Below are 55,874 nucleotides of genomic sequence, written 5' to 3'. Positions count from 1 at the left end.
CCTGCTGTACGTACCGGCGATGGTCGCGGTCGCCTCGACGGTGTGGGCCGGCGAGGGCGTCTACGACCTGCACGAGTTGCTCGGGCTGGCGCGCGTGCGCTGACCGGCGGCGAGCGCTCTGCTAACTTCTACAAACCTGTAGAAGAAAGCGGGGTGGCGATGGAGCTGAACCGGCTGGAGCACTTCATCGCCGTCGCCGAGCAGCGCAGGTTCACCGCCGCCGCCCGGCGACTCCACCTCGCGTCGGTGCACGCCCTCGAACGGGAGCTGGGGACACCGCTGTTCGAGCGCGCCGGCACCCAGCTCTCCGACGCGGGACGGGCGCTGCTGCCGGAGGCCCACCGCGTCATCGCCGCCGCCCGCGCCGCCCGGCAGGCCGTCAGCGACGCCCGGGCCGGCCAGCGGCAGCCGGTCAACGTCGGCATCCCGCACGGCCTGCTGCCGCCCGGCCTCTTCACGACCCTGACCGCCTTCGGTGTCCAGCACCCCGGCGTCGACCTGCGGTTCGTCGGCGCGGGCGGGCGCGGCTGCGCCGACCAGGCCGACGGCCTGCGCGCCGGCCGGCTCGACGTGGCGTTCCTGGTCCGCGCCGCGGCCGGCACCGGCCTGCGGATGCACGTCGTGGCGACCGAGCCGGTGCTGCTGGCCACCGCCGCGGACCACCGGCTGGGCGGGCGCGACACGGTCGAGCTGACGGACCTGCGCGACGAGGGCTTCGTCGACTTCCCCGCCGGTTGGGGCGTACGTGCCGTGGTCGACGAGGTGTTCGCCACGGCCGGCGTCGGGCGTCGCCCGGTGGCCGAGATCGGCGACGCCGCCACCGCGCTGGACCTGGTCCGGCACCGGCTCGGCGTGACACTGGTGCCGAGGTCGTGGGCGGCCCGGGCGACGGATCTGCGGTATGCCGAACTGGGGCCGCCGCGGCCGGTGGTCGAGGTCGTGGTCGCGACCCCGGACAGCGCCGTGCCGACCGCCTCGACGGTGGCGCTGGTCGCCGCGGTGCTACGGGCCGCCGACGAGACGACCTGACCCCGCCCACGGCACCGGTGCGGGGAACGGGCGGGTGGCGGACCGGGGCGGGGATCCGGTCCGCCACCCGGAGCCGTCAGTTGCCGTGCCAGGTCCAGGTCACACCGTTCCCACCGCTCCCGGAGCCGGCGAGCGCCGGGGTGAGCGAGCCGGCGAAGAGTTGCTGGACGCGGTTCGCCTCGGCGGTGCTCGGCTGGGCGTTGGTGCACGACACGGGTGCGCTGCTGCCGGACATCAGGTCGGAGCAGAGGCCGGTGCGCCGGTCGGGCAGGCCCAGGATGTGTCCCCACTCGTGGGTGGCGATCCGGGTCCGGTCGTAGCCCTGGTTGACCGCCTGCCATCCCATCCAGATCCGGCCCGCGCCGAGCGAGGTGGTCTGGGCGCGGGGCCAGCCGGTGTCGACGTAGATGACCACGCTGGCCGGGGTGCCGGCCTGGAGGCGGATGTTGCTGACCCGGCTGTTCCAGATCTGCGCGGCCTGGGCGAAGTTGGTGGCGAAGACGCCGGCGCGGCTGGCGTCGTAGTAGATGGTGCGTACGGCGGCCGACATGTCGGCCGAGGCGGGCGCGGCGGTGACGGCCTGGATGCCGGCCACCGGCAGGAGCGCGGTCAGGACCGCGAGGGCGGCCTGCAGGAAACGTCGTCTGAACATGACGGACTCCTCGTGTGGGGGGTGGATCCGGCGCGCGCCATCGATCGACGCTAGACAATATAGATGCTGGTCGGTGGGGTCGGCCGCATAGCATCTGCCCCATACCGGGCCGCGTAGGCTCCGGACATGCCGAGCCTGACCCGCCACGAGGCGGCCGTCCGCGCCGACCGGCTTCGCGTCGAGGCGTACCGGGTCGAACTGGACCTCGCGGCCGGACGCGACGCCGACCACTTCACCTCGACCACGACGGTGCGCTTCGCCTGCACCCGGCCCGGCGCGACCACGTTCGTCGAACTGCGGCCGGTGTCCGTGTCGCGGGTCGTCCTCAACGGCCGCACCCTCGACCCGGGCACCCTGATCGGCAACCGGCTGCCGCTGGACGACCTGCGCGCCGACAACGAACTGGTCGTGCGGGCCACGATGGCGTTCTCGTCGACCGGGGAGGGCGTACACCGGTTCACCGACCCCGACGACGGCGAGGTCTACGTCCACTGCCACGCCCCGCTCGACAGCGCGCAGCGCGTCTTCGCCTGCTTCGACCAGCCCGACCTGAAGGCGCCACTGACGCTGACGCTGACCACCCCGGCGGACTGGACCGCCCGGGCCAACGCCGCCGTCGACTCCACCGTGGACACCGCTGACGGCACCCGCCGATGGGAGTTCGGGGCCACCCCGCCGGTCTCCACCTACCACTTCACGTTCGTCGCCGGCCCCTGGCACGTACGGCGGGCCGAACACGACGGCATCCCGCTCGGGCTGTTCTGCCGCCGGTCGCTCGCCGCCGACCTCGACCGCGACGCCGACGAACTCTTCGCCGTCACCGGCGCCTTCCTCGACCGCTACCACGAACTGTTCGCGTCGCGGTATCCGTTCGCCAAGTACGACCAGGCGTTCGTGCCCGAGCTGAACTCCGGCGCGGTCGAGAACCCCGGCTGCGTCACCTTCACCGAGGACCTGCTCTTCCGGTCGGCGGTCACCGACGCCGACCGCGAACTGCGTACCGTGATCGTCGCCCATGAGATGGCGCACATGTGGTTCGGCGACCTGGTCACCATGCGCTGGTGGGACGGCATCTGGCTGAGCGAGTCGTTCGCCGAGTACATGGGCTGGCGGGTCACCGCCGAGGTCACCGCCCACCGCGACGCCTGGACCAGCTTCACCATCCGGCGCAAGAGCTGGGGGTACGTCACCGACCAGGGGCCGTCGACCCACCCGGTCGCCCCCGAGGGCGTCCCCGACACCGCGCACGCCCTGCTCAACTTCGACGGCATCTCGTACGCCAAGGGCGCCGCCGCGCTCCGCCAGCTCATCGCGCACCTCGGCGACGACACGTTCCTCGCCGGTGTCCGCGCCTACTTCACCGCGCACGCCTTCGCCAACGCGACCCTCGACGACCTGCTGGCCGCCCTCGGCGCCGCCGCCGGCCGGGACCTGACCGGGTGGGCCCGGCTGTGGCTGCGCCGCGCCCAGGTCAACACGCTACGGCCCGAGGTGGCCCTGGACGCCGACGGCCGCTACCGGTCGGTGACCGTGGTGCAGACCGCGCCGCCGGAGCATCCGACACTGCGCCCGCACCGCCTCGCCGTCGGCGTCTACGGCACCGGCGACGCCCCGGGCACCCTGCTGCGCCGGTACACCGTCGACCTCGACCCGACCGCCGACGGTGGCCGGACCCCGGTGCCGGGGCTCGCCGGCACCGAACCCGGACGGCTGCTGCTGCTCAACGACGGCGACCTGACGTACACGAAGGTCCGCCTCGACCCGGCGGACCTGGACCGGCTGGACACCCTGCTCGGCGCGCTCGACGACCCGCTGGCCCGCGCCGTGGTCTGGACCGCGGCGATCGACGCCGCCCGCGACGCCGAACTGTCCCCGGCGCGGTTCGTGGCGCTCGCCGCCGCGGGACTGCCCACCGAGACCGTGACCTCGGTCTTCGAGGAGGTGCTGCGCTTCGCCCGCGACTTCGCCGCCGCCCGCTACCTGCCGGAGCCGGCACAGCCCGCCGCCCTGGCCACCCTCGCCGCCACCTGCCTGGAGACCCTCGACCACGCCGCACCCGGCAGCGGCCGGCAGCTCGCCGCCGCCCGCTGGCTGGCCGCGTGCGCCGGCCCGACCGACACCGGCCGGCTCGCCGGCTGGCTGGCCGGCGACGGCGTACCCGAGGGCCTGGCCGTCGACGCCGACCTGCGCTGGACACTGCTGTACCGGCTGGTCGCCCTCGGCGCCGCCGGCGAGACGGAGATCGCCGACGAGGTCCGGCGCGACCCGCAGGGCATCGAGCCCGCCGCCCGCTGCCGGGCCGCCGTCGCCACCGAACAGGCCAAGGAGCGGGCCTGGGCGGCGATCCGCGACGACGACACCCGGTCGGCCCACCTCGCCCTCGCCGCCGCCCAGGGCTTCTGGCACCCCGGCCAGGCCGGGCTGACCGCCCCGTACGTCGACCGTTACTTCGCCGACCTGCCCACGCTCGCCGGCCGGCGTACCCCGACCGCGACGGCCCGGATCGCCGCCACCGCCTATCCCAGGTACGCGGTGTCGGCGCGGACCGAGGAGGCGGCCGGGACCCTGCTCGGCCGGGCCGACGTCGACCCGGTCCTGCACCGCGTCGTCCTCGACGCGACCGACGAACTGCGCCGCGCCCGCGCCGCCCGGACCGTGACCTGATCCCCGCCTACCGTCTGCGTCTGGCCCCGCTCGGCCGCCGCTTCACCCCGGTCCGGCGGCCACCGTTGCCGCCGCTGGCGTTGGTAGCGCTGCCGCCGGTGGGCCTGCCGGCCGTGGCGGCCGGGTGCCCGCGGCGGCGACGTTCGCCGAGGACCGCCGCGACGACGATCGCCCCGGCGAATCCGGCGAAGGCGACGAGGGCCGCGACCTCGAAGACCCACGTCGTCTCCAGGTCGACGGCCAGGCGTGGCGCGAACACACCCAACGGATCGGTGATCACCTCCAGCGACGAGCCGGGCGGATACTCACCGGTCTCCTGCAGCTTGCCCGGCAGCGTGGTCCCGTCCGGCCCGGTCAGCGTGTAGCTGTAGAGACACCTGCCGGTGCGGGCGTTGTAGTGGCAGGTGGCGTCGCCGACCGTGGCGGTGACCGGATTCCCGACGGCCCGCATGTGCCACTCGGCGGGAACCGCGAACGCGGACCCCGCCAGCACGATCGCGAAGACGAACGCCACCCAGCTCGGGCCGGTACGTCCCTCGCTCAACCAGTAGAGCGAGAACGGCAACGCGATGAACACGACGATCGGTACGGCCGCGACCAGCCACCAGACCGGGCTCGCCAGGGCCGACCCGACGCCGAGGACCAGCCAGGCGAGCACGGTGACGGCGAGCAGCCCCGCCACCCAGATTCCGGCCCGCCCGGGCTTGAGCAGCGTCTTCTCGGACTCGTTCATGGTCGACATCCTCGTACGTCCGGGCCGGTCGGCGACCGTCCGGCACGACCGGATGGCCCGATCCTGGGACCTACCGCCGGCCCCGCCCCGCCGCCGGTCCGGTTTTGGTCCCGGCCGATCCGGTCAGATCCGGTCCGGTCCGGTCCGGTCCCGGGAACGTGCCAGAGCGGTGCCCCGGTTGATCCACCGGCATTACTTCGATGACAAGCTTCCGGTCATGCGAACGAAGCAGATCCTGACCGCCGCGATCGCGGCGCCGCTGCTCCTCCTCGGCCTCGCCGCGTGCAGCGCCAGCACCACCACGAAGAAGTGCAGCGGCAACACCTGCGAGGTCACGGTCAAGACGAAGAGCTCGGCCAAGACCAAGATCTTCAAGTACGACCTTCGGGTCAGCGAACTGAAGGACGACTCGGTGAAGGTGTCGTACCGGGGCGACTCGAAGACCCTCAAGGAGGGCGAGACCGCCACCGTCGGCCGGGTGACCGTCCTGGTCAAGGACGCCGACCCGGGCGAGGCCGAACTGACCGTCAGCCGCTGACCGACCGCGCCCCCGGCGCCGGCGACCCACCGCCGGCGCCCGGCCGTTTCCCCACCGCTCTACCTTGCCCGGCGCCGCTGTCTTCCCGGTGCGCCGCTGTTTCCCGGCGCCCGGCCGGCTCCCGGTACCCGGCCCTTCCCGGCGCGGGCCCGGGCGGCCGCCTCAGTTCCAGCCGTAGTCGCGGCGCAGCTCGGCGGCGACCAGGTCGAACCGCCGCCGGTCGAGGATCGCGCCCTCGCGCCGGATGCCGTCCTCGTCCACCTCGATCACCCGGTCCAGGCGTACCCAGCTCGGCCGCGACTCGCGGTCCCAGGCCCCCGGGCCGAGCCCGAACCAGTGCCGCTGCCCGTCCCGGTCGTCCTGGCTGGAAAGCATCAGCCCGAGCAGCGTGGCCCCCTTGCGGCCGACGACCAGCACCGGACGGTCCTTGCCCTGCCGGGGATCGTCCTCGTAGGGCACCCACGTCCACACGATTTCGCCCGGATCCGCCTGCCCGTCGAGCTGCGGCGCGTAGACGAGAAGCCGGCCGTCACGGACCTCCCCCGTCGGACGGTTGCGCGGCGGCGCGGGACGGGCGGCGGGGATCGTACGGCCGTTCGGCGTACGGCCGGGTGTCGGCGCCTCCCGCCGGGCGGGCGCGGGCGCCTCCCGCCGGCCGGTGAGCTTGCCGAGCTTGGCCGTGACGCCTTTCCACAGGCTGGTCATGGCGCAACCCTAGACGAACCCGATCACCGGCGGCCGCAGGCCGGGCCGTCCCCTCAGGACGATCACCCCCCGCCCGCGTCGGTAGGGTTGGGGACGCCGGCCAGGCGGGTGGAGCCGGGTGCCGTCGTACGGCGGCCAACTCCGCGCGGGCCGCACCGTTGCCGGAGGAGCCGCCGCTGTGACCAGCACCTGGAACTCGTTCCACGTCCACCTGCACGGCGGGCCGGAACAGATGGACACGGTGCTGCGCGAACACATCGGGCCGTACGCCACCCGGCTGCTGCGGGACGGCTTCGTCGAATCGTGGCACTTCGACCGGTCCTGGCAGGGCGGCCCGCACCTGCGCTGGCGGCTGGCCGGCGCCGACCCCGACACCCTCCGGCAGGTCCGTACCGACCTGGCCGCGAAGGTCGCCAGGCTGCCGCCGCCACCGCGCGAGCTGGTGCCGGAACACTGGTACGCCCGGTTCGGGTGGCCGGACGGCGCCGACCGTCTCGGCTGGCATCCGCACGGGACGGTCGTCGAGTCGCCGTACGCGACGGGGTCCGGGCCCGACGGCGGGCCGGGGGTGACGGGGGCGGGGGTGACGGGGGCGGGACCCGACGAGGAGCCGGTGGGAGCTGTGTGGCCCGGCGGAGCCGCCGGGGCTGGGGTGGCTGGTTCAGGGCTCGCCGCGACCGGAATGGCTGATGGTGAAGCGGCCGAGGTCGGGATGGGCGAGGTCGGGATGGGCGGCGTCGGAGCGGCCGGGGCCGGGATGGCCACGGTCGGGGCGGCCGCGCGACTGGCCGCCGAGTCGAGCCGGGCCGCGCTCGCCGTGCTCAGGCTGCCGGCCCGCCGGCGGCTGGCCACCTGCCTGGATCTGCTGTTCGCGACGGTCGCCGCCGCCCGGCTCGGCGACACCGACGCGGCCGCCCTGCTGCGCGGTTACGCCAACGGCCGGGTGCTCGGCCCGGAAGCCGTCGGCACCGAACTGTCGACGGCACTCGACGCCGCCGAAGCCGACCTCCAGGACGATCCAGACCGGGTACGGCAGCGCCGGCTGGTCGTCGCCGCGTCGGTCGAGTCCCGCGAGACACCCCGTACGGCGGTCGCGCTCTGGGCGGACGCGGTCGCCGCGCACCTCGGCACGCTGCGCTACCGGACGGTCGGGCCACCGGCCACCGTGCGGTCGGTGCTCGCCACCCAGATCCACCTGCTGCACAACCGGATCGGGCTCGACACGGCCGCCGAATGCCAGGTCGCATGGCTCGCCTCGTTCGCCTATCTGGCGGGGACCGGACCAGCCGGCTTCCACGACGGCGGACCGGACCGGGTCTACCACGAACGGGCGAAGTACGTCCGCTCCCGCTGGTCGGCGCAGTCCCCCAGGCACGGCCCCCACCCGCCGGCCAACGCCGTCGCGGCGGGTGGAGACGTCCCGCCGTCCGCCGGGGACGTCGTACGGCCGCCGTCCGCCGGGGACGTCGTACGACCGCCGTCCGCCGGGGACGTCGTACGACCGCCGTCCGCCGGGGACGTCGTGCGACTGCCGGCGGTCGCGGCCGGGGTGCTCGGGGACGTGTCGCTCGCCGACGCGCTGCTGGCCCGGCGCAGCCACCGCCGGTTCGCGGCGGCACCGCTGGCCGCCGACGACCTGTCCCGGTTGCTGCGTTACGCGGCCGGCGACACCACGCCGGACGGTGGCGCCCGGCCCCGGCTGGCCCATCCGACGGCGGGTGGCCGGCCGGCCGCCTCGCTGTCGGTATGGCCACGTCGGGTCGACGGGATCGTGCCCGCGCTGTACGCGTACCGGGCGGCCGGACACACGCTGCACCGGCTCGCGCCCGGCCCCACCGACGGGCGGCTGCGGCGGATCGCCCCGCAGCTCGCCGCCCGGCCACGGCTGACCGCGCCGCCCGACGTCGGAGCCGATGTCGGAACCGAGGTCGGCGTCGACGTCGACGCGGTGCCGCTGTGGCTGTTCGTGACCTCTGATCTCGGCGGGCTACGGGCCAGGTTCGGGCAGCGTGCCTACCGGTACGCCGCGATGGAGGCCGGCCACCTAGCGCAGAACCTGCTGCTGGCCACGACCGCGATGGGGCTGTCGGCGCTGCCGCTGGGCGGCTTCTTCGACGACGACCTCAACCAGCTACTGCTCCTCGACGGCGTACACGTCACCGCCTTCTACGCCCTCCCGGTCGGCCACCCAGCCCTCTGAAGATCCCCGTGATCAGGGAGTAGGTCGGGCGTGTCGTCGGCGCGCCACGCTCGGTACTCCCTGATCACGGGGATCTTGAAGGACGGCACCGTCGCATGCCCCGGCCAGCACGCAGCCACCGGCCAGCGCACAGGCACCAGCCGGCGGGCGAGCGCCGGTAGGCGCCGAAGCCGGGCGGAGTGCGGCCCCGGTGATCCGCGTGATCAGGGACGTACTCCCCCGACACGCCGCCGACCCGCCCGATTTAGTCCCTGATCACGCGGATCTTGGAGGGCGGGTCGGGGCAGGGACGTGGGGCTTGAGGGCGGGGGCGGGGTGGGTCAGGGGAGGCGGTAGGTCAGGTCCGGGGTCAGGTCGGCCACGTCCATCTGGGCCTTCTGCAACGTGCCGGAGTGGTCCCAGTTGACCGACTGCCAGCGGGTGAACTGGTCGAGGACCCAGATGCCGGACTGGCGGCTGCCGTTTCCGGAGAGGCCGTTGCCGCCGAACGGCAGGTGCGCCTCGGCGCCGGAGGTGGTGTTGTTGACACTGACCATGCCGGCACCGATCCCGCGGCGGAACGCGAACGCCTCCCCCGCGTCGGCGGTGTAGATCGCCGCCGACAGGCCGTAGCCGGGCAGGTTGCCCAGCCGGATCGCCTCGTCCAGGTCCCGGTAGGTCGTCACGCCGACGACCGGGCCGAACGTCTCGTGGCGGAACAGGTCGTCGTCGGGACGTACGCCGTCGACGATCGTCGGGTGGTAGAAGAGGCCGGCCGCCGGGTCGCCGACGAAACTGGGCCGGGGCCGGTCGGCGGTGATCCGACCGGTGTGCGGCGAGCCGGAGACGGTGTGGTGCGGCCGGATCCAGCCGAGGTAGTCCTCGAAGCGGCGGGCGAACCGCTCGTTGATCAGCGGGCCGAACACCACGGGCGCGGTCGGGTCGCCGACCGGTGCCGCCGCGACCGCCTCGGTGAAGCGGGCCAGGAACTCGGCGTGCCGCGACTCGTGCACGATAACCGTGCCCAGCGAGGTGCAGCGCTGGCCGGCGGTGCCGAAGCCGGAGAAGAGCGCGCCGCGTACGGCGAGGTCGAGGTCGGCGGACGGGGTGACCACCATCGGGTTCTTGCCGCCCAGTTCGAGGCACGGCGTCTGGAGGTGCCGGCCGCACAACTCGCCGATCCGGGCGCCGACCGCGCTGGAGCCGGTGAAGCCGACCTTGTCGACGAGTCGTTCGTCGAGGGCTCGGGACAGCCCGTCGAAGGTCGTCTCGCCGTCGGCGAAGACGATGTTGAGTACGCCGTCCGGCAGCCCGGCCCGCACGAACAGCTCGTAGAGGGCGAGCGAGGTGGCGGCGGCGTATTCGGCCGGCTTCCACACCACGGTGTTGCCGGCGAGCAGGGCCGGCACGACGTACCAGGCCGGGACGGCGGCCGGGAAGTTTCCGGCGGTGATGACATTGACCACACCGACCGGGTTACGGAAGGTGAAGAGCTGCTTGTCGGGCATCTCGGACGGGACGGTCTGCCCGTAGAGGCGCCGGCCCTCGCCGAGGAAGAAGTCGCAGGTGTCGACGATCTCGCGGACCTCGCCCAGCGCCTCGGCGTACGGCTTGCCGATCTCGCGGGTGAGCAGGGCGGCGAGTGCCTCGGCGTTGGCCTCGACGAGCCGGCCGATGTGCCCCACGGCCCGACCGCGCACGGGGGCCGGAACGTCGGCCCAGGCGGCCTGGGCGTCCCGGGCGGCCCGGCAGGCGGCGAGGTAGGTGTCGGCGGTGCCGAGGATCACGTCCGCCACGACCTGACCGGTGTCGGCCGGGTCCACCGACCGGTACCGCCCGCCGGGGCCGGCCGGTTCACCCTGGCCGGCGGGTTTTCCGGCGATGCGGGAGGTGACGGTGACCGGCATGGGGAACTCCGTTCTTCGGGGGCGGGCGGTGCGGGCCGGCGGTGGGACGGGTGCCCCTGGCCGACCAGTGGGAAAGGTAGCCTTGGTTGGAAGTTCGTGGGGGATCATGTTTCTTTGGCCTTTCGGCACGCGGGAGCAGTTCGCCCACGGCCGGCGCAATTCAGCCTATGGACGGGAGCATGGTGGCGGGACGCGCGGAAACCCTCAGAAGCCTTCTTGAGCAGCGAATTCTCGTTCTCGACGGGGCATGGGGGACGATGCTGCAGGGCGCCGCCCTGACCCCGGCGGACTACCGCGGTGACCGATTCGCCGATCACGGCCACGACCTGACCGGCGATCCCGACCTGCTGAACATCACCCGGCCGGACGTGATCCTCGACATCCACCGCCAATACCTGGCGGCCGGTGCCGACATCACCACCACCAACACGTTCACCGCGACCAGCATCGGCCAGGCCGACTACGGCATGGAAGCGGCCGTACGCGAGATGAACCTCGCCGGTGCGCGGCTGGCCCGGCAGGCCGCCGACGAGGCCGGCGGGAAGTTCGTCGCCGGCTCGGTCGGGCCGCTCAACGTCACCCTGTCGCTGTCGCCCAAGGTCGACGACCCGGCGTTCCGCGCGGTGACGTACGACCAGGTGAAGGCGGCGTACGCGGAGCAGATCGCGGCGCTGGCCGAGGGCGGCGTCGACGTACTGCTGATCGAGACGATCTTCGACACGCTCAACTGCAAGGCGGCGATCACGGCGGCCCGCGAGGTGGCCCCGGACCTGCCGCTGTGGATCTCGGTCACCATCGTCGACCTGAGCGGGCGCACCCTGTCCGGGCAGACCGTCGAGGCGTTCTGGGCGGCGGTCGCGCACGCCGAGCCGCTCTTCGTCGGGCTCAACTGCTCGCTCGGCGCGAGCGAGATGCGCCCGCACATGGAGGCGATGGCGAACATCGCCGGCACCTACACCGCCTGCTACCCCAACGCGGGGCTGCCGAACGCGTTCGGCGGCTACGACGAGCAGCCGCACGACACGGCCCGGCTGCTGGGCGAGTTCGCCGAGGCCGGTTTCGTCAACGTGGTCGGCGGCTGCTGCGGCACCACGCCGGCGCACATCGCGCGGATCGCCGAGAAGGTCGCCACGCTGGCGCCCCGCCCGGCGGTCGCCCGGCCGCCCGCGTCGCGGTTCAGCGGGCTCGAACCGTTCGAGATCACCGCCGACACCGGGTTCGTGATGATCGGCGAGCGGACCAACGTCACCGGCTCGGCCCGGTTCCGCCGGCTGATCGAGGCCGACGACCACCAGGCCGCGGTCGACGTCGCGCTGGAGCAGGTACGCGGCGGCGCGAACCTGCTCGACGTGAACATGGACGCCGACCTGCTCGACGGCGAGCTGGCCATGACGACGTTCCTCAACCTGATCGCGACCGAGCCCGAGGTGGCCCGGATCCCGGTCATGATCGACAGCTCGCGGTGGAGCGTGCTGGAGGCCGGCCTCAAGTGCGTGCAGGGCAAGGCCGTGGTCAACTCGATCAGCCTCAAGGAGGGCGAGGAGCAGTTCCTCGAGCAGGCCCGGCGGATCCGTGACTACGGCGCCGGCGCGGTCGTGATGGCCTTCGACGAGCAGGGCCAGGCCGACACGGTCGAGCGCAAGGTGGCGATCTGTGCCCGGGCGTACGACCTGCTGACGCAGAAGGCGGGCTTCGCGCCCGAGGACATCATCTTCGACCCCAACGTGCTCGCGGTCGCCACCGGCATCGAGGAGCACAACGGCTACGCCAAGGCGTTCATCGAGGCGCTGCCGCTGATCAAGGAACGCTGCCCGGGGGCGCGGACCAGCGGCGGCATCTCCAACCTGTCGTTCTCGTTCCGGGGCAACGACGTCGTACGCGAGGCGATGCACTCCGCGTTCCTGCTGCACGCGATCCGGGCCGGGCTGGACATGGGCATCGTCAACGCCGGCCAGCTCGTCGTCTACGAGGACATCCCGGCCGACCTGCTCGAACTCGTCGAAGACGTGATCTTCGACCGGCGGCCGGACGCCACCGACCGGCTCGTCTCGTTCGCCGAGACCGTCAAGGGTGCCGGCACGAAGCGGGCCGTCGACCTCTCCTGGCGCGAGGCGCCGGTCGAGAAGCGGCTGGCCCACGCGCTGGTGCACGGCATCGTCGACTTCATCGAGGAGGACACCGAGCAGGCCCGGCTGGAGGCGGCCCGGCCGCTCGACGTCATCGAGGGCCCGCTGATGGACGGCATGAAGGTCGTCGGCGACCTGTTCGGGGCCGGCAAGATGTTCCTCCCCCAGGTGGTCAAGAGCGCGCGGGTGATGAAGCGCTCGGTGGCCTACCTGGAGCCGTTCATGGAGGAGGAGAAGCAGGCCGCGATCCGGGAGAACCGGGTCGGCGGCGGGCGGGCCCAGGGCAGGGTCGTGATGGCCACCGTCAAGGGCGACGTGCACGACATCGGCAAGAACATCGTCGGTGTGGTGCTCGGCTGCAACAACTACGAGGTGATCGACCTCGGTGTGATGGTGCCCGCCGCGAAGATCCTCGACACCGCGGTGGCCGAGCGCGCCGACGCGATCGGCCTGTCCGGGCTGATCACCCCGTCGCTCGACGAGATGGTCAGCGTCGCCAAGGAGATGGACCGGCGGGGCATCCGGTTGCCGCTGCTGATCGGCGGGGCGACCACGTCGAAGCAGCACACCGCCGTACGGATCGCCCCGGCGTACACCGGTTCGACGGTGCACGTGCTCGACGCGTCCCGGGTCGTCGGTGTCGTCTCCGACCTGCTCGACCCGGTCCGGTCCGACAAGCTCGACACGGCCAACCGCGAGGAGCAGGAGCGGCTGCGCGAGCAGCACGCGGCCAAGGAGAAGCGGCCGCTGCTGCCGCTGGCCGAGGCCCGCGCCAACCGGGTACGCCTCGACTTCGCCGACCTGCCGACCCCGCCGTTCACCGGCACCCGTACGGTCGAGCCGGCGCTGGCCGAGGTGCGCGCGCTGATCGACTGGCAGTTCTTCTTCACCGCCTGGGAGCTGAAGGGCAAGTTCCCGGCGATCCTCGACGAGCCGGCCGCCCGCGAACTCTACGACGACGCGATCGCCATGCTCGACGAGATCATGGCCGGCGACCTGCTGCAGGTCCGTGGCGTCTACGGCTTCTGGCCGGCACACGCCGAGGGCGACGACATCGTGCTCGCCGACGGCACCCGGTTCCCGCAGCTGCGCCAGCAGGCGCTGTGGGAGGGCGGCCGTCCCAACCGCAGCCTCGCCGACTTCGTCGCGCCCGCGGACGGCGGTGACCACGTCGGCGCCTTCGCCGTCTCGGTGCACGGCGCCGACGAGCTGGCCGCCGGCTACGAGGCCGAGCACGACGACTACCGGGCGATCATGGTCAAGGCGATCGCCGACCGGCTCGCCGAGGCCGCCGCCGAATACGTGCACCTCGCCGCCCGGCGCGGCTGGTACGAGCCGGACGCGAACCCGTCGCTCGCGGACCTGCACGCCGAGCGGTTCCGGGGCATCCGGCCCGCGTTCGGCTACCCGGCCTGCCCCGACCACACCGAGAAGGACAAGCTCTTCAAGATCCTCGACGCGACGAGCATCGGCATGGGCCTGACCGAGTCCTACGCGATGACGCCGGCCGCCAGTGTCAGCGGCCTGCTGTTCGCGCACCCGGAGTCGCGGTACTTCGCGATCGGGCGGATCGACCGGGACCAGGTCGAGGACTACGCCGCCCGCAAGGGCGTCGGCGTCGCCGAGATGGAACGCTGGCTACGCCCCAACCTCTCCTACGACCCGTCCTGACGATCACCCCGGCATGATCGTCTGCTGTTCAGACAGTCGACCCGCCGACACCTGAGCAGCAGACGATCATCTCGGCAAACGAGCACGCGCTCGCCACCATGGAGCGGGCCGCCCGCGGCCCGAGGGCACCTGTGATCATCAGCTGCCCAGCAGCTCGACACGCCGTGCAACAACGGCGGAACAGCTAACGATCACCACGCACCGCCATCTCCCGAAGAGCGCGGGGGTGGCGGCCGGTTGACGCACCGTAGAAGCACTGACCGGTTGTCGAGCGGCTGTCGGCGGTGCCGAAGTCGTGTCTGGCGTCAGCGGCCCCGTCACACGACTTCGCCGCAGAACGACCGGGTGACGGCGATCAGGCTGTCGGCGCAGGCGGACGTGTCGGCGAGGCTGACCCACTCGACCTCGGCGTGCGCGCCGTCCCCGCCCGGTCCGAACAGGACGGTCGGGATGCCGGCGGCGGCCAGGAACCCGGAGTCGGCCCAGTAGCTCATCCCGGTCACCTCGGGCGTCCGCCCGGTCACCCGCGCGACGGCCGCCCCCAGTGCGGTGACGATCGGGGCCGACGGGTCGGTCTCGAACGGGTCGCGGGCCAGTGTCGTACGGCTGGTGACGACCAGGTCCGGGTCGACGGCCCGGCACCGGTCGAGCAGTTCGGCAAGGTCGCGTTCGACGGCGGCGACGGTTTCGCCGGGCAGCGTACGGCGCTCGACGGTGATCAGGCAGCGGTCCGGGATCGTCGACTCCTCCCGCCCGCCCTCGATCAGCGAGCCGTGCAGGTTGCCGCTGCCGAGCAGCGGGTGGACGGTCCGCCGCAGGCGGGTGTCGAGTTCGGCGAGGGCGACGAGCACCGGCCCGGCCTTGAGGATCGCGTCGACGCCGAGGTGCGGGCGGGAGCCGTGCGCGGCCCGCCCGGTCACCTCGATCTCGCTCCAGACGAAGCCGCGGTGGCCGACCGCGACCGCCATCTCGGTCGGTTCGGTGACGATCGCCGCGTCGACGTCCAGCCCGCCAACGGCGAGCACGTCCTGCACGCCCCGGCTGGCGTGTTCCTCGTCGGCGACGGCCGCGACGACGACCTCACCCGCCAGCCCGTCCCGGGCCGCCTGCCGGGCGGCGATCAGTGCCGCGGCCAGCCCGGCCTTCATGTCGTACGCGCCCCGCGCGTAGAGCCGGTCGCCGTCGACCCGGGGCGTCAGCGGGTCGGTCATCGTGCCGTGCCCGACGGTGTCGAGGTGTCCGCAGAGCAGCAGCCCGCGCCCGCCTCCCCCACCGCCGCCGCGCACGATCACGCTGGGCCGCGCCGGGTCCGGGGCGACGATCCGCGCGGACAGGCCGTTGTCGCGGGCCCACCGTTCGACGTACCCGGCGATGGTCCGCTCCCCGGCGGCCCCTGGCACCAGCGAGGGGTTCGCCGAGTCGATCGCGACGAGTTCGCGCAGCAGTTTGACGACGTCGGCGGTCACGCCGGCCGCCGAGCGACAACGTCGGCGGTCACGCCGGCCGCCGAGCGACAACGTCGGCGGTCACGCCGGCCACCGAGCGACAACGTCGGCGGTCACGCCGGCCGCCCGGCGGCGCCGTCGGTGCTGAGCAGGACGACCGTGGACGCCCGGTTGAGGCCGAGGCCGGTGTGGTGCCGCATCGCGCGCAGCCCGGCGAGCGGCGCCGCGCCGCTCGGCCCGGCCGGCACGCCGAGCGCGGCCAGGTCGGCCCGCGCCCGCACGGCATCGTCGTCACTCACGGTGGTCGCGGCGTCCAGCCCGTCCCGAAGGTACGGCCACGCGAGGCTGGACGGCACACCGCAGTTGAGCCCGGCGAGCACGGTCGTCCCCGTGGGCACCTCGGTCAGCGTGCCGGCCCGCAGGCTGGCGGTGACGCAGCCGGCGACGGCCGGTTCGACGCCGAGCAGGGCCGCCGGCCGGCCCCGCCCGTCGCGGTGGTGCACGACGGCGGCCTGGGCCAGCGAGCCGACCCCGACGGGTACGCCGACGAGCGCCGCGGGTGCCGCGCCGGCCGCCGCCAACTGCTCGTCGACCTCGTGGAACAGGGTCGAGTAGCCTTCGACGATCCAGGCCGGGACCTGCTCGTAGCCGGGCCACGCGGTGTCCTGGATCAGCAGCCGGGACGGATCGCCGGCCGCGTACGCCGCCGCCCGGCGTACGGTCTCGTCGTAGCCGTCGGGGACCGTCGTCACGGTGGCACCCTCGGACCGGATGGCCGTCGCCGACGCGGCGCCGATGGTCCGCGGTACGAAGATGTGGGCCGGCCGGCGGAGCATCCGGGCCACCCGGGCGACCGCCCGTCCGTGGTTACCCTCGGTGGCGGCGACGAGCGTGACCGGCCGGCCGTCCGCGCGGTCCGCCAACGCCTGCCGGATCGCCCACGAGGCGCCGAGGATCTTGAACGCGGGCAGCCCGAACCGGTCGGACTCGTCCTTGACGAAGAGCCGACCGACGCCGACCTCGGCGGCCAGGGCCGGCAGTTCGACCAGCGGCGTCGGCCGGTAGCCGTCGAGGGCCCGGTGGAACCGGGGTACGTCGGCCGGCGCCGGACGGCACCGCCAGGCCCGCGCCCCGGGTCGCAGATACGAGTCGGTGGCAGCAGCGGTCAGCATGGTTCCAGCCTCCGCGCCGAGCCGTACGTCAGTCCAGCGGATGTTTCCGAACGAAACCCGTCAGTTCCGCTTACGGTTTACTGATGCTGGACGTACACCGGCTGCGGCTGCTGCGCGAACTCGCGATGCGCGGCACGATCGCCGCCGTCGCCGAGGCCCTCTCCTACAGCCCGTCGGCCGTGTCGCAACAACTCTCGGTCCTCGAACGCGAGGTCGGCACCCCGCTGCTCGAACGCGTCGGCCGGGGTGTCCGTCTCACCGCCCCCGCCCAGGTGCTCGTCGGTCACGCCGACGCGATCCTGGCCCGCCTCGAACGTGCCGAGGCCGACGTCGCCGCCAGCCTGACCGAGGTCACCGGGACGCTGCGGGTCGCCGCCTTTCAGAGTGCGGCACTCACCCTGGTCCCCCGCGCGCTGACCCGGCTGCGCGACCGGCATCCGGCGCTGCGGATCGAGGTCACCGGCATGGAACCCGAGATCGCGCTGCCGGCCCTGCTGGCCCGCGACCTCGACCTCGTGGTCGCCGAGGACTACCCGGACCGGCCGGCGCCCCGGCCGCCGGAGTTGCAGCAGGAGGACCTGTGCCGCGACGAGATGCTGCTCGTCCTGCCGGCCGGCACCCGGATCACCCGGCTCGCCGACCTGGCGCGGCACCCGTGGGTGATGGAGTCAGTTGGTACGGTCGCCCGGAGCTGGTCGACGGCGCTGTGCCGGGCCGCCGGGTTCGAGCCCGACGTGGCGCACACCAGCACCGACCTGCTCGTGCAGGCCGCCCTGGTGCGCGCCGGTCAGGCGGCGGCGTTCCTCCCGGCGCTGGTGCCGGCCGAGTTCACCCCGGACGTCGTACGGCTGCCGATCCCCGACGCCCGCCAGCACCGCCGGATCTTCACCGCCGTACGCGCCGGGAGTGACGGTCACCCGGCGGTGACCGCCACCCGCGCGGCGCTGCGCAACTCGGCGTCGTCCTCCTGTGGACTACCTATGGGTCAGTAAGCGGCGTGAAGGAGGACATCGATCTCATTCCAAGCCAGTTGCGCGGCCTGCACCTGGTCGAGGTCACCGACCCACCGCTCGCTGCCGGACCAGGCGCGGCCGACGGCGAAGCCGCCGGTGGCCGACCATCCGCCGGTGTAGTGCGCCTGCGCCAGGGTGCCGCCGAAGTCCGGTGGCCCGTTTACGAAGAGCTTGATCAGCCCGTGGTACGGCTCGTAGACGCCGACCAGGCTGACCCACTCACCGGCGTTGACGAAGTCGGTCGTGCAGGCCGCCGCCCGCTCCGCCGTCGAAGAGTCGGCCATGGCGAGGGTGAAGCACCAGGCCGGGTCGGGCTGGCCGTCCCCGTCGACATCTACGTCGTCGCGGTAGCCGAGCCGGAACATCGACGCCTGCTCGCCGTCCTGGGAGACCGCCGTCCGCGACTGTCCGAGGTCGGTTAGCCGGGCCCAGGCGGCAACGGTGAACCCGGCCGGGGCGGCGGTGTCGAGCACCGGCGCCGACGTGGAGAGGTCGTCGGTGCCGGCCAGGGTGACCGCGCTGGCTCCGACCCGTCCCGGAGCGGCCCACGAGACGCCGGGGCCGGTGAAGGTCAGCGGGTGGCCGGCGGGATCGGACTCTGCGACGGTCCCCGCCCCGGCGTCCATGTTCCAGCTCCACGCACCGATGCTCGGGTTGACCAGGAAGCGGTAGACCGTCGTATCGGAGCCCACCCACGCCGAGTTGTAGGACTGCACGGACAGGACGTTGGGGCCGTCCCGGATCGGGGTGATCGACACCTCGCTCGTGGTCCCGACGTACTCCCGGACGGACAGGTCGTCCCAGTACACGGTCTTGCCGGAGCCGACGTCGAACCCGTTGTAGAGCCGGAAGAAGGCGTCGGTGGCGGTGGGCGGAACGTCCATGATGACCGAGAGCCGTTGCCAGGTGTCGGTCCTCGACGCCCGCCACGAATGCACCGCGGTGTACGTCGGGCCAGCCTTGTAGAAGGCGACGAGGCGCAGGCCCCGCTCCCGGCCGATCGTCCCGGTGGGCGCCAGGCCGGTCGCCGCCGGCACGTAGATCCACGCCGAGATCTCGTACCGCTTCCCGGGCTGCATGCCGGACCGCAGCCCGCCGCGGTCGCCGTCGACGGTGGCGAACGTGTCGCCGATCGCGCCGCTGGCACCGCCGCCCGCCGCGATCGGGGTGACCGCCAGCGAGTCGTCGGAGTCGTGGCCGAGCGTGGTGACCCGGGTCCGGGTCGCGTTCACCGCCCCGTAGCCGGTCACGTCGGTCGAGACCTGGCGCTGGTCGGCGGGCAACTGCTCGGCCCGCGGCTCGCCGGCGGTCGCCCACACCGCGTTGCCGCCGTTGAGCTGGTAGACGTAGCGCACCACGTCGGGCGAGCCGTTGGCGCCGAACGTGAAGGTGCCCGGCTGGCCGACCCCGCCGTTCCAGGTGCCGGCCGACATCGGGACGTACGGGTCCCCCGACACCGTCGGCGGCGGCGGGCCGGCGGTCGTCGCGGAGATCGGGGCCGAGGACGCGGGAGCCGGGCCGACCGCCACCAGGGCGACGGCGACGACGGAGGCGGTGACCAGGCGCGGCAGCCGGCCGGCGAACCGCGCGGGGTGAGGGCGGTATCGAGATCTTGAGAGCACGTCCAAACATTAGAGATCGACACTCACCGCGCACAACCGTTTACGCGGAGCACCGAAGCTCCGCCGTCGTCACCTGCGGGCGGGTACGACGCTGGCGTTGACCGGCCGGCTCCGCCCCCGGTAGGCGCGCATCTTGGCGCGGCTGCCGCAGATGCTCATCGTGCACCAGCGGCTGCGGCCGGCCGGGCTGTGGTCGTAGTAGACCCATCGGCAGTCGTGGGCGCCGCAGGCCTTCAGGCGGGGCCAGGTGCGGTCGGCGGCGGCGGCGAGGATCCGGGCCGCGAGTGCGGCGGTGAGGGCGGACAGGCCGGTGAGCCCGGGGCGCGGCAGGGCACGGGCCTGCCCACCTGCGTCGACCGAGAGCACGAGCGGCGCCCCGTCCAGCATCGCGTCGAGGACGGCGAGGCTGGCCGCCGGGATCTCGACGCCGGTGTGCGCCTCGCACACGTCGCGTAGCGCCTCGCGGAGCCGGCGGGCCTCGGCGATGTCGGTCTCGTCGAACCACACGTCGGTGAGCCCGTGGGCGGCGCAGAGGGCGGTGAGGTCGTCGGGGCCGCCCAGGCCGTCGCGCCCGCCGGCGAGGTCGGCGGTGTTGGCGAAATCCTGCACGAGCGTGAGCGCGCCGGGTGCCGGTGCGCGGTCGCCTGGCTGCGTCATGACTACACGTTACCGCTGTGGCATCATCATGCGGTAACCGTTACTGGAAGGGAACCCCCAAGTGGTAACGAAGACCGGCCTTCTGCGCCGCAACCAGGACTTCCGGCGGTTCTGGTTCGGCCACACCGCGTCGGTCGCCGGCACGCACGTCACGGCGGTGGCGCTGCCGCTGCTGGCGACGCTGACCCTCGACGCGGGCGCGGCCGGGGTCGCCGCCATCGCCACCGCCACGTTCCTGCCCAACCTGCTGCTGTCGCTGTTCGTCGGCCACTGGCTGGAGCGGCGCCGGCGCCGGCAGGTCATGGTGGTGACCGACATCGTGCGGGCGGTCGCGCTGGCCGCCGTACCGGTGGCCTATGTGGTCGACCTGCTCTCGATTCCGTTGCTGGTCGTGGTGGCGTTCGTCGTCGGGGCCGCCAGCGTGGTCTTCGAGCTGGCGAGCTTCGCATACGTCCCGACGCTGGTCGAGGAGGACGACCTGCCGGCGGCGAACCAGGCGACGCAGGGGTCGACGACGGCGGCGCAGGTGGCCGGGCCGGGACTGGCCGGCGGGCTGGCCCAGCTCGTCGGTCCGGCGATGGCGGTGGCGCTGGACGCGGTCAGCTACGTGCTGAGCGCCTTCGGTGTGGCCGGGGCGCGCCGTCCCGAACCCCCGCCACCGCCGGTGGCGGGCCGGCCCGGGCTGCTGGAGGGGCTGCGGGCCGTCGCGGTCAACCCGTTCCTGCGGGCGCTGGCCGCGTACGCGACCGTCTACAACGGGGCGTTCCAGATCCTGACGGTCAACCTCGTCGTCTTCGCCGTCACCGACCGGGGCCTCAACGCCGGCATGTTCGGGCTGGCCCTGTCCGCCGCGGGAGTCGGCGCGTTCATCGGCACGATGCTGGCGCTGCGGCTGACCGGCCGGATCGGCTACGGGCGCGGATTCATCGTGGGCATGCTCCTGTCCTGCGGGTTCCCGCTGGTGATCGCGGTGCTGCCGGGCACCGGCACGGTGCTCGCCGCCGGGTTGGCCGCCGTGCAACTGGTCAGCGGGATCGGGCTCGGCATCGCCAACGTCCTGTCGGTCACCCTGCGCCAGATCGTGGTGCCGCGCGGCTCGCTGGCCCGCACCAACGCCGGCTACCGGCTGCTGATCTACGGCATCCTGCCGCTGGGCAGCGCGGCCGGCGGGTTCGTCGGCCAGGCTGCCGGCAGCCGCGCGGGCGTGGCCGTGGGCGCGGTCGGGTTGGCCCTGTCCGGCCTGCCGATGCTCACCCGCCGGATGCGGACGCTCAAGAGCCCGCACGACGTCCGGCCGCCCGCCCCGCCCGCCGCGGCGCCGGTTTCCGAAGGTGTGACAGCTTGAACCCGCCGCCTACGGTGCGGGGATGGCCCTTCCGTCCACGCCTGACAAGATCGCCAAGACCCGCACGGTCAGCGCCGAGGCGATCCTGCGCAACCAGGTCGACCTGCGCGCATATCCGTTCCGGCACGTGTCGGTGGTCGCCCGCCACGGTTTCTCGGGCGGGACGTCCCCGGTCACGGAAGTGCTCATGGCGGTCGAGGTGTTGCAGCAGGCCGGCTGGGAGTTGGTCAACGTGTCGGAGTTCAGCAACGGCCGCTTCGTGCACGGCATCGTGCGCCGGCGCTGAGGCACCCGGGTGGGCCGGGTCGACGTCGGGCCGCTCCCGCGTCCGGGGTCGTACCGGCACCGGAGCGGCTGTCGCCGTCCGGGATGGAGTCGGCGCGTCAGGCCGGCACCCGGCAGACGATCTCGCCGTGCGGGACGGCGAACCAGCCGTCGGCGGCCTCGACCCACTCCCGCCAGCCGGCCGCGATGCGCCGCAGGTCGTCGTCGGTGGCGCCGAGCGCCCGGAGTTGGCGGGCCAGGTCCGACCGGGTGACCCGCTCGGCCCAGTTTCCGCCCCACCACCGGCGGTCGTCGGGTTCGGCGAAGCACCAGACGCCGGCGGTGGCGGTCACGTCGGTGAACCCGGCCACCCTGGCCCAGGACAGCAGCCGCCGGCCGGCGTCCGGCTCGGCGCCGTTGGCGCGGGCCGCCCGCCGGTAGAGGTCGAGCCATTCGTCGAGTTCCGGCACCTGCGGAAACCAGGCGAACGCGGCGTAGTCGGCGTCGCGGGCGGCGACCACGCCGCCGGGTCTGGTCACCCGGCGCATCTCGGCGAGCGCCCGGACCGGGTCGGCGACGTGTTGCAGGACCTGGTGGGCGTGTACGACGTCGAAGCTGCCGTCGGGAAAGTGCAGCTCGTGTACGTCGGCGACGGCGAAGTCGATGTTCCGCTGGCCGCGGGCGGCCGCCTCGTCGCGGGCCAGGCCGAGCGCGGCGGCGGTGATCTCGACGGCGGTGACCCGGCCCGGGGCGACCCGGGCGGCGAGGTCGGCGGTGATGGTGCCGGGCCCACATCCGACGTCGAGGACGGACATGCCGGGGACGAGGTGGGGCAGCAGGTAGGCGGCGGAGTTGTCGGCGGTTCGCCACCGGTGCACGCGCAGCACCGACTCGTGGTGGCCGTGGGTGTAGATCGTCATGTCGCCCGCCTCTCCTCGTCGAGGCGTCGACACTATCCCCCCGCTCCCATTTCTCGGGACAGCCATCTCACATCATGGTTCGTCCGAGAAGGCCGGAACGACCTTGAAAGGAGCAGGTAAATTGCTGGTCATCGGCGGGCAGAAGACACGGTTCCCGCATTCCGGAACACGAACACCCTCCACCGGTGGCGGCCTTCCGACAGCTCCGCTTCCAGCCCGGAAACGGCATGCCGATGGTCGACTTCATCGCCCCGGCACCACACCCGATCGGCGCTTTATCGCCTCCATGATCAGCGACTATTCCGGGGCACGCTTCCGCCCGCGCCGTCGACCGGTGGTCACGGTTCCCGGCACCTCCGGCGCGGATGGCCGGCGGGCCTCGATGCCTTGCGCCGTACGGCCCGCGGGCCGCGCCGGCCGGCCTCGGAACGTACCGGCGTCACGACCGGACGGGGGTCGGCGTAATATCAGCGGACGTACTTTTTGCGCAGTCGGGCAACCATTCTTCAACCTTTACGTCTTACAATAGCGCCATGGCCACCCGCCGACCTCGGTCCTCATCTTCAACAATGCCAACCGGGCCGCAACGATCCGGTCCATCAGCAGCGAAACTGCCTGTCTCGCGAATTCGTCCGGCTTATGTTCAAGTGGCTGACCAACTGCGCGAGGCGATCGTCACCGGTTCACTGCGGCCGGGTGACCGGCTGCCCATCGAGCCGGAACTGTCGACGATCTTCGGGGTCAGCCGGAGCACGATCCGCGAGGCCCTGCGCCTCCTGTCGTCCCAGGATCTGGTGAGCACCAGCCGCGGGATCAACGGCGGCACCTTCGTGATGGCGGCCGACCCCGCCAAGCTGCGCGAATACCTCACCACCCGGCTCGGCCTGCTCAGCGGCGCCCAGGTGATCTCCGTACGCGAACTGCTCGAGGCACGCGAGATGTTCGAGGTGCCGGCGGCCCGGCTGGCCGCCCGGCTGCGTAGCGAAGACGAACTGGACGAGCTGACCGCCTGCGTCGCGGAGGAGAGCGCCCTCGCCGAGCGCGGCGGCGACTTCGAGCCGCACCGCGCGTTCCACTCGCTGGTACTCAAGGCGGCGAGGAACCAACTGCTGCCGCTCACCGTCGAGCCGATCTTCCAGGTGCTGCGCACGCGGTTCCTGCGCCCGGCGGCCCCGGCCCAGTTCTGGCGCGAGACCGCCCACGACCACGCGCAGATCCTGCGACACATCCGCTCCGGTGACGAGGAGGGCGCCGCCGTCGCCATGCGGCAACACCTGGACCACCTCGCCCGCACCTACGTCGACCTGCACGTCGAGCCGGCGGTCGATCCACTCACCGCGTTGTCGTCCCGCCCGGCCGGCGGTCGCCCGTTCGGCTGACCGGCCCGACCACCGGCCGGGCCGACCACCGGCCGGCCCCGCCGAGGAACAGACCGGCCGTCGAACACCCGGCCGGCCGAAGACCGGTCGACGGCGGTCCGGCCCGGCCGTCGGCCGGGCCGGTTCCGCCCGCCGTCAGCCGCTCACGGCAGGGAGCGCGGCCGGCGGGCGAAGTACACGGTCGCCGGGGGCAGGTTCGCCCACACGGTACGGCCGCTGACCACCTCCTCGAAGCCGGCCCGCAGCCCGTGCAGCAGCCGGCGGGCGGGCGGCGCCCAGCGGGTCCAGGTGTACGCGAACTGGGTCAGGACGCCCTGGGCGGTCAGCACCGAGGCGAGGGTGTGCACCAGCGGCGGGCCGTCGCTGTCCGCCTCGTAGGCGAACCAGGGCAGGCCGCTGACGATGACGTCGGCCCGGTCGATGCCGTACCCGGCGAGGATCTGCGGCAGGTCGCCGGCTCTGCCGCGGGCGACCTCCACCCCGGGGAACCGGGCGGCGAGGTGGTCGGCCATGGTCGGGTTGAGCTCGACGGCCAACTGCCGCCCGCGTCCGGCGAGCCGCTGTTCGATCGCCCGGGTGAACGCGCCGGTGCCGGGCCCCAGCTCGACCACCACCGGCTCGCCCCGCTCGGGGATCGGCAGGGCCATCTGGTCGGCGAGTGCCGTACCGCTCGGGGCGACCGCGGCGGTCCGGGTCGGCGCCCGGAGGAACTCGCGCAGGAACAGCGAGCCGTCGGTCTTCGTACTGGTCATGTAACTCCTGTCGGGCCTGCGGCCGGGGGTGGCCGAGGATTACTTCGTTGCCGGCTCCGCCGGCCGGTCGCGTACCGGCCGGATCGGCCACCCGGCATCCGTGTTGGCATGCGGGGTGTCGGGGGTGGTGCCGGATGCGACCCGGGACCGGCCGGCGGCTGGTTTCGTGGCCGGGGGTCCGGGTCCGCGCGACTGGCGGGGGCGCTCCGGCCAGGCGGTCACCGGGTTCGGTGGCCGCCTGGCCGGGCTTCAGACTGTGGTCATTCGGCCGCCATGTGGTGGGTCGATTCCGCGGTGTGGCTGAGTTCGAGGGCGGCCAGCGCGGCGTTGACGATACTGCCCGGGTCGAGGTCGTGCGCCCGGTAGAGGTCGGCGACGGTGCCGGACTGGCCGAACGAGTCGACGCCGAGCGGCACGCAGTGCACGCCGAGCGCGGCGCCGAGCCAGGCCATGGCGTGGGATGCTCCATCATGGACGGTGACGACGGGTCCGCGGGTGCCGCCGAAGGCGGCCCGCAGCGCCCCGGCGGTGCTCGGCGTGGTCGCCGTACGGATGCCCTGGCGCAGGGTCCGCTGCCACGCCGAGTAGAGCCGGTCGGCGCTGGTCACGTCGACGACGTGGGCGGCGACGCCCTCGTTCATCAGCTCGGCCGCCGCGGCCAGCACCTCGGGCAGCACCGCGCCGGAGGCGGCCAGCACCACCGACGGCGCCGGTTCGCCGCCGGGCCGCGACCGCAGGTGCGGGGCGCTGTCGTACGGGTCGAGCAGCCGGTAGGCGCCGGCGAGCACCTGCCGGCGCAGCACGACGTCGCCGAGCCGCTGCCGGGCGGCCTCGAACGGGGCCTGGTCGAGCGGCCGCGTCGAGAGCCGGAAGTAGTACGACGCGGCCTCGGCGGGGGCGGCGGTGGTCGGGGTGTCGCCGCCGGCGGCGATGTGGCCGACCGCGTCGCACAGCAGCCAGTCGAGCGCGGTGCCGTACGCCGGCTCGACCAGCGTCACCCCGGGCAGTTCGAGGCCGACGCTGGGGGTGATGGTCGACTGGTGGGCGCCGCCCTCGGGGGCCAGGGTCACCCCGGACGGGGTGCCGGCGACGATGAACCGGGCCCCGGAGTAGACCGAGTAGACGAAGGCATCGAGTCCACGTAGGACGAACGGGTCGTAGACGGTGCCGATCGGGATCAGCGGCTGGTGCGACAGGTCCCAGGCCAGGCCGAGCTGGCCGAGCAGCAGGAAGAGGTTCATCTCGCTGATGCCCAGCTCGATGTGCTGCCCCTTCGGGCTCTCGGTCCACTTCAGCGCCGGGTCGACCGACCAGGCGCGCTGCTCGACCGGGTGGAAGACGCCCATCCGGTTGATGAACCCGGCGAGGTTGGTCGACGTCGCCACGTCGGGCGCGGTGCTGACCAGGTAGGGCGCCAGGTCGGCGTCGCGGGACAGGTCGACCAGGGTGCGGCCGAACACCTCCTGCGTCGACACCGGCTTGCGGCCGGCCCGGCCGGCCCCGGTCGCCTCCGGTACGGTCACCGCCAGCCGCCGCGGCGCCGGTTCGAGCCGCAGCGCCTCCTGCCGCCGGTTGCACCAGATGCCCTCGCCCGACGCGGCGTCGAACCGGTCCCACTCGGTGTCGTCGGCCAGCCCGGTCGCCTCCCGCAGCGCGGCGATCTGCTCGCCGCCGAGCAGTTGCGAGTGGTTGCGCGGGTTGCCGGCGATCGGCAGCCCCCACCCCTTGACCGTGTACGCGAACACCACGCTCGGCCGGTCGGTGACCCGGTCGCACTCGGCGAACGCGTCGAGCAGGCTGGCCAGGTCGTGCCCGCCGAGATCGGTGACGGCGGCGAACACCTCCTCGTCGGACAGGTCGGCGAGCAGGTCGACGACGGCCGCGGGCGCGTCCTCGGTGAACCGGCTCCGGGCCTCCCCCGGGTTCAGCGCGAACAGCGACTGGTAGCGCTCGTTCGGCATCCCCTCGATCCAGCGGCGCAGCGCGTCGCCGCCGGGCCGGGTGAACAGTTCGCCGAGCCGGCCGCCGAAGCGCAGTTCGACGACGTGCCAGCCGGCCGCCTGGAACTGCGCCGACCACTGCCCGATCCGTACGCCGGGCACCACCCGGTCCAGCGACTGCCGGTTGAAGTCGACGACCCACATGACGTTGCCGAGGCCCTGGGTCGCCGGGTCGGCGATCGCCTCCCAGATGTTGCCCTCGTCGAGTTCGGCGTCGCCGAGCAGGGCGACGAACCGGGCCGGCGGGCGGGGGCCGAAGTGCGCGTCGACGTACCGGCGGGTGACCGCGCCGAACAGCGGCGCGGCGGCGCCGAGCCCGACCGAGCCGGTGGAGAAGTCGACCCGGTCCGGGTCCTTGGTCCGCGACGGGTACGACTGCAGCCCGCCGTACGAGCGCAGCCGGGTCAGGTAGGAGCGGTCCAGGTTGCCGAGCAGGTAGTTGATGGCGTGCAGCACCGGGGAGGCGTGCGGTTTGACGCTGACCCGGTCGGCGGCGTCGAGGTGGGCGAAGTAGAGGGCGGTCATCAGCGACACCATCGACGCGCTGGAGGCCTGGTGCCCACCAACCTTGACACCCTCGGTGTTCGGCCGCTCACGGTTGGCCGCGTCGACCATCCGGACGGCCAGCCACAGCACCCGGCGCTGGATCGCGTCGAGTGTCGCCAGGTCCGGTACGGGCTGGGCGGGTGCGGTCGACATGTGCTCTTCCCCTTCGACGGTCGGTCGCTGGTGCGGGTCGGTCCGCCGACACCGGGCCCGCCGGTACTCGTGGTCGGCGGTCCGTGGCTCGGCCGGGACAGTCTGACCGAGCGGACGGCGTGCGTGAAGTCCCCCGGTTGTCCGCCCTGCCCGAAGTGCCGGTGCGGACCGCCCCGGCACCGTCCGGAGCGGCAGAATGACCCGCGACGGCACCGTGGCGACCCGGCGGACCGGAGGAGCGGCATGCGGTACGGCGGAAAACTCACTCCCGAGCAGTTTCGGCGCATGCTCGACGAGCAGCAGCGCGAGATCGCCCGGCACCTGCCGGCGCTGCCGCTCTACGGGCTCGACGGCTGGGCCGGTCTTCGCCTCGTCGACGAGTGCGGCCTGGAGAGCGGGGTGTTGCAGGCCATCGGTCTCGCGCACGGCCGGCCGAAAGGACCGGGTCCGTACGTCCGGGTGGTCACGGCCCGGGTGGGCGCCGTGCACGTGGCGCGGGAGCGGCGGCGGGCGCTGGCGTTGGCGCGCGAGCGGCCGACGGCGGAGGTGTTCGACCGGGTCGACGCCGCGCTGCGGGTGGAGGTGCCCGGGGCCGTCACGATCGTGGTCGACGGCGAGCCACGGGAGTTCGCCCGGTGGCCGCACGACGGCGGGTGGATCGCCGAGGCGGTGCTCGGCGACCACCCGGTCGTCGTGGAGGCGACGGGTGTCGGGCCCGACGCGGTCCGGCTGATCCGGGTACGTGACTTCGGTGCGTACCTGGACGGGCGCCGGGCCTTCCTGGACAGCGTGGCCGGCGACGGCTGATCCGGTCGCCGGCCGGTTCTCAGCCGCGGCCGGACCGGCCGCCGCGCCCGCCCTTGCCGGGCCGGTTGGTGTTGCCCGGCCGCCCGCTGCGGTTCGGCTGTCCGGCCCTGCCCTGCTGGCCGGCGTTGCCGGGCTGCTTGGGGAGTTGGGTCTTCTGTCCGCTCGGGCGGGCCGTGGCGGGTGCGGCCCCGCCCTGCGCTTCGCCGTTCTTGACGTACGTCGGGTGCAGGTGCACCGGCGCGGAGCGTTCGCGCTTCTGCCGGGACCGGACCCGCAGGTTGAGGAACTCGACGAAGATCGAGAACGCGATGGGGCCGTAGACGTAGCCCTTGGGGATGTGCTGGTCGAGTCCTTCGGCGACGAGGCTGGCGCCGATCAGCACCAGGAACGCCAGGGCCAGCATCTTGACCGTCGGGTGCTTGTTGACGAAGTTGCTGACCGCGCTGGCCGACACCAGCATGATGACCATCGCGACGACGACCGCGGCGACCATCACGGCCAGTTCGTCGACCATGCCGACGGCGGTGATGACCGAGTCGAGCGAGAACACGATGTCGAGGACGAGGATCTGGGCGATGACGGAGGCGAACGAGGCGGCCTTGCTCTTCTTGCCGTGGTCGTCGCCCTCGAGGTGTTCGTGGATCTCGTACGTCGCCTTGGCGACCAGGAACAGACCGCCGATCAACAGGATCAGGTCGCGGCCGGAGATCTCCTGCCCGAAGACGGTGAACAGTGGTGCCGTCAGCCCGATCACCCAGGACAGCGAGGCGAGCAGGAGCAGTCGGGTGATCAGGGCGAGCGCCAGACCGATGGTCCGGGCCCTGGCCCGCTGGTGCTCCGGCAGCCGGCCGGACAGGATCGAGATGAACACGATGTTGTCGATGCCGAGCACGATTTCGAGCAGGAGCAGGGTCGCGAACGCGATCCAGATCTCCGGGCTGGCCAACAGCTCCATTTCGCTCCAATTGTCCAAAGATCAACCGCAGTCAACGCCATAGAGTACGGCCTGATTCCGCATCCGGCACGACGGGAGGGCTCGGCTCGCGGGCGGCGGATCGTACCCAGCCCGGTGGGCGAGGCAAGGGTGGCCGAGCGGAATCACTCGATCAGCGCACTGTGTCGCACATCTATTTACAATCCGTGTCCACGCGGTGACTCTTTGGAGGCAAGCTCCGCCGCGCGGCACCCCCGCCGCACCGGGCAGCCAGGAGGACCATGCGACCCGGCGAAGAGCCTCAGCCGTCCGCGCCCGATTCGCCGCCGCTGCGCCTGCAACTCCTCGGCGCGTTCCGGGTACGACGTGACGGCACCCCGCTGGTACTGCCGGCGAGCGCCGCCCGGCTACTGGCCGCGCTCGCCCTGCACGACGTCACCGAACGGCAGGAACTCGCCGGCCGGCTGTGGCCGGACGCCACCCAGCGCCGGGCCAACGCCGACCTGCGTACCGCCCTGTGGCGGCTGCAGAAGGTCGAGCCCCGGCTGGTGGTCAGCACCCGGCACCTGCTCGCCCTGGCCGACCCGGTCGAACTCGACGTACGCCTCGTCGAGCGGTGGGCACTGGCCGCGGTGCGGCCCGGCCGCGACCCCGCGGAACTGGGCACGCCGCCCCCGGTCACCACCGTCCGCACCCTGCTGCCCGGCTTCGACGACGAGTGGGTCGAGCAGCCGCGCGAACGCCTGCGGCTGCTACAGGTGCAGGCGTTCGAGTCGACCGCCGCACAGCTGCTGGCCGCCGGGCAGGCCGGGCCGGCGCTGCCGCACATCCTCCAGGCCGCCCAGGCCGACCCGCTGCGGGAGAGCGCCAACCAACTGCTGATCGAGACCCACCTCCGGCAGGGCAACGTCGCCGAGGCGCTACGCCAGTACCACCGCTACCGCGGCCACCTCGCCACCCTGGGGGTCGCGCCCGGCCTGGGCGTCACCAACCTGATCGCCCGGCACCTGCCCACCGGCACCGCCCGCGGCTGACCCACCGCCCTCCACGGCGGCCCGCCCGTGGCGCACGCCCCACCCCGCCCGCGGCGCCCGGCCCGTCCCGCCCCGCCTGTGGCACACGCCCCGCCCCGCTTCGTGATCGTCTGCGGTTCAGGCGCTTCCGGCCCGGCGTGTCAACCGCCTGAGCCACAAACGATCGAGGTCGACACGAGCCCCACGCGCCGCTGCCCGAGGTCACGGTGACGCACCGGTGACACGGCGTACGCGCACGGTCGCCCCCGGCGTCGGACCCGCCGCGCTCCCGCACCCCCGACGGACGCCGGCTCGGGACGTACGGGCGGCATCGCGGTGACGCGGCGGTGACCCGGCGACGGCCGGGGCACGGCGGCCGGGCGACGCCGCCGACACGCCCCACCCGGTCTGCTGTGCCCATCGCCCCGACCGGCGGGGCGGCAACCGAAAGGAGCGGTCATGGTCTATTCGGCCGGACCGAAGAACATCTCCCTGACCTCGGTGGGCTTCCGCTCGCAGCACGACCCGACGCTCGACCAGCCCGGCGTGATGTCGTACGCGACCGGCGACGCCGGCCTCAACCCGGCGGGCGTGCTGCCGGCCACCCCGCAGGCCTTCGCCGCCGTCGCCGGCACCCGTCCCGCCGGGGACGGCCCGCCGAGCCTGTGGGACCAGCAGGAGGCGTGGCAGAACTCGCTGCTGTTCGCGCAGGACGCCAACTCCGGGCAGAAGCTGACCGACCCGTCCAAGCCGGCGTACTGGACGGGCCTCCAGAAGCACCTCGCCCAGTGCGGCTGGACGACGACCAGCTACGAGAGCCTGAAGTGGGACCAGAGCAAGTCCGGCACCTCGATCAACGTCATCGGCATCATGGCCGACATCCTCGGCGCCTATCTCGGCATCACGGCCGGCTCCATCGAGTCGATGTTCGCCGCGCTCAAGGACGCCGCCGACCCCGGCGCGACCAACTTCCGCAATGTCTGGTGGCAGTCCGCCTCGGTGCACGAGCACCGGGTGCAGGCCGCTGTCGGGCCGCTGACCATCGACCAGTCGACCGGCATGGCCAAGATCTGGCTCGTCTACTACAGCTTCGACTTCTCGGCCAGCAGCTTCGAGTCGCTGTTCGTCGAGCACGACTCGTCCACCTTCAAGGTCGACTCGTTCGGCGTCCAGCTCGGCCTCGCCTGGGACGGCTGGCTGGCCGTCAAGGACCAGGTCACGGCCGCCACCAGCAAGGTCGCCAAGGACAGCATCGCCAACACCGTACTCGCCGACTGAACCGGAGAAGCCAACAATGATCATCACCGTGTGCACCGACGACGACCTCCTCGTCCGCGAGGCCGAGAAACAGTCCAGGCAGAACCCCCGGGTGTACGGGACCACGTACCGCGTCTTCAGCCAGGTCATCCCCCGGCTCGGCGTCGACGAGGACCTGTTCGTCTCCTCCCACGGCGCGTACGACGGCACCGGCTGGATCTCCCCGCCCCAGCCGGTGATCGGTGACAAGAAGAAGGACCTCTTCCTCACCGCCGGTGACCTGTACGTCAACCTCGAACACCTGCTGCCCGCCGACTACCGGGGCCGGATCTTCGTCTCGGCCTGCGAGTCGGCCGACGCCGGCGGCCCGGCGGCGATGTCCTTCGTGGACCGGCTGGCGACCACCCTCGGCGCGCACGGCCACGGCGACATCGCCGTGTACGGCCAGCGCGGCGCGGTCGGCATGCGGATCCCGGCGCCGAACGACCCCGGCTGGATCCGCGCCGCGTAACGCCTTCCACTCCCCCCGAGGGTCGGGCACCGGGCCAGCCACCCGGTGCCCGACCCGCGTTCACCCGGCGGGCAGATTGGCCAGCAGCCGGGCCGCGGTCTTCCGGGCCCGCTCCAGGTCGGGGACGGTGAGCGTGCCACGGTGCACGGCGTCGAACGCCAACCGGTTGAGGTCCAGCGCGGCCCGCCGGCAGTCCCGGTTGGCCCAGCCCTGCGTCGCCGGATCGTGGCCCAGGACGGCCAGGCAGAACCGGAAGTCGCGCAGCCGCCGGCCGGGCTTGTGACCGGCCTCCCGGCGCCGCCGGTTGACCACCGTCAACCAGTCCGGACCGTGGTACGCGACGAGCCTGCGCTCCAGCAGCGGGGCGACCTTTCGCGCGGTGTCCTCGACCACCGCCTCCACCTGGCGGGCGATCGTGACGGCCCGGGTGTCCGGTCCACCGGCCTCCGGTCGACCAGCCGCCGCCCGCGGCGGCGGTGCAGGCCGCGCCGCCGGCGCGGGCCGCGCCGCCGGGGGTGTATCGGGCGCCACAGCCGGCATCTCCGCCGGCTCCGGCGCCGGGGCGCCGGATCGCGCCGGGCGGGGAGGCGGATCGGGGCCGGGCTTCCCGGCCGGGGCAGGACGCGGGCGGGACCGGGAACCCGGACCGGGCGGTGCAGCCGGTGGCTGCCGGAACGGTGGCGGGGTGGCTCGCCGGTCCGCCGTTGGCGGCGCCACGGGTTCTCCCCGTACCGCCCGGATCGACTGCCGTAGCGGCGCCGTGACCAGCACGCCGACCGCGAAGGCGGCGAGCCCGGCGGCAAGCGGCCCCCGCAGGGGATCGCCGGTGTGCGGCACGTTGGCGAGCAGGACCGGGTCGAGTGTGCTCAGCAGCATGGCGAGTGGGACGACGGCCCGTGGCCCGCGTCGTCGGGCCGGCAGCCAGCGCCAGGCCAGCCCGAGCGAGGCGATCGGCCAGGCCGCGAACATCGCCAGGTCGGCCTGTGTCGACGGCAGCGGCACGCCCAGGTCGGCGGCGGCGTGTCGGCTGGCCGAGGCGAGCGCGGCCGTACCGATCGCCAGGCCGGCACCGACGGCCAGCAGCCAGCGGATCCCCAGCCAGGTGTCCGGCTCGGTCGGCGGCCTCACGGGGCATCCGGTCCGTCGTGCGCCGGCCCGGGTTCGGCGGGCCGGTCGAGGTCGGCGGCACTGATGACGCGCATGGCGAGCAGCCATTCGCACAGCGGGCGCCGCGCGTCGCCCTCGCCTTCCAGGCCGAGTACGCCGGCGGCGACCAGCTGCTCGCGTACCCGCTCGACCCGGCGGACCACCTGGGTACGGGTCAGTCCGAGGCGGTCGGCGACCTCGTTGTACGTGCGCGGGCGCGGGTCGTAGTGCGGGTAGGGGCGCAGGTAGCCACGGGCCATCGCCACCAGCACCGCGCGCTGCCGCGGGGTGAGCGCGGGCACCTGGTTGCGGGTGCTGTGCGGGTCGACGGGGGCCGGCACGGTCGGCTGTTCCGGCGCCGCCGCCGGGGTCAGCACGAGCGCGTACGTCCACGCCTGCCCGGCCACCAGGACCGTCGTGTGTGGATGGTCGACGGTGCGGGAGCTGGACGGCCAGCCGGCGGCGGCGACCGGCAGCGGGGTCGCGAAGCCGTACGCGTCGACGAGGTGCAGGGTCCGTTTCCGACTGAGGTTGGTGACCTGCCAACCGGAGCCGTCGTGGTGCACCCGGCCGGCGGTACGGCTGATGCCCAGATCCGTGGCGTCGAGGCGGACGGTGCAGGAGGCGTCCCGCCCGAAGGTCAGCGCCTGCCCCGGCAGCAGGGTGTGCCGCCGGTCGTCGATCCGCACGGTGAGCGAGTCGTCGGACATGGCGTCACTTCGTCAGGATCGGGTCGGCGAACACGGTGGTGACCCCGCAGTTCCAGCCCCCGGCGATCTCGGCCTCGATGCGCAGCCGGAAGGCGCCGGTGAGGTCGGCCTCGACGGTTCCGGTCGCGGCGAGGCGAACGGTGGCGCTGTCCTGCCGTTCGTCGTCGACGTAGACGACGAACGTCGCGGAACTTCCGGAGTCGGATTCGTCGTCGAGGCCGACGGTGCTGCGGAAGCGGGTGTAGTCGTAGCCGAGGTGGTATTCGAGACTGACGCCGTAGCAGCTGCGGGAGATGCTCGACGGGTATTCCCGGTCGTCGATGGTCGCGACGCCGATCTCCTCGTCCATGTTGGGCTTCTCGCGTGCCTTGAGGGAGACGAGGTAGACCTCGGTTCCCCGCGCGTCCGGTCCCGGCGTCGGGGAATCACCGCTCGGGCCGGGTGCCGGGGAGGCGGTGCCGCCGGGCTGCTCCGGGCCGCCGGTCGGGTCTCCCGCACCGGCCGTACTGCCGCTTTCGGCCCGGTCGCCGGCGTTCTCGCCACCGAGCAGGCTGACCGCGCCGAGGACACCGGCGACCAACACCAGGGCGAGTGCGGCCCCGGCCACGGCCAGCCACCACGGCCTCGGCCGCCGGTCGCCTCCGGCGGAAACGCCGGCGGGCACCGGGCCGCCGGCCGAGGCACCGGACGGCGCGGCGCCGGGGCGCATCGGCGGGAGGCCGGTCGGCGTCGTGGTCGTCGTGGAGGTCTGCGCCCGCAGGTTACGTACCCATTCCCCGGCCGCCGGCCGGGCGGCCGGATCGTCGGCGAAGATCCGCAGCGCGTGGTCGAGCAGTGGGGTCGGGCCGAACACGGCGTGCAGACCGGCGGCGCGGGCGTCGGCCGTGGCGGGCGGGTGGGCGCCGGTCAGCAGGAAATAGGCCAGGCCGCCGAACGCGTAGCGGTCGGAGGCTGGGCTGTAGGCGCCGTCGCGGAGCACCTCGGGGGCGATGTAGCCCTGGGTGCCGGCCGGCAGGTTGGTGACGTGGCTGCTCATCCGGAACAGTCCGAAGTCGACGAGAACGGCCTGCCCGTCCCGGTTGACGATGACGTTGGCGGGGCTGATGTCGCCGTGGACGACCGGCCGCCGCGACGGGGTGGCCTTTCCGGAGTGCAGCCAGTCGAGGACGTCGGCGACCTGGGTGAGGCAGGTGAAGACGGCCGCCGGCGGGCCGGACTGCCGGGCCGGCCAGTCGCGCAGGTCGGTGCCCTCGATCCAGTTCATCACCAGGTAGAGGGCTGTCTCGGTGGGGTCGGCCGCGCCGGCGTGGTGCATCCGCGCACCCTCGAAGGCGGCGTGTACGCCGACTACGCCCGGGTGCCGGATCAGCCGCAACAGGTCCGTCTGTTCGATCCACCGGCTGCGCCAGGCCGCCCGGTCCTCGTGGGCCGAGCGGAGCACCTTGACGGCGACCTTCTCCCGCTCGGCGCCCAGGGCCACGTCGGCCTGCCAGAGTTCCGCCTCACCGCCACCGCCGACCTGCCGCAACAGGCGGTACTTGTCCGGCTCCTCCGGCGGGCCGACGAAGAAATAGGTGGTGCCTCCGGGCATGGTCACTCCCCCGAGCCGAATCGGCTGTCCACATCACCGGGTAGCCTGCCCGACCACAATGGACCCGTCCAGGGGTAGCCCTACCCCTCACGGCGGTCGTGACACCGCTGCGCGAGGGGCGCACGCGGTGTTACCGTCCGGGCCGTGAATCAAGCAGCCGTGGCCTCGCCCATAGGCCAGGTGTCGCCGACGGGTGGGGATCAGTGGTGACCCTGCCCGGCTACCTCGACGGTTACCAGCCACCGGTCGACGCCTCCGTGCTGGTCGACGCGACCGCGTGGTTGGACGATCCGGTCTTCTGGCCCGCCCTGCTGTGGTCGGTCGGCGGTTCGCCCACCGCCGTGGAAGGGTTCGACGTCGACCCGGCGGACGTCGACGCGATGCTCTCCGAGATGGACCGGCCGGACCGGTGGCCGGTGGTGTCGCTGCACCTCGGCGATGGTCACCTGGCGCATCTGGTGTGGCGCAACTTCCCGGACGAATCGGGGCAGGACTACCTCGTCACGCTCCCTGACGTCGACGAACCGGTGCTGGTCGCCGCTCTCGAGGGCAATTTCCGGGGACCGGCGCTGTCCTGGCGTGAACTGGCCACCGTCGCCGCCGGTGCCGGCTCCGCGCCGGACGCCGCCCGCCGGTTGCTCGTGCTTCTGCCGGCCATCGGGGATGCACACCTGCCCGCCCAGGCCACCGAGGTCGTCGCCGGGGCCCTGGCGGCGCTCGGCTGCCACCGCCGGCAGGCGGAGATCGCCGACGAGCTGCTCGCGGCGAGCGAACGGTTCTGGGGTGCCATCGAATGGGGGGACCGGGACGGTGTTCCGGTCTGCCTGGGCTCACACAGTGATCGGGGGTTCGGCCGGCCGCTGGCGGAGCTACGGTCGATCGCGCGGGCGTTCCAGGGGCGGCCGGCCGGGCCACGGTAGGCGCGGCGGGTCCGAGCGGCGGCGAGCCCGAAACGCGGTGCAGCCACCGCCTACCGTGTCCGCTGAACGCGGGGGCCGTACACGGTGGGCGGTGGCTGCTCCGGACCGGCGGGCTGGGGAGGTACCGCCCGGTCCGGGCCCCTTGGTCAAGGGGTCAGCGCTGCGCGGAATCAGGTCCGGGGAACGTTCCGCCGCTCCGGGATCGCGTCGTAGCGGGCCGGGTCGATGGTGTCCAGGGTTTCGTCGGTGATGGAGTCGATGATGCCGGTCATGCCGGTCACCAGCTGCTTGGTCAGCATGCCGTGCTGCTTCTGGCCCCACGACTGGGTCTGGCCACGCGTCTCGAACAGGATGGTCGCGCTGCCACGCAGGGCGAACGAGCCGAGCGCGGTGCCGGGCAGGTTCGTGTTCTGCGGGTAGAGGGTCACCTTGCTCTGCGGCGAGTTGCCCGACTGGAGGGCGTCGTACACGGCGACGTTGATCCGGCGCGACGCGTCGTAGTTGAACTTGGGCCAGTTGCCGTGCTGCGCGGGGTTGGAGATGAACCGGCCCGAGATGGACAGGGTGGTGTAGTCGTCCATGCCCTCGCCGGTGTAGCAGGCGCCCTGGTTGTGCAGGTCGACGAAGACGTCGACGGTGCCGAACTCCTGCTCCAGCGCCCGGTACACGTTGCGGGAGGTCTGCGCCTCCGGCGTGATGTACCAGCCGACGGAGGCGCTGTTGCCCGGGAAGTCGGCGGCCTGCGGCACGTAGTCGAGGTTGGGGTTGAAGTCGCGGTTGACGTCGAAGCCGCCGACCCGCGTGTTGTAGTTCCACGACGGCGAGGCGCCCGCGAGCTGCGGGAAGTCGGCGACGACGTCGTTCCAGGTCCGGGCGTTCTGCCGGGTGTCGAGTTCGCTGCCGTCGGCGTTGAGCTTGGGTACGACGACGACGGTCACCGCCTCGCGGATCTCGGCGGACCGCTTGGAGTTGTTGCCGAGGGTCTTGAGAAGGTCGAGCGCGGCGGCGGTGCCGTGCATCTCGTTGCCGTGGATCTGGCTCTGGACGTAGACGACGGTGTCGCCCTCACCTACCCGGGCGGACCAGATCTCGCGGCCCTGGTTCGAGTATCCGGCAACGTCGACGCTGACCTTGCCACCACTCGTCGCCTCGATCTGTTCGAGGCTCCGCTTCAGTTCCGCGTGGCTGATGAAGCCGGAAACCGGCCCATTGCCGGTCTCGTTCCCGCAATGCGACTCGAGGGGTTGGGCGAATGCCGGAGTGGTGAGCACGGCGGCGACGCCGGGGACACCCACCAGCGCCGCCGCGGCCACCGCAAGGTGGCGCTTGACGCGGCTCGTTGACTGTGGCGGCAGTGAACGACGCACAGTTTACCTCCGATTCAAAGGAGTGGATCTTGTCGGTCAGCTAAGCACATGGCGAGACAGTGAGCAATAGATCTCGGCGCAATGAAATTGCACCGTCCAGAACCCGAACGATGCTCACGCATGACGCTTTCGGCAATCAAAGACCGACAATTGACAGCTCATGATCATCCGTGCCCGGATCGACATTTCGAAGCACGACGTCCGACTTACCGGATTTGAGTGAAATGTGACATGCGAAGAGAGTCCCGCTGACGGGACAATGCTGCCCCACTCTCGCGACAACCGATATCGCTTCCCAAAATGCGAACAACACTCACGCTGAATGCACTCGCCCGGCACGACAACCGGAGTGGATCGTGCACAGTGGATCGTCCCCGGTGGTCGGATATCGATTCCCCGAAAGCGTGCGCCTTCAGCCCGGGCAACGACGGCTCCGGCCGGTCGTCAGCGGCGGGGCCCGCCGGGCAGCTGGCCGTGTTGATCACCAGCCGGTGCGGGCGGTCGCCGCAGGACGTGACGCGCTGGTGGCGACCGGCATGATGCCGGCCGCGACCGGCGCGGGGTCGCTGACCGAGCGACTGGGCAACCGCTCCGGTCCGCGACGTTTCAGCGGCTCACCCTGCCCTCGCGGCATCACCCGCCGGACGTGACCGACAACGGGTGGGCGGGACCTGGACGCCCGGGTGGGCAAGCGTCCACAGGTCGGCCCGGACGCGGGACGGGCTCGGCATCAGCCGGCCGCGGACGCGATCCGTATCTCCGAACCAGCCGCTCGTGGCTCTCCACGGAGTGGGGATCGGGGCGCGGGCGTCGTCGGGGCAGGATCGGCCGCGCGGCCTGCGGCGGGCAGCGGTGCCCGACGCCCGCGCGCGGCCGCGCGCCACGTGCCCCGGGGCCACCGGCGTAAGGCGCCGTACGGCCGTCGGGCAGATCCGCCCCTTGTCCCGTCAGTGGCCGATGTGGTCGTCCTCGTGGGCCGTCGTGGGCAGGTCGCCGAGAACCTTGTCGATTACGTGGATCCGGGCGTTCGTGGCCCGGTAGTCCACGCACAGCGTCTGGGCGTCCCCGGCGATCCGGGCCATGGCGCCGTCCGCGGCCACCGTGGCCTCGGTGCCGTCGAGCGTGGTGATGTTGCCGGCGGTCACGAGGTCGGCGAGGGAGTGGGCACCGTCGATCAGGTGGGCGCGGAGCAGTGCACGCAGGTCGTCCGGACGGCTGAGGATCAGTTCGTCCCAGTTCGCCGCGGAGAACTTCCGGAGAAAAGCGTCGTCGGTCGGTGCCAGGATGGTCAGCCCCTCCATCCCCCGCAGATCGGTCGCGAGTCCGGAGGCCCGCACGGCCGCCTCGAAGGCGGTGAGTACGGTGATCCACTGCAGGGCCACGTCGACCGGCTCACCGGTCAGGGAGGCCGGGTTCCCCGGCTCGGTGCCGGTCGGCAGGACCTCGCAGAGGGGCCCGGTGACGATGGGGCTGGCGGGCGCCGTCGAGCCGGCGGCCGAATCGTCGCCCTTGCCCGTACAACCGGCGAGGACCACCAGACACAGCAGGGATGCGGCGACGCCGCGGGCGCGTACGGCGAGGCCACGGTCCCGGGGGTGCCGAGGGGACCGGGTGGGGCGACCGGGGCGCCGGGCTGAACTGGTCACAAGGATCTCCATGATCGACTCATACCAGGACCGTACCGGCGGGCCCGGTGCGTGGCCCGCCGGTACGGCATTTCATGGTTGCCGGTTCAGGTCACCGGCGGCGTGGGTCCCTAGAGACCCGCGCACTGCCCGGACCTGGGACCGGCGACCGAGTTCGACAACTCGAGGTTGGTCGGTACCCGGGTGTTCTGCGCGCAGTTGAGCGGACCCTGCACGGTGTTCGCCGCCACGAACGGGGCGTTGCCACCGGCGCGGTTCCCGACCAGGTTGACCGGACCGTTGACCCGGTTGTTGATCAGGGAGACCGCGTCGGTCACGTTGGCGACCTGGATCGGGCCGTGCACGGTGTTACCGGACATGAACAGGCCCGCGGACCCGGCGGCGGTGATCGGACCGTTGAAGGACGAGCCGCTGGCGACCAGGGCGGCGCCCGGCTGCACGTTGACCGGCCCGTTGACGTTGGCGCCCGAGACACAGGTGAAGCCACTCACCCGCAGCGGCCCGTTGTGCCGGCCGGTCACGGTCGGGTAGACCCGCTCACCGGCGACCAGCCGCTCGACACCGGTTCCGTCGAGCAGCAGGGGGATCAGCCCCCGCTCGGGCTGGGTCAGCGGAACGAAGTAGCCGTCGCCGACCTTGACGACCCGCCAGCCGTGGGCCGCGAGCCGCTGGGCCACCGTCGTACGATGCCCGACCGCGCCGTCGGTCCGCTCACCGTTGTACTGCTCCTCGGTGAGCCGGTAGGCGCACGGCGCGTTGTCGAGGATCAACTCCTGGCGCGGCGCGTCCACCGGCGGCGGGGTCTCGCCCGGGTGCGGCGCCGGGTGGGCGGGAACCTCGTGCGAGCCCCGGAAGACGATCCGTCCGGTGTTCCCGCTCTGCAGCTTGATCGCCTCGCCCCTCGCCTGCCGGATCGCGCTGTGGTTGGCCCGGTGGTAGTCGAGGAACTGGGTGAAGGTCCAGAGGGCGGAGTAGCCCTTGCGGCGGCGGTTGTTCGAGGTGTTTCCCTCGTCCGGCCGGGTGGCCCCACCGGAGCTGCGCAGTTCGAGCAGCGAGTTGACCACGTTCTTCAGACCCAGCGTGTTGCGGAGGATGGTCTCCTCGCCCAGGCCCACGCTGGCGCCGGTGCAGCCGTACGGGCAGGCCCACCAGCCGTCGGTGGCACCCTGCTCGTACATGTGGCCTTCGATCATGTTCATCGACTCGTCGAAGATCTCCCGGGCCACGTTCTGGTGCCGCGGCGGAAGCATCGGCAGGTCACCGGTGCCGCTGTTGCCGTACTCGTGGCCGTCGTAGCCGGCCACCGGCCGGTACTCCTGGAGCATCTTGACGAACGCGAGGGTCTCCGGCTGGCGGACCAGGGAGTAGTCGCGGTTCAGGTCCTGCCCGGCGTTGTTGCCCCGGGTGTTGGCGGCCCGGCCGTCCCCGTTGATGGTCGGGACGATGAGCACGGTGCTGTTGGTGAGTACGTCGATCGTGCCGGGGTCCTGGCTGAAGGCCAGCTGCCGGGCCAGGATCAGGCAGGCTTCCCGGTCACCCGGCTCGTTGCCGTGCACGTTGCAGTTGATCAGCACGGGCGAGGTGGCCGCGATCGCCTCCGGGGTGGCCGGCGGGGTCGGGTGGCCGAAGACCATCATGTTGATCGGCCGGTTGAGGATGGTGCGGCCGATCTCCACCACCCGCATCCGGTCGCTCAGTTCGTCGATGGCGGCGGTGTAGGCGTACTCGTTGACGTCGCTGGTGTACTGGGCGCCCTGGGTGGTCTCCCACTGGGTGCGCAGGCTCTCGCCGGGCGCGTCCGGGTTGCCCCAGGACCCCTGGGTGGTGCCGGAGACCGGGGTCGAGTACGGCTGCTCGGCGGTGCCGATCCGGGCCCGCACCCGCCACTGGAACCGCAGGCCCGGGTTGAATCCGGCGTCGGCGAAGGTCGGCGACTCGTTGTTGACCTGACGGTTGGGGCGCCAGAGCCCGGTGATGACGGAGTTGCCGGTCGGCACGTCGTCGGCGTCGACCGGGGTGCGCTCGATCTGGTAGTCGGTGGCGCCGTCGACGTGGGTCCAGGCCAGGGTGGCGAAGCCGTACCCCTGGGTGACCTTGAGGCCCTGGACCTGGTTCGGTTCCGCGGCGTTGAGGGCGGGCACCCGGGTCAACGGGTCGGCCGAGGCCGCGGTTGGTGAGGCGACCACCGATACGGTGGCCACGAGGAGTGCAGCTAGCGCTATTGCCGCTGGCCGTCTATGCAGCATGGGGGCTCCTGTGCATTGAGGCTGGACCTAGGTGGAGACAGCACACGTCAGTCCGGCCGCGCCATCTCGGAAACACGACGATTCTTGAGGATCCTCTGAGACTCCGGCAGGGGCCGCATGCCGTGCCCCGGGCCGATCCAGGGCCGCCGACACGAGACGACGACCGGGTGTCAACGAACGATCACACTGAGGTTCGCGCGCCCGGCGGGGCTCGGCCGCCACCGCCGTCGCCCGGGCGTGCGGATCTAGGTCACCCGCAGGCGGTAGCCCACGCCCCGTACGGTCTGCACCAGGCTGGCATCGTCCAACTTGCTCCGCAGGGCGGCGACGTGCACGTCGAGGGTGTGGCCGGCCGCGAAGGTGGTCTGCCAGATCTCCAGTTGCAGCCGCTCTCTCGGTACCACCGTGCCGGCCTGCCGGGCCAGCGCCATCAGCAGCTCGAACTCCTTGCGGGTCAGGCTCACCTCCCGATCGTCCACCCAGGCCTGCCGGGCGGTCACGTCGATTCGGATCGGACCGACCTCCAGCACCCCCTCGGCCCGCCGGGCCCGCGCGGTCCGGCGCATGACCGCCTCGATCCGGGCCTGCAGTTCCGCCATGGAGAAGGGCTTCACCACATAGTCGTCGGCCCCGGCGCGCAACCCGGTCACGCGGTCGTGCTCCTCGCCGCGGGCGGTCACGGCGATGATGCAGACGTCGGCGTCCCGCCGCCGCAACTCCCGGCAGACCTCCAGGCCGTCGCGGTCGGGCAGGTTGAGGTCGAGCAGGACCAGGTCGACCGGCCCCGCCCGGAGGGCCTCGGCCGCGGTCGTCGCGGGAATGACCAGGTGGCCCCGACGGCGCAGGGCCGAAGACAACGCGGAGGCGACACGCAGGTCGTCCTCCACGAGAAGTGCTCGCATCCAGTTGCTCCTCTGGGCCTCAGAAGGTCGACGAAGTTCCTGAAGCCTGCCGATCGGACCGGCCCTGAACAGACGCTAATCCGACCCGGTTTCGAGCAGATATCCCCGCGCCTCGCGGTCCGCCCGGAGCCGGCCGTCCTCGAGGTGTCGCTCGACGCGGCCTGATGGCCGTGGCACGGGAGATCGACGCACGGCTTCCTCCGATTCAAAGGAGTGGATCTTGCCGGTCAGCTAAGCACATGGCGGGACGGTGAGCAATAGATCTCGGCATAATGAAATTGCACCGTCGAAAACCCGAACGACACTCACACATGACATCGCCATCAATCAAAGCCCGACAATTGATAATTCATCATCATCCGTGCCCGGATCGACATTTCGAAGTACGACGCCCGGGATATCTGGTTTGCGTGAAATGTGACATGCGGGAGCGGTCCCGTGCATGAGACAATGCTGCACCACTTGCACAACAGCCGATATTCGGTCCCAGAATGGGAACACCCCGCACGGAAACCCGGCAGCCCGTTCCGCCAACCGTCGCGGCCCGGTTCGCGGCAGGTCGTCCTCAGTGGCCGAACCCGGGTTCCTCGTGCGGACGCCCCTTCAGCTCATGGAAAGCCGGCTCACCGGCCACCAGCAGCACACCGTCCCAGAGCCGGCCGGCCCGTTCGCCGCGCGGGATACGGGAGATCACCGGCCCGAAGAAGGCGATCCGCCGGCCGCCGGGCCCGCCCGCGGCGATGATCGGTGTGCCGACATGCCGCCCCACCAGGCTGATGCCCCGCTCGTGGGACTCCCGCACCGCGGCGTCGTATTCGGTGGACCCGGCGGCGGCGGCCAGCTCCGGCGACAGCCCGGCGTCGGCGAGGATGTCCGCGGGGTCGGCCCACTCGCCGCGCTCGTGGACCCGTACGCCGTACGCGGCGAAGAATCGGTCCAGGGCAGCCGGGCCGTACCGTCGCTCCACCGCCGCGCACACCCGGACCGGCCCCCACAGGTAGCCCTCCGGGTCACCCTCGGGATCGTCCGGCCGTCCCTCGTTGAGCACCGACAGGCTCATGATCCGCCAGCGGATCGTCACCGGCCGCACCGCCGCCACCTCGACCATCCAGCGGGAGGTGATCCACGTGTAGGGGCAGCTCGGGTCGAACCAGAAGTCGACCTGCATCAGCACCGCCTCCGGTGGCCGGGCCGTCAGGATCCGTCGGCGAACGACAGGCCGCGGCCGGCCAGCTCCTCGCGCAGGATCGAGATGCTCTTCCGGCCCACGCCATGGATCTTGAGCAGCTCGGCGGGGGTGGTGCTCGTCAGGTGCGCGAACCGGGTGTATCCGTTCGCGGCCAACTCCCGCGTCGCCACCTTGCCGATACCGCGCGGAAACTCGGTCTCCGGTGCGGGTTCCTGAGCCGTCATGACGGTGCTCCTTCCCTCGCGGACCGAGCCGGCGGGATCGGGCCGGCGGATCGGGCCGGCGGGGTCGAGGCCGGCGGGGTCGAGGCCGGCGGGATCAGGGCCGGTGGGATCGGCCCGGCGGATCGGGCCGGGTCGGCACCGCGAGACTATCGCCCCCCACCGACAGCGACAGCACACCGACACGAGGGCGCCCACGAACCGGCCGTCAGGTGGCGGCGTCGGATGACCGGGCGGCGGCGAGCAGTTCGATCCCGTCGAGGATGCGGTCGAGGCCGAACCGGAAGGCCAGGTCGGGGTCGCTGACCGCGTTGTACGCCTCCCCCGCGGCCGTACCGACCCGGTCGGAGACGACGTACCGGCCCGGCTCCATGATCCGTTCGAGGATGGGGGCGTTGATCTCCCACCACTGCACGTCGGTGATCCCCGAGATCTCCTGGGCCCGGCGGGCTTCGATCGAGGCGCGGGCGGCGCTGGCGGCGAACCCGCTGACCAGCGTGACGATCTGGTCCATCTCGATGTCGCCGAAGCCGATCCCCTCGATCGCCCGCAGTTGCCACTCGTAGCGGTCGGCGCCGTTCGGGCCGATGAACGGCCGGTGGTGGGTCACCTGGAGCAGCCAGGGGTGGCGGTGGTACTCGTCCCACAGTTCGCGGGCGATCCGGGCCAGCCGTTCGCGCAGCGGACCGGTGAGTTCCGGCAGTTCACGTTCGCCCTGGACCTCGTCGACCATCAGCCCGATCAGTTCCTCCCGGCCGGGCACGTACGTGTAGATCGACATCACCCCGAGGCCGAGCCGTTCGGCGACCTTGCGCATGGAGAAGGTCTCCAGCCCCTCGGCGTCGGCGACCGCGATCCCGGCGCGCACCACCTCGTCGACGCTCAGCCGCTGCCGGGGGCCGCGGGATCCCTGCGGCTCGCCGAGCGTACGCCGCCACAGCAGCATGAGCGTCCGGTCGTAGTCGGGCGCCGCCCCGGGATCGTTTTCCATAGGCGGATGCTACTCCGTCTGGTGTACGGTGATTCGGCGCAGCCACACCGTACGGCATACGGAGTTAAGGAGTCCCATGGCACGCGACCACTCACTGACCGCGCGAGACCTTCGCAAGAGGTACGGCGACCTGGACGCCCTGAACGGGTTCGACCTCGATGTCGAGGCGGGCACCATCCACGGACTCCTCGGCCCGAACGGCGCCGGCAAGAGCACCGCCGTACGGGCGCTGACCACCCTCGTCGACCTCGACGGCGGCACCGCCACCGTCGCCGGGCACGACGTGCGCACCGAACCGCACGCCGTACGGCGCAGCATCGGACTGGTCGGCCAGCACGCGGCCGTCGACGAGATCCTCGGTGGCCGGCAGAACCTGGTCATGTTCGGGCGGCTGTTCGGGCTGGCCAAGGCCGCCGCCCGGGCCCGCGCCGACGAACTGCTCGACTCGTTCGACCTCACCGCGGCGGCCGACCGCCCCGTCTCGACGTACTCCGGCGGGATGCGGCGCCGGCTCGACATCGCGGCGAGCCTCATCCTGGCCCCGGCCGTGCTGTTCCTCGACGAGCCGACCACCGGCCTCGACCCCCGCGCCCGCAACGAGGTCTGGAACACCGTACGCGAGATCGCCGCCCGTGGGACGACGGTGCTGCTGACCACGCAGTACCTGGACGAGGCCGACCAGATGGCCGACCGGATCTCGGTGATGAACCACGGCCGGGTCATCGCCTCCGACACCCCGAACGCGCTCAAGCGGCAGCTCGGCGGCGACCGGGTCGTCGTCACGCTCCCCCGTGCCGAGCCGCTCGGACCGGCGGCGGAGCGGCTCGGCACGGCCGTCGGCGGCACGGCACTCGTCGACGCCGAGACGCACACCCTCACCTTCGAGGTGGGTGCCGGTGTCGTCGGGCTCGCCGAGATCGTCCGCGCGCTCGACGCCACCGGGATCGGCCCGGAGGACCTGCTGCTGCGCCGGCCCACCCTGGACGAGGTCTTCCTCTCCCTGACCAACGCCACTTCGAGCGGCACCGCTCCGGCCGCCGACAAGGAGGTCGTACGTCGATGAACACCCTGCGATCCGGATGGATCATCACCCAGCGGGACCTCCTGCACTGGGTCAGACAGCCGTGGACCCCGATCTTCAGCCTGCTGTTCTCGGTCGTGCTGCTGCTGATGTTCGGGCTGCTGTTCGGCGGCGCGATCGACATACCCGGCGGCGGCTACGTCGACTTCCTGCTGCCCGGCATGCTGGCCCTGACGATGATGTTCGGCCTGGAGACGACGACGTCGGCAATGGCGAACGACGCGAAGAAGGGGATCACCGACCGGTTCCGGTCCATGCCGATCGGCAGCGCCTCGGTCGCGCTCGGCCGGGTCGGCGCCGACATGGCCAACTCAGCCGTCGAACTCGCCGTCCTGATCGGTGGCGGCCTGCTCATCGGCTGGCGGATCACCGGCGACCTCGGCTCGGCGGCACTGGCCGTACTGCTGCTCCTCGCCCTGCGGTTCGCGCTGCTGTGGGTCGGCGTCTACCTCGGACTCGCCTTCAAGGGCGACAGCACGACGATGGCGGTGCAGACCCTCATCTGGCCGGTCGGGTTCCTGTCGACGGTGTTCGTCTCCGCCGAGACGATGCCCGGCTGGCTCGCCGCGGTCACCGTGTGGAACCCGGTCTCGGCGACGGCGACCGCCGTCCGGGAACTCTTCGGCAACCCGACCGGTGCGACCAGCGGGATCCTCGCCGACCACGCCGTCGTGCTCGCGGTCGCCTGGCCCGTTCTGATCACGGCGGTGTTCCTGCCGCTGTCGGCACACGCCTACCGCAGACTGCGGGCGTAGTGCCGCGTGGGGTCGTCGACGATGTCGACGACCCCACCCCCCCGATCCGGCCCCGGCGGGTCACCGGTTCCCCCACACCGGACCATCCAGCGCCCGGCGGCGCATCCTCCTGTCACCCCCGCCGGCGCGGGTGCGCGGCGAAGAACTCCCAGATCAGTTCGGTGGCCACCACCCCGGCGTCGGGTGCCGCCAGGCCCTCGCCCCGCGCTCCGGGCCAGGCGTGTCCCATGTTCTCGATGAGGTGGACCTCGACGTCACTGCCGTCGCCGCACGTGGACCGGCTGACCTCGACCCCGGCTGCCGGGGACGTGGGGGCCGGGTCGACCGGCGAGCAGCCCAGCCGCTCCCGCCACGTCTCGATGCCGCTACGGAACTGGGCGGCGTATTTGTCCCGGCCACCGATGAACGTGATCACCGAAACGGGTCGCTCCGGCCGGTAGTTCGCAGCGGCCACCCGCTCGCCGATGAACCCGCCGCTCGCCACCCCGATGGCCGCGAACGTGCCGCTCGCCTCGACCGCCGCCCGGAAAGCCAGGTCACCGCCGTTGGAGATACCGGTGAGATAGACACGGTCGGGATCCACCCGCCAGGTGTCGACCAGATGCCCGGCGAGCCGGCGCAGGAAACCGACATCGTCCGCGGTGCCGCAGCAGACGAGCGCGTTGAAGCCACCGGCGATGCCGTCGGGGTAGGCGACCAGGAAGTTCTCCCGCGCGGCGACGTCGTCCAGGCCGACCAGCCGGCTCATCTCCACCCCGCTGCCGGGGTACGGGTGCAGTGCGATCACCAGCGGTACCGGTCGGCCCGGTTCGTGGCCCGCCGGCGCGTGCAGGCGGTAGGCACGGGTCACCCCGTCGTGGTCGAGCGTCAACTCGTGCCGGCCCGGCCCCGGTCCCCCGCCGGACGTCGCGGATCCGGGCCCCGCGGACGGGGACTCCGGATCGACGTCCCCGACGCACGCCGACATCCCCAGCAGCAGCCCCACCGACACGCACCATGCCGTCATCCGTCGCACGTCCGGACCACCTCCGCCCTCGCCACCACACCATCGCCGGCACCGGTGACGGCGGGCAATCCTTTCGGCGTACGCCGAAGGCGTGGCAGCCTTGGCGGCGTGATATCCCTGCGGCTCGATGCGGCCGACCTGCGCAGGATCCGGTTCGGGGAGCGCCCGCACCCCGTCGGCACCACGATCATGGCCTGCCAGGCGCTGCGTGATCCGGCCCTCGCCAGCCTGATGCCTGCCCTGGCGACCCGTTCCGCGGCGGTCACGGAGGCCACCCGACCACTGCGTCACCTGCTTCCGGCCCGGGGGCTGCTGCCCGACTTCCTCACCCCGTACGTCGGCCTGGCGTCGGTGGACGCCGGCCTCGACGAGATCCGGGCGACGCCACGCGAGCGGGTCCGCGCCGAGTTGGGCAGGACCTACGCAAACGTGCCGGCCAGCCCGTGGCGGCGGCGGTTCGCCGACGGCGAGCCGGAGTTGCTGAACCTGCTGACGGCGGCGCTCCGCCGGTACTTCGACGCCGTGCTCGCCCCGGACTGGTCGCACCTGGAGCTTGCCCACCGCGGCTCGGTCGCCCGGGCCGCCGAGACCTACGCGCTGGCCGGGGTGGACGGCCTGCTCGCCGGCCTGCATCCGGCGATCAGGTGGCGGCCGCCGGTACTCGAGATCGACACCTGGTGGGACGCGGACCTGGCCGGCACCGGCGAGGGCCTGCTGCTGGTGCCGAGCCCGTTGGCCGGACTCCGGCCCCGGGTGCTGGTCGAGCCGGGGCTACCCGTGCTGCTGGTGTATCCGGTGCCGGCCGGGTCGGCCCCGTCCGGCGCCGACCCGCTCACCCGGCTTCTCGGTCGCACCCGCGCCGCGGTGTTGCGTCACCTCGCGCGACCTGGTCGGCATACGACGACGACGCTGGGCCGGCACGCGCGGATCAGCGTGTCGTCCGCCTCGGAGCACGCGTCCGCGCTGCGGGCCGCCGGGCTGGTCGCCAGCGACCGGGTGGGCGGCGCGGTCGTACACCGGCTCACCCCGCTCGGCCTCCGGCTGCTGGGTCACGGCGAGGACCCGTCGTGAGCATCACGCGGACCGTCGACGCCGCCGGCCCGGGGTCCGGGGGATTCCACAGTGGATCGACCCGCGCGCGACGGCTCACGGCGCCGGATTGAACCGCAGGTGCGGGCGGCTCCGGAGCCGGACGGACGCCGCCACGGTCACCAGGGCGGTCAGCAGGACCGCGAAGGCCACCCCGTGCAGCAGGCCCCGGTCGAGGTATCCGGAGTCGGTGTGGTCGATGGCGTACGTACCGATCTCGCGGCTGAACCAGAACGGCAGCGCCCGCGACGCGGTGGTGGCCGGGTCGGTCATCATCTGGAGGCCGACCACGATGAGCAGCACCAGGGTGCCCTCGAGTTCGCGGGGCAGGACGGCACTCAGGGCCAGCCCGAACGGCGCCGCGACCGCCACGGTCAGCAGCATCACCACGGCGATGGCGCCGTACCGCACGTCGTGCCGGTCGACGAGGATGAGCAGGTAGTACGGCAGCGAGAGCACGAGTCCGACCGTCCACAGTGCCAGGAGGCGGCCCAGGACGAGGTGCCGGCTGCCGTAGCCGGACAGGCGCAGCCGCGGCTCGATGGGGCGGGCGGCGCTGCCGGCGAACAGCGCGGCGGTGCTCAGCGCCCAGCCGAGCCCGAGGCAGACGAACCGGATCGACTGGCCGAGGTGGTCGCCGCGCCGGCTGAGGTAGAAGGCCAGCGGGAGCAGGGCGAGGACGACGAGCACGGTGCGCCGGCGGGCGATCTCGCGCAGCGCCAGGTCGGCCGTGACAATGATCTTCTTCATGCCCGCTCCCGGTCGGGGGTCAGGTCGAGCACGATGTCGACCCGGTCGAGTTGGTTGAGCAGGTGGGTGACGACCACGACGGCGGTGCCGGTGTCGCGCCACCGCCACACCTCGTGCCAGAAGTCGAGGTAGGCGCCCCGGTCGAAGCCCTGGTAGGGCTCGTCGAGCAGCAGGATGTCGGGTTCGCCGAGCCGGGCCATGACCAGGTTGAGCTTCTGCCGGGTGCCGCCGGAGAGTTGGCCGGCGAGGCGGCCCGAATCCGGCTTCCAGTCCAGGCGGGCGGCGTGCGCCCGGCCGGCCCGGCGGGCCACCGCGCGGTCCATGTCCCGGCCGGCGCCGATGAGGACGAAGTGCTCGTCGGGGGTGAGGAATTCGCGGGTGCCGCCGTCCTGCGGGCAGTAGCCGAGGCTGCCGTAGGCGTGCACCTCGCCCCGGTCGGGGCTGACCAGGCCGGCGCAGATGCGCAGGAAGGTGCTCTTGCCGGCGCCGTTGGCGCCGACGACGGCGGCGATCTGGCCGGCGCGTACGGTCAGGTTGACGTCGTTGAGGACGCGGTGCCGGCGGTAGCGCTTGCTGATCCCGCGTACGTCGAGGCGGACCGGGCCGGGCGGCTGCCGGCGCGGGGCGGGTGCGGCGGCGCCGATGCTGTCGGCGACGTCCCGGGCGTACGACCCTGGTGGGCCGAACGCCGACAGCGGCGGCTCTCCGCTGTCGCGCAGGTGGGTGGCCGCCTCGGCGACCACGTGCCCGGCGAGGTCCGGGCCGACGCCGTGCCGGCGCAGTTCGCCGACGAGGGCGGCCAGCCATGCATCCTGGTTCACCGCGCTGATACCTCCCGTAGTATCGCGCCGACTCCGCCGGCGAAGCGATCCCAGTCGGCGGCGGCCTGCCGCAGCACGTCGTGGCCGTCGCCGGTGATCCGGTAGTACTTGCGGGCCGGCCCGGCACCGCCTTCGCGCCAGTAGGCGACGATAAGCCCGGCCCGCTGGAGCCGGAGCAGGACCGGGTAGAGGGTCCCGCCTTTGACCGGCCCGAGGCCGGCCGCCTCCAGCGCCTGCGACAGTTCGTAGCCGTACGACTCGCGCCGGGCGAGCATCGCCAGCACGCACAGGTCGAGGACTCCCCGTAACCATTGGGCGCGCCGCTCCTGATTCACGCGCAAGAAGATAGCACGACCAGCTAGCTGGTCGTGCTATCTAGCCGCGATCGGCCGGTGACCTCAGGCGCCGGGACCGGCCGGCGGGAACGGGACCTGCGCCAGGACCGGGATCAGGGTCTCCTCCTCGTACGCCAGGTGGGTCGTCAGCTCGCTCGACATCCGGTCCAGTTCGGCCCGGAACCGCACCGGGTCGGCGGTGGCGACATCGGCCAGCAGTCCCTCCAACTCGCGGCGGATCCGGTCGACTGTCACGTGTTCGGCCCGCAGCCGCTCGATCACCGGCGCGAGATGCGGATACCCCTGCTCCAGCCCGGGCAGCATGTGCCCGTCCTCGCCGGTGTGGTGGAAGTGCAGGGACTGGCAGAACGCCAGGCAGTGCTGCCGGATCTGCATCCCCAGCCCGACCGGCGGCGGCCCGTCGGTGGCGTGCCGGGCCGCGAAGTACGCGTCGGTCTCGGCCCGGGTACGCGCCAACTGGTCCCGCAGCCAGTCGTGGATCTCCATGAGCTTGTCGGCCAGGTTGGCCACCTCGCGGTCACCCGCTTCCGAGTGCACCCGGTCCAGCACCACCACCGGAATCCGCCGGCTCGTGCGGGCCTGGTAGTCGCCGTACCCGGGCTCCTGTGCGACGACGTGGGCGAAGAGCCGGTCGCGGTCGGAGCCCTGCGCGGGCACCGCGACCGCGTCGAACGTCTCGGTCCCGACCTCGACCCGGACCATCGGGTTGGCGATCAGGTTGTGGTACCAGGCCGGGTGGCGGGGCGAACCACCGGCGGACGCGACGACGAGCAGCCGGTCGCCGTCGCGGACGAAGCCGAGCGGGCTGATCTGCGACCGGCCGGACCTCGCCCCGGTCGTGGTGAGCAGCAGCAGATCACCGCCCTCGAACGGGCCGCCGACCTTTCCGCCGTTGGCGCGGAACTCCTCGACGACCGGCCGGTTGAAGTCACTGATCTGCGGTTCAGGCTGCATGTGGTGCGCGGGGATTTCGGACAAGGTACTCCCTCGGTTCGAATGGACGACGGACCCCGGGGCGCGGTCGTACGGCCGGCGGCCGTACGGCATGCGGTGACGTGCGCGGATGGCACGGACGCACGCGGGCATCCGTCGCGGGGGTTGAAGATCGGGGTGCAGGCGAGCGCGGCCGGGCGTGGCACACAAGGGCCACGCCGACGTGGCGGCGTTACGCGAGCGGCGTGTGTGGACTCACGATTCGCTCCCCGGGACCTGACAGGCGCCTCCATGCAACCGCCGTCGTCAGGCGGTTCGCACGCGACACGACGCAGATTCTAGCGCCCGCCGAGGGAAGCTCCCAGGGCGGACGCCGGCCCGCCCCGCCTATAGTCACGGGGATGTCGCGCCGGATCCTCGCCGTACTTCTGTTGCTCGTCGCCTTCGCGGCCCTCGTGGCCCAGCGGATGTTCCCGTTCCTCGCCGACGCGCCGTGGGCGCTACGGACGGCGGTGACAGTCGTCGGCGTGGTGTGTCTCCTGGTCGCGGTGAGCCTCTGGCTGCGCGGGCTCGCGGGCCGCGGACGGGAGCGGTAGCCGGGCGCGCGCACGAGGGGAACGCCCGGCCCCGGTCTCACCGGAACTCGTGCACGACCTCGATCAGGCCGACGATGTGCCGGTTGAACTCGTCGAGTTCCTCGGCCGGCACCCAGAGTTCGAGGATGTCGCGCCCTCCTTGCCGGTCGGGGCAGGCTACCGGCCGGGCGGACGCCCGGACCAACGGTATTGACGCTGTGGCGACGGGGTGCGTCCGCGTTCTGCCGTGATCGTCTGCTGTTCCGCCGTTCGCCGTGCGGCGTGTCGGACAGCGGAACAGCAGACGATCACCATGTCCCGGCAGCCTGGGCTAGCTGACGGCCATCTCCCCCAGGTCGGACCAGTCGTCCCGGTCGACCGACTGGCTGACGATCTTCGGGGTGGCCTGAAGGTATGCCGGCAGGTCCTGCTGGGCCTGCCGGAAGTGCGCGGAGTTCACGTGGGCGGCGCCCGCGTCGCCGTCGCGGAAGGCTTCCACCAGGACGTACTCGTTGGGGTCGTCGAGGCTGCGGGACCAGTCGAACCAGAGGCAGCCGGGTTCGGCCCGCGTCGCCCGCGTGAAGGGTCCGGCGATCTGCGGCCACTGATCGGCGTGCTCCGGCTTGATCAGGAACTTCGCGGTAATGAAGATCATGCTGTCATCCTCCCCCACACCGGCCGGCGGATCAGCCCGACGTACCAGGGCGCTCGTGCCACGGCCGCTAGCGGGCGGGGCGTGCCGGATCCGGGACTGCCGGTGGGGCGGGCTTCCCCGGCATGGTGTAGCGGGCTACACCATCGGTTCGGGAGTGGGGGCCATCGTCGGGCACTCTGGCCGGCGGCAGACTCGGACATGTCATCGCCCACCGCATTCGAGAGGAACCTGCCGCCGTGAAGAACCTGCTCTGGGTCGCACTCGTCATTTCGGCCGCCGCCAACGCCGCCACCAACCTGTTCGTGCCGGGCGGGGCGGGACAGATCACACTGCAGCTCGTCACCGGACTCATCGCGGTCGGCTCGATCGCCGGCCTGGTCACCGCCCACCGTCGGCGCGCCTGACCTCGCCGGTCCGGGCCACCGACGAGGCGGCCTCGGGTACGGCTCTCCGGGCCCCCGCTGCGGGGCCCGGACCGGTAGGTTCCCCGACGTGTACGTCGGCGACGACCCCTCGCTCTCCCCCCGCCTCCACCGGTTCCTGGCAGAACGCGCCCAGCGGCTGCCGCACACGACCGAGGCCCGCATCCGGTCCGCCGCCGCCATGACCGTCGACGGCCGCGACGAACCGGCACCCGAGGAACTGGTCACCGCGATGGTCCGGTTCGAGGAACGCTTCGGCGGGCTCCGCTACGCCGTCATCGGCAGCAACGAAATGGAGTACGGGCTCGACGGTGTGCCCACCGGCCACCGCGGCCCGCTCGGACCGGCCCTCCCCGGCATCTTCGACGGCGACCAGACCTGGGGCATCGACGTCCTCGCCGACGGCAGGACCGCCATGGGACCGGGACGGTGGCCCTACCGCATCATCGACCGGTCCGTCGACCAGCGGCTGGAGAAGCACGCCCTCCTGGTTGCGGTGCGGTCCTGGCCGCACCGGACCTTCACCTGTTCCACCCCGCCGGAGGTCCTGCCGGTCGTCGACGAGGAACGGCTCCCGCCACCCGTGCCCGAAGCGACCGGGCCGGCCGACCTGTGGTGGGGCGACGACTCCACCGCCGTCGAGGTCACACTGAGCGGCGCCGTCCCCCGACAACGGTTGACGCGTAGGCGACCTGCCGTACCCGGCGCAGGCTGCGTTGCCGGCGGCCCCGGAGTGGTCCTCGTCCGAGGGTGACGGGCAGGGGTTGCTATTCCGGTCCACAGCGAGTTCGCTGTGGTTACGCCGAATTCGCTGTGAGCCCTGACAGCGATACCGCCCCGTCGCCGAACCTGGCCCGCGACCACCCCGTACCCCGAGGCGCCCGAACCGTCTCGGGCGACCCGTTACGGCCTTCCAGGTCAGAGCCGCTTGTGGAAGTGGTGTTTCGCCGTCCCGTCGGGCATGTCGGGGGTGCGGCCGACTTCCCGGTAACCAAACCGCAGGTAGAAACCGGGCGCCTGGAAGGACATCGTGGCCACCACGACCCGGTCACACCCGCGCCGCCGGATCTCCTCCTCGGCGGCGGCGAGGAGGCGCCCGCCCCAGCCCCGCCCACGCAGGTCGGATGCCAGCCACAGGGACGTGATCCCGCCGCAGCCGCCCCAGGTCCAGCCGGTCAGCCCGCCCTGAAGGACGCCGTCGTCGTCGAGCAGTCGGATCGACAGCGGGGTCTGGTCGTCGGAGGCGACGGCCGCGTTGTTGATAGCGTCCAACTCGTCAGACAGGCGCTTCTCCAGCTCGGGATCTTCGGTGCCGAAGGCTAGTTCTGCCACGGCGGGAGTGTCCTACATCCACGGGGACGGAACAGGCATGAGTGTGAGCGCGCCGGGTGGTCCGGGCCGACGACGGCCCGTGGCACCGCCGCCGCTGACCCGGGTGGACCTCGGCGAGGTGCCCTACGACCGCGCGATGGCGGACATGGACGGGTGGGTACGCGAACGCCGCGAAGGGCTGGCCGGTGACCGGTTGTTCCTGCTCAGCCATCCGCCCGTGGTCACCTACGGGCGTACGACGAATCCGGCCGACCTTGTCGGCCTGCCTGCGGACGTACCGACGGTGTTGGTCGACCGTGGCGGTCAGGCCACCTACCACGGCCCCGGCCAACTCGTCGGCTACCTGGTGCTCGGCCTGCGCGAGCGCGGTCCCGGCGACGTCGTACGGTGGGTCGAACACGGCCTCGTCGCCGCGCTCGCCGATCTGGGCTTCGCCGCCGTTCGCCGGGACACGCCGCGCGGCGGCACCAGTCTCGTCGGTGTCTGGACACCGGACCATCGCAAGATCGCATCGATCGGGATGCGGGTCCGGGGCACCGTCACCAGCCACGGCTTCTCCCTCAACATCGACCCGGACATGGCCGTGTTCGACTCGTTCACCTCGTGCGGTCTGGCCGACGTCACGATCACCTCCATCAGCCGGCTCGCCGAGGAGCAGCGGGTGCCGGTGCCGTCGGACGCCGAAGTCCGTGACGCGGTCGCCCGCCACCTGGGCACTCAGGAGCCCGGTCCGGATCAGCGGACGTAGACGACGGTCGCGTCGTCGCCGTGCTTGTTACGCGGCCAGCGCAGGCACGACGGGTCGGTCGCCTCCGCCGCCCGGACCCGCCGGATCAGCTCGGCCGGTCCGTGGCTGTCGAGTACGTCGAACACCGCCGGCCAGTCGAGCAGCCCGAACGGGGTGACCAGCCGGGCCGCCCCGTCCGTCAGCAACGCGAATCGTCGGACCGTGTCGAGCGGCACGGACCCGGTGACGGCGTACGCCGCCGCGGCCGGATCCGCGGCGGCGACCCAGTACCCGCCGGGCCGGTTGCGCGCCGCCAGCTCGGCGTGCTTCATGCGCAGCAGGGCGGCCTGCTTCTCGGCGGACCCGAACGGATAGCGGTCCGCCTCGGCACGTTCGGCCGTCGCGGTCCGGTCCACCCGGTCGTCAATGACGACCCGAACACCGTCGGC

Annotated in this window: 52 protein-coding genes and 1 pseudogene (2 of these 53 running past the window's edge); 22 read left to right on the top strand and 31 right to left on the bottom strand. The window is 72.6% G+C overall.

What is annotated here, in order from left to right; all coding sequences use genetic code 11:
* Together AB0M79_RS17065 and AB0M79_RS17060 are read left to right on the top strand one after the other, a co-directional pair.
* Window positions 1–103: the end of a M56 family metallopeptidase gene (locus AB0M79_RS17065; RefSeq protein ID WP_364214018.1), read on the top strand. The gene continues 833 nt to the left of window position 1, outside the view; only the last 103 of its 936 coding nucleotides appear in the window; its start codon lies off the left edge, out of view; it ends in the stop codon at window positions 101–103.
* Window positions 104–159: 56 nt separating this feature from the next.
* Window positions 160–1,029, top strand: coding sequence for a LysR family transcriptional regulator (locus AB0M79_RS17060; RefSeq protein WP_364214272.1), 870 nt, complete (start codon window positions 160–162; stop codon window positions 1,027–1,029).
* Between the two features lie 76 nt (window positions 1,030–1,105).
* Here the strand turns inward: AB0M79_RS17060 and AB0M79_RS17055 are convergent, their stop codons facing one another.
* Window positions 1,106–1,681 carry a snapalysin family zinc-dependent metalloprotease gene (locus tag AB0M79_RS17055; RefSeq protein ID WP_357538049.1) on the bottom strand — a complete coding sequence of 192 codons (576 nt, stop codon included), beginning with the start codon at window positions 1,679–1,681 and terminating at the stop codon, window positions 1,106–1,108.
* A gap of 126 nt (window positions 1,682–1,807) precedes the next feature.
* Here AB0M79_RS17055 and pepN point away from each other — a divergent pair, with 126 nt between their 5' ends.
* Complete coding sequence (pepN, locus tag AB0M79_RS17050) at window positions 1,808–4,345, top strand: aminopeptidase N (RefSeq protein WP_364214014.1); 2,538 nt, start codon at window positions 1,808–1,810, stop codon at window positions 4,343–4,345.
* Between the two features lie 7 nt (window positions 4,346–4,352).
* Here the strand turns inward: pepN and AB0M79_RS17045 are convergent, their stop codons facing one another.
* A complete protein-coding gene (locus tag AB0M79_RS17045) occupies window positions 4,353–5,078 on the bottom strand; it encodes a hypothetical protein (RefSeq protein WP_364214011.1) in 726 nt (241 codons plus the stop codon).
* Window positions 5,079–5,295: 217 nt separating this feature from the next.
* On the opposite strand from AB0M79_RS17045, the gene AB0M79_RS17040 reads away from it, so the two are divergent.
* Entirely contained in the window at window positions 5,296–5,616 is a 321-nt protein-coding gene (locus AB0M79_RS17040; protein WP_357538054.1) for a hypothetical protein, read from the top strand.
* A 162-nt stretch (window positions 5,617–5,778) separates the two neighbouring features.
* Here the strand turns inward: AB0M79_RS17040 and AB0M79_RS17035 are convergent, their stop codons facing one another.
* Entirely contained in the window at window positions 5,779–6,321 is a 543-nt protein-coding gene (locus AB0M79_RS17035) for a type II toxin-antitoxin system PemK/MazF family toxin (RefSeq protein ID WP_364214008.1), read from the bottom strand.
* Between the two features lie 178 nt (window positions 6,322–6,499).
* Between AB0M79_RS17035 and AB0M79_RS17030 the strand changes: the two genes are divergently transcribed.
* Complete coding sequence (locus AB0M79_RS17030; protein ID WP_364214005.1) at window positions 6,500–8,521, top strand: lantibiotic dehydratase C-terminal domain-containing protein; 2,022 nt, start codon at window positions 6,500–6,502, stop codon at window positions 8,519–8,521.
* A 320-nt stretch (window positions 8,522–8,841) separates the two neighbouring features.
* On the opposite strand, the gene AB0M79_RS17025 is transcribed toward AB0M79_RS17030, so the two are convergent.
* A complete protein-coding gene (locus AB0M79_RS17025; protein ID WP_364214002.1) occupies window positions 8,842–10,407 on the bottom strand; it encodes an aldehyde dehydrogenase family protein in 1,566 nt (521 codons plus the stop codon).
* Window positions 10,408–10,586: 179 nt separating this feature from the next.
* Between AB0M79_RS17025 and metH the strand changes: the two genes are divergently transcribed.
* A complete protein-coding gene (gene metH / locus AB0M79_RS17020) occupies window positions 10,587–14,204 on the top strand; it encodes a methionine synthase (RefSeq protein ID WP_364213999.1) in 3,618 nt (1,205 codons plus the stop codon).
* A gap of 317 nt (window positions 14,205–14,521) precedes the next feature.
* Here metH and AB0M79_RS17015 read toward each other — a convergent pair whose 3' ends face one another.
* Both AB0M79_RS17015 and AB0M79_RS17010 read right to left on the bottom strand, forming a co-directional pair.
* Window positions 14,522–15,670: a M20/M25/M40 family metallo-hydrolase gene (locus AB0M79_RS17015; RefSeq protein WP_364213996.1), complete on the bottom strand. Its 1,149-nt coding sequence runs from the start codon at window positions 15,668–15,670 to the stop codon at window positions 14,522–14,524.
* Window positions 15,671–15,762: 92 nt separating this feature from the next.
* Complete coding sequence (locus AB0M79_RS17010) at window positions 15,763–16,821, bottom strand: pyridoxal-phosphate dependent enzyme (RefSeq protein ID WP_364213993.1); 1,059 nt, start codon at window positions 16,819–16,821, stop codon at window positions 15,763–15,765.
* A gap of 83 nt (window positions 16,822–16,904) precedes the next feature.
* Here AB0M79_RS17010 and AB0M79_RS17005 point away from each other — a divergent pair, with 83 nt between their 5' ends.
* Window positions 16,905–17,813 (top strand): LysR substrate-binding domain-containing protein, encoded by a 909-nt coding sequence (locus AB0M79_RS17005; RefSeq protein ID WP_364213990.1) that lies wholly within the window; start codon window positions 16,905–16,907, stop codon window positions 17,811–17,813.
* On the opposite strand, the gene AB0M79_RS17000 is transcribed toward AB0M79_RS17005, so the two are convergent.
* Together AB0M79_RS17000 and AB0M79_RS16995 are read right to left on the bottom strand one after the other, a co-directional pair.
* Window positions 17,807–19,456: a LamG-like jellyroll fold domain-containing protein gene (locus AB0M79_RS17000; RefSeq protein WP_364213987.1), complete on the bottom strand. Its 1,650-nt coding sequence runs from the start codon at window positions 19,454–19,456 to the stop codon at window positions 17,807–17,809. The two genes, AB0M79_RS17005 and AB0M79_RS17000, sit on opposite strands and share 7 nt — an antisense overlap.
* A 69-nt stretch (window positions 19,457–19,525) precedes the next feature.
* On the bottom strand, window positions 19,526–20,113 hold the full coding sequence (locus AB0M79_RS16995; RefSeq protein ID WP_364213984.1) for a CGNR zinc finger domain-containing protein: 588 nt from the start codon (window positions 20,111–20,113) through the stop codon (window positions 19,526–19,528).
* A gap of 61 nt (window positions 20,114–20,174) precedes the next feature.
* Here AB0M79_RS16995 and AB0M79_RS16990 point away from each other — a divergent pair, with 61 nt between their 5' ends.
* Both AB0M79_RS16990 and AB0M79_RS16985 read left to right on the top strand, forming a co-directional pair.
* Complete coding sequence (locus AB0M79_RS16990) at window positions 20,175–21,458, top strand: MFS transporter (protein WP_364213981.1); 1,284 nt, start codon at window positions 20,175–20,177, stop codon at window positions 21,456–21,458.
* Window positions 21,459–21,480: 22 nt separating this feature from the next.
* A complete protein-coding gene (locus AB0M79_RS16985) occupies window positions 21,481–21,744 on the top strand; it encodes a transcriptional regulator (protein WP_364213978.1) in 264 nt (87 codons plus the stop codon).
* A gap of 97 nt (window positions 21,745–21,841) precedes the next feature.
* On the opposite strand, the gene AB0M79_RS16980 is transcribed toward AB0M79_RS16985, so the two are convergent.
* Entirely contained in the window at window positions 21,842–22,636 is a 795-nt protein-coding gene (locus tag AB0M79_RS16980) for a methyltransferase domain-containing protein (protein ID WP_364214269.1), read from the bottom strand.
* A 653-nt stretch (window positions 22,637–23,289) separates the two neighbouring features.
* On the opposite strand from AB0M79_RS16980, the gene AB0M79_RS16975 reads away from it, so the two are divergent.
* Window positions 23,290–24,021 (top strand): FadR/GntR family transcriptional regulator, encoded by a 732-nt coding sequence (locus AB0M79_RS16975; RefSeq protein WP_364213975.1) that lies wholly within the window; start codon window positions 23,290–23,292, stop codon window positions 24,019–24,021.
* A 143-nt stretch (window positions 24,022–24,164) separates the two neighbouring features.
* Here AB0M79_RS16975 and AB0M79_RS16970 read toward each other — a convergent pair whose 3' ends face one another.
* Together AB0M79_RS16970 and AB0M79_RS16965 are read right to left on the bottom strand one after the other, a co-directional pair.
* Window positions 24,165–24,773 carry an SAM-dependent methyltransferase gene (locus AB0M79_RS16970; protein WP_364213972.1) on the bottom strand — a complete coding sequence of 203 codons (609 nt, stop codon included), beginning with the start codon at window positions 24,771–24,773 and terminating at the stop codon, window positions 24,165–24,167.
* Between the two features lie 260 nt (window positions 24,774–25,033).
* The gene (locus tag AB0M79_RS16965; RefSeq protein WP_364213969.1) at window positions 25,034–27,472 is read right to left on the bottom strand and encodes a pyruvate dehydrogenase; all 2,439 of its coding nucleotides are present in this window, start codon (window positions 27,470–27,472) and stop codon (window positions 25,034–25,036) included.
* A 243-nt stretch (window positions 27,473–27,715) separates the two neighbouring features.
* Here AB0M79_RS16965 and AB0M79_RS16960 point away from each other — a divergent pair, with 243 nt between their 5' ends.
* Complete coding sequence (locus AB0M79_RS16960; protein ID WP_364213966.1) at window positions 27,716–28,279, top strand: hypothetical protein; 564 nt, start codon at window positions 27,716–27,718, stop codon at window positions 28,277–28,279.
* 19 nt (window positions 28,280–28,298) lie between these two features.
* Here AB0M79_RS16960 and AB0M79_RS16955 read toward each other — a convergent pair whose 3' ends face one another.
* Window positions 28,299–29,234: a TerC family protein gene (locus AB0M79_RS16955; protein WP_364213963.1), complete on the bottom strand. Its 936-nt coding sequence runs from the start codon at window positions 29,232–29,234 to the stop codon at window positions 28,299–28,301.
* Window positions 29,235–29,494: 260 nt separating this feature from the next.
* Between AB0M79_RS16955 and AB0M79_RS16950 the strand changes: the two genes are divergently transcribed.
* The 3 genes from AB0M79_RS16950 (at window position 29,495) to AB0M79_RS16940 (ending at window position 31,994) form a co-directional block, all read left to right on the top strand.
* A complete protein-coding gene (locus AB0M79_RS16950; RefSeq protein ID WP_364213960.1) occupies window positions 29,495–30,247 on the top strand; it encodes a BTAD domain-containing putative transcriptional regulator in 753 nt (250 codons plus the stop codon).
* Window positions 30,248–30,685: 438 nt separating this feature from the next.
* Window positions 30,686–31,504: a hypothetical protein gene (locus tag AB0M79_RS16945; protein ID WP_364213956.1), complete on the top strand. Its 819-nt coding sequence runs from the start codon at window positions 30,686–30,688 to the stop codon at window positions 31,502–31,504.
* Between the two features lie 16 nt (window positions 31,505–31,520).
* Window positions 31,521–31,994, top strand: a complete 474-nt coding sequence (locus tag AB0M79_RS16940; protein WP_364213953.1) for a hypothetical protein — start codon at window positions 31,521–31,523, stop codon at window positions 31,992–31,994.
* A gap of 60 nt (window positions 31,995–32,054) precedes the next feature.
* On the opposite strand, the gene AB0M79_RS16935 is transcribed toward AB0M79_RS16940, so the two are convergent.
* From AB0M79_RS16935 to AB0M79_RS16925, 3 genes are read right to left on the bottom strand one after another with little or no spacing between them, the layout of a single operon-like run.
* On the bottom strand, window positions 32,055–33,122 hold the full coding sequence (locus AB0M79_RS16935) for a hypothetical protein (RefSeq protein WP_364213950.1): 1,068 nt from the start codon (window positions 33,120–33,122) through the stop codon (window positions 32,055–32,057).
* Window positions 33,119–33,850: a hypothetical protein gene (locus tag AB0M79_RS16930; RefSeq protein ID WP_364213947.1), complete on the bottom strand. Its 732-nt coding sequence runs from the start codon at window positions 33,848–33,850 to the stop codon at window positions 33,119–33,121. The genes AB0M79_RS16935 and AB0M79_RS16930 overlap by 4 nt, the downstream gene beginning before the upstream one ends.
* A 4-nt stretch (window positions 33,851–33,854) precedes the next feature.
* Window positions 33,855–35,441, bottom strand: a complete 1,587-nt coding sequence (locus AB0M79_RS16925) for a protein kinase (protein WP_364213944.1) — start codon at window positions 35,439–35,441, stop codon at window positions 33,855–33,857.
* Between the two features lie 206 nt (window positions 35,442–35,647).
* Here AB0M79_RS16925 and AB0M79_RS16920 point away from each other — a divergent pair, with 206 nt between their 5' ends.
* The gene (locus AB0M79_RS16920; protein ID WP_364213941.1) at window positions 35,648–36,361 is read left to right on the top strand and encodes a hypothetical protein; all 714 of its coding nucleotides are present in this window, start codon (window positions 35,648–35,650) and stop codon (window positions 36,359–36,361) included.
* 170 nt (window positions 36,362–36,531) lie between these two features.
* On the opposite strand, the gene AB0M79_RS16915 is transcribed toward AB0M79_RS16920, so the two are convergent.
* The 7 genes from AB0M79_RS16915 to AB0M79_RS16885 form a co-directional block, all read right to left on the bottom strand.
* A complete protein-coding gene (locus tag AB0M79_RS16915; RefSeq protein WP_364213938.1) occupies window positions 36,532–37,656 on the bottom strand; it encodes a M14 family zinc carboxypeptidase in 1,125 nt (374 codons plus the stop codon).
* A 1,019-nt stretch (window positions 37,657–38,675) separates the two neighbouring features.
* The gene (locus AB0M79_RS16910; protein ID WP_364213935.1) at window positions 38,676–39,374 is read right to left on the bottom strand and encodes a fasciclin domain-containing protein; all 699 of its coding nucleotides are present in this window, start codon (window positions 39,372–39,374) and stop codon (window positions 38,676–38,678) included.
* 110 nt (window positions 39,375–39,484) lie between these two features.
* On the bottom strand, window positions 39,485–41,575 hold the full coding sequence (locus AB0M79_RS16905; protein ID WP_364213932.1) for a M14 family zinc carboxypeptidase: 2,091 nt from the start codon (window positions 41,573–41,575) through the stop codon (window positions 39,485–39,487).
* Window positions 41,576–41,865: 290 nt separating this feature from the next.
* The gene (locus tag AB0M79_RS16900; RefSeq protein ID WP_357538100.1) at window positions 41,866–42,522 is read right to left on the bottom strand and encodes a response regulator transcription factor; all 657 of its coding nucleotides are present in this window, start codon (window positions 42,520–42,522) and stop codon (window positions 41,866–41,868) included.
* A 565-nt stretch (window positions 42,523–43,087) separates the two neighbouring features.
* Entirely contained in the window at window positions 43,088–43,690 is a 603-nt protein-coding gene (locus AB0M79_RS16895) for a disulfide bond formation protein DsbA (protein ID WP_364213928.1), read from the bottom strand.
* Between the two features lie 26 nt (window positions 43,691–43,716).
* Window positions 43,717–43,935, bottom strand: coding sequence for a hypothetical protein (locus tag AB0M79_RS16890; RefSeq protein WP_364213925.1), 219 nt, complete (start codon window positions 43,933–43,935; stop codon window positions 43,717–43,719).
* Between the two features lie 205 nt (window positions 43,936–44,140).
* Window positions 44,141–44,923: a TetR/AcrR family transcriptional regulator gene (locus AB0M79_RS16885; RefSeq protein ID WP_364213922.1), complete on the bottom strand. Its 783-nt coding sequence runs from the start codon at window positions 44,921–44,923 to the stop codon at window positions 44,141–44,143.
* Between the two features lie 76 nt (window positions 44,924–44,999).
* Between AB0M79_RS16885 and AB0M79_RS16880 the strand changes: the two genes are divergently transcribed.
* A complete protein-coding gene (locus AB0M79_RS16880) occupies window positions 45,000–45,986 on the top strand; it encodes an ATP-binding cassette domain-containing protein (protein WP_364213919.1) in 987 nt (328 codons plus the stop codon).
* Complete coding sequence (locus AB0M79_RS16875; protein WP_364213916.1) at window positions 45,983–46,759, top strand: ABC transporter permease; 777 nt, start codon at window positions 45,983–45,985, stop codon at window positions 46,757–46,759. The genes AB0M79_RS16880 and AB0M79_RS16875 overlap by 4 nt, the downstream gene beginning before the upstream one ends.
* Before the next feature lie 112 nt (window positions 46,760–46,871).
* Here the strand turns inward: AB0M79_RS16875 and AB0M79_RS16870 are convergent, their stop codons facing one another.
* Entirely contained in the window at window positions 46,872–47,765 is an 894-nt protein-coding gene (locus tag AB0M79_RS16870) for a PHB depolymerase family esterase (protein WP_364214266.1), read from the bottom strand.
* Between the two features lie 108 nt (window positions 47,766–47,873).
* Here AB0M79_RS16870 and AB0M79_RS16865 point away from each other — a divergent pair, with 108 nt between their 5' ends.
* Window positions 47,874–48,836 (top strand): helix-turn-helix transcriptional regulator, encoded by a 963-nt coding sequence (locus AB0M79_RS16865; RefSeq protein WP_364213913.1) that lies wholly within the window; start codon window positions 47,874–47,876, stop codon window positions 48,834–48,836.
* Between the two features lie 75 nt (window positions 48,837–48,911).
* On the opposite strand, the gene AB0M79_RS16860 is transcribed toward AB0M79_RS16865, so the two are convergent.
* The 4 genes from AB0M79_RS16860 to AB0M79_RS16845 all read right to left on the bottom strand — a co-directional run bounded on the left by AB0M79_RS16860 (window position 48,912) and on the right by AB0M79_RS16845 (window position 51,759).
* Window positions 48,912–49,604: a hypothetical protein gene (locus AB0M79_RS16860; protein ID WP_364213910.1), complete on the bottom strand. Its 693-nt coding sequence runs from the start codon at window positions 49,602–49,604 to the stop codon at window positions 48,912–48,914.
* Complete coding sequence (locus AB0M79_RS16855) at window positions 49,601–50,425, bottom strand: ATP-binding cassette domain-containing protein (RefSeq protein WP_364213907.1); 825 nt, start codon at window positions 50,423–50,425, stop codon at window positions 49,601–49,603. The genes AB0M79_RS16860 and AB0M79_RS16855 overlap by 4 nt, the downstream gene beginning before the upstream one ends.
* The gene (locus tag AB0M79_RS16850) at window positions 50,422–50,760 is read right to left on the bottom strand and encodes a PadR family transcriptional regulator (protein ID WP_364213904.1); all 339 of its coding nucleotides are present in this window, start codon (window positions 50,758–50,760) and stop codon (window positions 50,422–50,424) included. Before AB0M79_RS16850 ends, AB0M79_RS16855 begins: the two co-directional genes overlap by 4 nt.
* A gap of 63 nt (window positions 50,761–50,823) precedes the next feature.
* Window positions 50,824–51,759: a nitroreductase/quinone reductase family protein gene (locus AB0M79_RS16845; protein ID WP_364213901.1), complete on the bottom strand. Its 936-nt coding sequence runs from the start codon at window positions 51,757–51,759 to the stop codon at window positions 50,824–50,826.
* Between the two features lie 356 nt (window positions 51,760–52,115).
* Between AB0M79_RS16845 and AB0M79_RS16840 the strand changes: the two genes are divergently transcribed.
* Window positions 52,116–52,310 (top strand): hypothetical protein, encoded by a 195-nt coding sequence (locus AB0M79_RS16840; RefSeq protein WP_357538121.1) that lies wholly within the window; start codon window positions 52,116–52,118, stop codon window positions 52,308–52,310.
* A gap of 37 nt (window positions 52,311–52,347) precedes the next feature.
* Here AB0M79_RS16840 and AB0M79_RS16835 read toward each other — a convergent pair.
* Both AB0M79_RS16835 and AB0M79_RS16830 read right to left on the bottom strand, forming a co-directional pair.
* Window positions 52,348–52,455 (bottom strand): annotated as a pseudogene (locus tag AB0M79_RS16835) (ADP-ribosylation/crystallin J1); the annotation flags it as partial.
* 165 nt (window positions 52,456–52,620) lie between these two features.
* Window positions 52,621–52,944, bottom strand: coding sequence for a putative quinol monooxygenase (locus AB0M79_RS16830; RefSeq protein WP_364213897.1), 324 nt, complete (start codon window positions 52,942–52,944; stop codon window positions 52,621–52,623).
* Between the two features lie 236 nt (window positions 52,945–53,180).
* On the opposite strand from AB0M79_RS16830, the gene AB0M79_RS16825 reads away from it, so the two are divergent.
* Together AB0M79_RS16825 and AB0M79_RS16820 are read left to right on the top strand one after the other, a co-directional pair.
* Window positions 53,181–53,348, top strand: a complete 168-nt coding sequence (locus AB0M79_RS16825; RefSeq protein WP_364213894.1) for a hypothetical protein — start codon at window positions 53,181–53,183, stop codon at window positions 53,346–53,348.
* Between the two features lie 88 nt (window positions 53,349–53,436).
* Window positions 53,437–54,120, top strand: a complete 684-nt coding sequence (locus AB0M79_RS16820) for a hypothetical protein (protein ID WP_364213892.1) — start codon at window positions 53,437–53,439, stop codon at window positions 54,118–54,120.
* 164 nt (window positions 54,121–54,284) lie between these two features.
* Here AB0M79_RS16820 and AB0M79_RS16815 read toward each other — a convergent pair whose 3' ends face one another.
* On the bottom strand, window positions 54,285–54,698 hold the full coding sequence (locus tag AB0M79_RS16815) for a GNAT family N-acetyltransferase (protein WP_364213889.1): 414 nt from the start codon (window positions 54,696–54,698) through the stop codon (window positions 54,285–54,287).
* A gap of 79 nt (window positions 54,699–54,777) precedes the next feature.
* Between AB0M79_RS16815 and lipB the strand changes: the two genes are divergently transcribed.
* The gene (gene lipB, locus AB0M79_RS16810; protein ID WP_364213886.1) at window positions 54,778–55,446 is read left to right on the top strand and encodes a lipoyl(octanoyl) transferase LipB; all 669 of its coding nucleotides are present in this window, start codon (window positions 54,778–54,780) and stop codon (window positions 55,444–55,446) included.
* On the opposite strand, the gene AB0M79_RS16805 is transcribed toward lipB, so the two are convergent.
* A protein-coding gene (locus AB0M79_RS16805) for a hypothetical protein (protein WP_364213883.1) crosses the window boundary here: on the bottom strand, window positions 55,434–55,874 show its 3' portion. Its footprint extends 363 nt past the window's final position; only the last 441 of its 804 coding nucleotides appear in the window; its start codon lies beyond the right edge, outside the window; the stop codon is at window positions 55,434–55,436. The two genes, lipB and AB0M79_RS16805, sit on opposite strands and share 13 nt — an antisense overlap.

The organism is Polymorphospora sp. NPDC051019 (assembly GCF_040683055.1).
In the GTDB taxonomy this organism is placed as follows: domain Bacteria; phylum Actinomycetota; class Actinomycetes; order Mycobacteriales; family Micromonosporaceae; genus Polymorphospora; species Polymorphospora lycopeni.
Note: the sequence above shows the minus strand (reverse complement) of the source record. Positions and strands in the feature narration are given on the sequence as shown.

What these genes read in the sequence shown, in the direction of transcription:
- AB0M79_RS17060 (WP_364214272.1), top strand. Translation starts at nt 160, where the DNA reads ATGGAGCTGAACCGGCTGGAGCACTTCATCGCCGTCGCCGAGCAGCGC.
- AB0M79_RS17055 (WP_357538049.1), bottom strand. Translation starts at nt 1,681, where the DNA reads ATGTTCAGACGACGTTTCCTGCAGGCCGCCCTCGCGGTCCTGACCGCG.
- pepN (WP_364214014.1), top strand. Translation starts at nt 1,808, where the DNA reads ATGCCGAGCCTGACCCGCCACGAGGCGGCCGTCCGCGCCGACCGGCTT.
- AB0M79_RS17045 (WP_364214011.1), bottom strand. Translation starts at nt 5,078, where the DNA reads ATGAACGAGTCCGAGAAGACGCTGCTCAAGCCCGGGCGGGCCGGAATC.
- AB0M79_RS17040 (WP_357538054.1), top strand. Translation starts at nt 5,296, where the DNA reads ATGCGAACGAAGCAGATCCTGACCGCCGCGATCGCGGCGCCGCTGCTC.
- AB0M79_RS17035 (WP_364214008.1), bottom strand. Translation starts at nt 6,321, where the DNA reads ATGACCAGCCTGTGGAAAGGCGTCACGGCCAAGCTCGGCAAGCTCACC.
- AB0M79_RS17025 (WP_364214002.1), bottom strand. Translation starts at nt 10,407, where the DNA reads ATGCCGGTCACCGTCACCTCCCGCATCGCCGGAAAACCCGCCGGCCAG.
- metH (WP_364213999.1), top strand. Translation starts at nt 10,587, where the DNA reads ATGGTGGCGGGACGCGCGGAAACCCTCAGAAGCCTTCTTGAGCAGCGA.
- AB0M79_RS17010 (WP_364213993.1), bottom strand. Translation starts at nt 16,821, where the DNA reads ATGCTGACCGCTGCTGCCACCGACTCGTATCTGCGACCCGGGGCGCGG.
- AB0M79_RS17005 (WP_364213990.1), top strand. Translation starts at nt 16,905, where the DNA reads ATGCTGGACGTACACCGGCTGCGGCTGCTGCGCGAACTCGCGATGCGC.
- AB0M79_RS16995 (WP_364213984.1), bottom strand. Translation starts at nt 20,113, where the DNA reads ATGACGCAGCCAGGCGACCGCGCACCGGCACCCGGCGCGCTCACGCTC.
- AB0M79_RS16985 (WP_364213978.1), top strand. Translation starts at nt 21,481, where the DNA reads ATGGCCCTTCCGTCCACGCCTGACAAGATCGCCAAGACCCGCACGGTC.
- AB0M79_RS16970 (WP_364213972.1), bottom strand. Translation starts at nt 24,773, where the DNA reads ATGACCAGTACGAAGACCGACGGCTCGCTGTTCCTGCGCGAGTTCCTC.
- AB0M79_RS16965 (WP_364213969.1), bottom strand. Translation starts at nt 27,472, where the DNA reads ATGTCGACCGCACCCGCCCAGCCCGTACCGGACCTGGCGACACTCGAC.
- AB0M79_RS16960 (WP_364213966.1), top strand. Translation starts at nt 27,716, where the DNA reads ATGCGGTACGGCGGAAAACTCACTCCCGAGCAGTTTCGGCGCATGCTC.
- AB0M79_RS16955 (WP_364213963.1), bottom strand. Translation starts at nt 29,234, where the DNA reads ATGGAGCTGTTGGCCAGCCCGGAGATCTGGATCGCGTTCGCGACCCTG.
- AB0M79_RS16950 (WP_364213960.1), top strand. Translation starts at nt 29,495, where the DNA reads ATGCGACCCGGCGAAGAGCCTCAGCCGTCCGCGCCCGATTCGCCGCCG.
- AB0M79_RS16945 (WP_364213956.1), top strand. Translation starts at nt 30,686, where the DNA reads ATGGTCTATTCGGCCGGACCGAAGAACATCTCCCTGACCTCGGTGGGC.
- AB0M79_RS16940 (WP_364213953.1), top strand. Translation starts at nt 31,521, where the DNA reads ATGATCATCACCGTGTGCACCGACGACGACCTCCTCGTCCGCGAGGCC.
- AB0M79_RS16930 (WP_364213947.1), bottom strand. Translation starts at nt 33,850, where the DNA reads ATGTCCGACGACTCGCTCACCGTGCGGATCGACGACCGGCGGCACACC.
- AB0M79_RS16925 (WP_364213944.1), bottom strand. Translation starts at nt 35,441, where the DNA reads ATGCCCGGAGGCACCACCTATTTCTTCGTCGGCCCGCCGGAGGAGCCG.
- AB0M79_RS16900 (WP_357538100.1), bottom strand. Translation starts at nt 42,522, where the DNA reads ATGCGAGCACTTCTCGTGGAGGACGACCTGCGTGTCGCCTCCGCGTTG.
- AB0M79_RS16895 (WP_364213928.1), bottom strand. Translation starts at nt 43,690, where the DNA reads ATGCAGGTCGACTTCTGGTTCGACCCGAGCTGCCCCTACACGTGGATC.
- AB0M79_RS16890 (WP_364213925.1), bottom strand. Translation starts at nt 43,935, where the DNA reads ATGACGGCTCAGGAACCCGCACCGGAGACCGAGTTTCCGCGCGGTATC.
- AB0M79_RS16885 (WP_364213922.1), bottom strand. Translation starts at nt 44,923, where the DNA reads ATGGAAAACGATCCCGGGGCGGCGCCCGACTACGACCGGACGCTCATG.
- AB0M79_RS16880 (WP_364213919.1), top strand. Translation starts at nt 45,000, where the DNA reads ATGGCACGCGACCACTCACTGACCGCGCGAGACCTTCGCAAGAGGTAC.
- AB0M79_RS16875 (WP_364213916.1), top strand. Translation starts at nt 45,983, where the DNA reads ATGAACACCCTGCGATCCGGATGGATCATCACCCAGCGGGACCTCCTG.
- AB0M79_RS16870 (WP_364214266.1), bottom strand. Translation starts at nt 47,765, where the DNA reads ATGACGGCATGGTGCGTGTCGGTGGGGCTGCTGCTGGGGATGTCGGCG.
- AB0M79_RS16860 (WP_364213910.1), bottom strand. Translation starts at nt 49,604, where the DNA reads ATGAAGAAGATCATTGTCACGGCCGACCTGGCGCTGCGCGAGATCGCC.
- AB0M79_RS16840 (WP_357538121.1), top strand. Translation starts at nt 52,116, where the DNA reads ATGTCGCGCCGGATCCTCGCCGTACTTCTGTTGCTCGTCGCCTTCGCG.
- AB0M79_RS16830 (WP_364213897.1), bottom strand. Translation starts at nt 52,944, where the DNA reads ATGATCTTCATTACCGCGAAGTTCCTGATCAAGCCGGAGCACGCCGAT.